Annotated in this window: 46 protein-coding genes, 1 tRNA gene and 1 riboswitch (2 of these 48 cut by a window edge); of the genes, 16 read left to right on the top strand and 31 right to left on the bottom strand. The window is 53.8% G+C overall.

The annotated features are described in order from the left end of the window. From A3841_RS06695 to A3841_RS06645, 11 genes are all read right to left on the bottom strand, one after another. On the bottom strand, positions 1–62 hold the start of the coding sequence (locus A3841_RS06695) for an IPT/TIG domain-containing protein (protein ID WP_073851532.1). The gene continues 2,065 nt to the left of window position 1, outside the view; only the first 62 of its 2,127 coding nucleotides appear in the window; it begins with the start codon at positions 60–62; its stop codon lies beyond the left edge, outside the window. Positions 63–276: 214 nt separating this feature from the next. Next, positions 277–2,247: a M56 family metallopeptidase gene (locus tag A3841_RS06690; RefSeq protein WP_073851531.1), complete on the bottom strand. Its 1,971-nt coding sequence runs from the start codon at positions 2,245–2,247 to the stop codon at positions 277–279. After that, positions 2,244–2,633: a BlaI/MecI/CopY family transcriptional regulator gene (locus tag A3841_RS06685; protein WP_073851530.1), complete on the bottom strand. Its 390-nt coding sequence runs from the start codon at positions 2,631–2,633 to the stop codon at positions 2,244–2,246. The genes A3841_RS06690 and A3841_RS06685 overlap by 4 nt, the downstream gene beginning before the upstream one ends. Positions 2,634–3,574: 941 nt before the next feature. Next, positions 3,575–5,548, bottom strand: a complete 1,974-nt coding sequence (locus A3841_RS06680) for an OmpA family protein (protein ID WP_083610240.1) — start codon at positions 5,546–5,548, stop codon at positions 3,575–3,577. A 17-nt stretch (positions 5,549–5,565) separates the two neighbouring features. Further along, complete coding sequence (locus A3841_RS06675) at positions 5,566–6,534, bottom strand: PorP/SprF family type IX secretion system membrane protein (protein ID WP_073851529.1); 969 nt, start codon at positions 6,532–6,534, stop codon at positions 5,566–5,568. A 4-nt stretch (positions 6,535–6,538) separates the two neighbouring features. Continuing rightward, positions 6,539–11,539, bottom strand: coding sequence for an ice-binding family protein (locus A3841_RS06670; RefSeq protein ID WP_083610239.1), 5,001 nt, complete (start codon positions 11,537–11,539; stop codon positions 6,539–6,541). A gap of 525 nt (positions 11,540–12,064) precedes the next feature. Further along, positions 12,065–13,024, bottom strand: coding sequence for a PorP/SprF family type IX secretion system membrane protein (locus A3841_RS06665; RefSeq protein ID WP_073851527.1), 960 nt, complete (start codon positions 13,022–13,024; stop codon positions 12,065–12,067). A 3-nt stretch (positions 13,025–13,027) separates the two neighbouring features. Further along, on the bottom strand, positions 13,028–16,663 hold the full coding sequence (locus A3841_RS06660) for an Ig-like domain-containing protein (protein WP_262502561.1): 3,636 nt from the start codon (positions 16,661–16,663) through the stop codon (positions 13,028–13,030). Between the two features lie 440 nt (positions 16,664–17,103). Continuing rightward, the gene (locus A3841_RS06655) at positions 17,104–18,015 is read right to left on the bottom strand and encodes a DUF2167 domain-containing protein (protein ID WP_073851526.1); all 912 of its coding nucleotides are present in this window, start codon (positions 18,013–18,015) and stop codon (positions 17,104–17,106) included. A gap of 291 nt (positions 18,016–18,306) precedes the next feature. Next, positions 18,307–18,379, bottom strand: a tRNA-Met gene (locus A3841_RS06650). A gap of 83 nt (positions 18,380–18,462) precedes the next feature. Further along, positions 18,463–20,295 carry a BamA/OMP85 family outer membrane protein gene (locus A3841_RS06645; protein WP_235861310.1) on the bottom strand — a complete coding sequence of 611 codons (1,833 nt, stop codon included), beginning with the start codon at positions 20,293–20,295 and terminating at the stop codon, positions 18,463–18,465. 206 nt (positions 20,296–20,501) lie between these two features. Here A3841_RS06645 and hemW point away from each other — a divergent pair, with 206 nt between their 5' ends. From hemW to ctlX, 4 genes are all read left to right on the top strand, one after another. Further along, positions 20,502–21,629, top strand: coding sequence for a radical SAM family heme chaperone HemW (gene hemW, locus A3841_RS06640; RefSeq protein ID WP_073851525.1), 1,128 nt, complete (start codon positions 20,502–20,504; stop codon positions 21,627–21,629). Positions 21,630–21,701: 72 nt separating this feature from the next. Beyond that, positions 21,702–22,115 carry a hypothetical protein gene (locus A3841_RS06635; protein WP_073851524.1) on the top strand — a complete coding sequence of 138 codons (414 nt, stop codon included), beginning with the start codon at positions 21,702–21,704 and terminating at the stop codon, positions 22,113–22,115. A 73-nt stretch (positions 22,116–22,188) separates the two neighbouring features. Continuing rightward, positions 22,189–22,959, top strand: coding sequence for a cyclase family protein (locus A3841_RS06630; RefSeq protein ID WP_073851523.1), 771 nt, complete (start codon positions 22,189–22,191; stop codon positions 22,957–22,959). Positions 22,960–22,971: 12 nt separating this feature from the next. Next, positions 22,972–23,901 carry a citrulline utilization hydrolase CtlX gene (ctlX, locus tag A3841_RS06625; RefSeq protein WP_073851522.1) on the top strand — a complete coding sequence of 310 codons (930 nt, stop codon included), beginning with the start codon at positions 22,972–22,974 and terminating at the stop codon, positions 23,899–23,901. A gap of 142 nt (positions 23,902–24,043) precedes the next feature. On the opposite strand, the gene metF is transcribed toward ctlX, so the two are convergent. The 4 genes from metF to rplU form a co-directional block, all read right to left on the bottom strand. Further along, entirely contained in the window at positions 24,044–25,000 is a 957-nt protein-coding gene (metF, locus tag A3841_RS06620) for a methylenetetrahydrofolate reductase [NAD(P)H] (protein WP_073851521.1), read from the bottom strand. A gap of 221 nt (positions 25,001–25,221) precedes the next feature. Continuing rightward, positions 25,222–28,941, bottom strand: coding sequence for a methionine synthase (gene metH, locus A3841_RS06615; protein ID WP_073851520.1), 3,720 nt, complete (start codon positions 28,939–28,941; stop codon positions 25,222–25,224). Positions 28,942–29,011: 70 nt separating this feature from the next. After that, positions 29,012–29,120: riboswitch (SAM riboswitch) on the bottom strand. A gap of 269 nt (positions 29,121–29,389) precedes the next feature. Continuing rightward, positions 29,390–29,659, bottom strand: coding sequence for a 50S ribosomal protein L27 (gene rpmA, locus A3841_RS06610; RefSeq protein WP_073851519.1), 270 nt, complete (start codon positions 29,657–29,659; stop codon positions 29,390–29,392). A 70-nt stretch (positions 29,660–29,729) separates the two neighbouring features. Continuing rightward, positions 29,730–30,038 (bottom strand): 50S ribosomal protein L21, encoded by a 309-nt coding sequence (rplU, locus tag A3841_RS06605; RefSeq protein WP_073851518.1) that lies wholly within the window; start codon positions 30,036–30,038, stop codon positions 29,730–29,732. A 644-nt stretch (positions 30,039–30,682) separates the two neighbouring features. On the opposite strand from rplU, the gene A3841_RS06600 reads away from it, so the two are divergent. The 3 genes from A3841_RS06600 to A3841_RS06590 all read left to right on the top strand — a co-directional run bounded on the left by A3841_RS06600 (position 30,683) and on the right by A3841_RS06590 (position 36,589). Continuing rightward, positions 30,683–31,642: a ribonucleoside-diphosphate reductase small subunit gene (locus A3841_RS06600; RefSeq protein ID WP_073851517.1), complete on the top strand. Its 960-nt coding sequence runs from the start codon at positions 30,683–30,685 to the stop codon at positions 31,640–31,642. 360 nt (positions 31,643–32,002) lie between these two features. Then, the gene (locus A3841_RS06595) at positions 32,003–34,387 is read left to right on the top strand and encodes a ribonucleoside-diphosphate reductase subunit alpha (RefSeq protein ID WP_073851516.1); all 2,385 of its coding nucleotides are present in this window, start codon (positions 32,003–32,005) and stop codon (positions 34,385–34,387) included. Between the two features lie 117 nt (positions 34,388–34,504). Continuing rightward, a complete protein-coding gene (locus A3841_RS06590) occupies positions 34,505–36,589 on the top strand; it encodes an RNA-directed DNA polymerase (RefSeq protein ID WP_073851515.1) in 2,085 nt (694 codons plus the stop codon). Between the two features lie 374 nt (positions 36,590–36,963). Here A3841_RS06590 and A3841_RS06585 read toward each other — a convergent pair whose 3' ends face one another. From A3841_RS06585 to A3841_RS06575, 3 genes are all read right to left on the bottom strand, one after another. Next, the gene (locus tag A3841_RS06585) at positions 36,964–37,371 is read right to left on the bottom strand and encodes a hypothetical protein (protein WP_073851514.1); all 408 of its coding nucleotides are present in this window, start codon (positions 37,369–37,371) and stop codon (positions 36,964–36,966) included. Between the two features lie 183 nt (positions 37,372–37,554). Beyond that, on the bottom strand, positions 37,555–38,190 hold the full coding sequence (locus A3841_RS06580) for an OmpA family protein (RefSeq protein WP_073851513.1): 636 nt from the start codon (positions 38,188–38,190) through the stop codon (positions 37,555–37,557). 233 nt (positions 38,191–38,423) lie between these two features. Beyond that, positions 38,424–39,587 (bottom strand): T9SS type A sorting domain-containing protein, encoded by a 1,164-nt coding sequence (locus A3841_RS06575; protein WP_073851512.1) that lies wholly within the window; start codon positions 39,585–39,587, stop codon positions 38,424–38,426. A 517-nt stretch (positions 39,588–40,104) separates the two neighbouring features. Here A3841_RS06575 and A3841_RS06570 point away from each other — a divergent pair. Beyond that, the gene (locus A3841_RS06570; RefSeq protein WP_073851511.1) at positions 40,105–40,491 is read left to right on the top strand and encodes an Hsp20/alpha crystallin family protein; all 387 of its coding nucleotides are present in this window, start codon (positions 40,105–40,107) and stop codon (positions 40,489–40,491) included. Positions 40,492–40,552: 61 nt separating this feature from the next. Here A3841_RS06570 and A3841_RS06565 read toward each other — a convergent pair whose 3' ends face one another. The 3 genes from A3841_RS06565 to A3841_RS06555 all read right to left on the bottom strand — a co-directional run bounded on the left by A3841_RS06565 (position 40,553) and on the right by A3841_RS06555 (position 41,433). Beyond that, positions 40,553–40,819 (bottom strand): hypothetical protein, encoded by a 267-nt coding sequence (locus tag A3841_RS06565; protein WP_073851510.1) that lies wholly within the window; start codon positions 40,817–40,819, stop codon positions 40,553–40,555. Between the two features lie 150 nt (positions 40,820–40,969). Further along, positions 40,970–41,149, bottom strand: coding sequence for a hypothetical protein (locus A3841_RS06560; protein WP_073851509.1), 180 nt, complete (start codon positions 41,147–41,149; stop codon positions 40,970–40,972). Between the two features lie 56 nt (positions 41,150–41,205). Beyond that, positions 41,206–41,433 carry a hypothetical protein gene (locus A3841_RS06555; RefSeq protein WP_073851874.1) on the bottom strand — a complete coding sequence of 76 codons (228 nt, stop codon included), beginning with the start codon at positions 41,431–41,433 and terminating at the stop codon, positions 41,206–41,208. Positions 41,434–41,980: 547 nt separating this feature from the next. Here A3841_RS06555 and A3841_RS06550 point away from each other — a divergent pair. Continuing rightward, a complete protein-coding gene (locus tag A3841_RS06550) occupies positions 41,981–42,361 on the top strand; it encodes a hypothetical protein (RefSeq protein WP_235861309.1) in 381 nt (126 codons plus the stop codon). A 30-nt stretch (positions 42,362–42,391) separates the two neighbouring features. Next, complete coding sequence (locus A3841_RS06545) at positions 42,392–43,150, top strand: hypothetical protein (protein ID WP_073851507.1); 759 nt, start codon at positions 42,392–42,394, stop codon at positions 43,148–43,150. Between the two features lie 35 nt (positions 43,151–43,185). Here the strand turns inward: A3841_RS06545 and A3841_RS06540 are convergent, their stop codons facing one another. Then, positions 43,186–43,539 carry an MmcQ/YjbR family DNA-binding protein gene (locus A3841_RS06540; RefSeq protein WP_073851873.1) on the bottom strand — a complete coding sequence of 118 codons (354 nt, stop codon included), beginning with the start codon at positions 43,537–43,539 and terminating at the stop codon, positions 43,186–43,188. Between the two features lie 116 nt (positions 43,540–43,655). Between A3841_RS06540 and A3841_RS06535 the strand changes: the two genes are divergently transcribed. The 3 genes from A3841_RS06535 to A3841_RS06525 all read left to right on the top strand — a co-directional run bounded on the left by A3841_RS06535 (position 43,656) and on the right by A3841_RS06525 (position 45,334). Next, the gene (locus A3841_RS06535; protein WP_073851506.1) at positions 43,656–44,354 is read left to right on the top strand and encodes an alpha/beta fold hydrolase; all 699 of its coding nucleotides are present in this window, start codon (positions 43,656–43,658) and stop codon (positions 44,352–44,354) included. Between the two features lie 22 nt (positions 44,355–44,376). Next, positions 44,377–44,814, top strand: coding sequence for a septal ring lytic transglycosylase RlpA family protein (locus A3841_RS06530; protein WP_083610236.1), 438 nt, complete (start codon positions 44,377–44,379; stop codon positions 44,812–44,814). Between the two features lie 130 nt (positions 44,815–44,944). After that, entirely contained in the window at positions 44,945–45,334 is a 390-nt protein-coding gene (locus A3841_RS06525; RefSeq protein ID WP_139307903.1) for a hypothetical protein, read from the top strand. Between the two features lie 508 nt (positions 45,335–45,842). Here the strand turns inward: A3841_RS06525 and A3841_RS06520 are convergent. From A3841_RS06520 to A3841_RS06495, 6 genes are all read right to left on the bottom strand, one after another. Then, on the bottom strand, positions 45,843–46,601 hold the full coding sequence (locus tag A3841_RS06520; protein ID WP_073851503.1) for a ZIP family metal transporter: 759 nt from the start codon (positions 46,599–46,601) through the stop codon (positions 45,843–45,845). A gap of 9 nt (positions 46,602–46,610) precedes the next feature. Continuing rightward, a complete protein-coding gene (locus tag A3841_RS06515) occupies positions 46,611–47,354 on the bottom strand; it encodes an SAM-dependent methyltransferase (RefSeq protein WP_073851502.1) in 744 nt (247 codons plus the stop codon). Positions 47,355–47,498: 144 nt separating this feature from the next. Beyond that, positions 47,499–47,795, bottom strand: a complete 297-nt coding sequence (locus A3841_RS06510) for a hypothetical protein (protein ID WP_073851501.1) — start codon at positions 47,793–47,795, stop codon at positions 47,499–47,501. Between the two features lie 112 nt (positions 47,796–47,907). Further along, complete coding sequence (locus tag A3841_RS06505; protein ID WP_235861308.1) at positions 47,908–48,495, bottom strand: hypothetical protein; 588 nt, start codon at positions 48,493–48,495, stop codon at positions 47,908–47,910. 110 nt (positions 48,496–48,605) lie between these two features. Next, positions 48,606–49,463, bottom strand: coding sequence for a carboxylating nicotinate-nucleotide diphosphorylase (gene nadC, locus A3841_RS06500; RefSeq protein WP_073851499.1), 858 nt, complete (start codon positions 49,461–49,463; stop codon positions 48,606–48,608). 65 nt (positions 49,464–49,528) lie between these two features. Beyond that, positions 49,529–49,942: a DUF4783 domain-containing protein gene (locus tag A3841_RS06495; protein WP_073851498.1), complete on the bottom strand. Its 414-nt coding sequence runs from the start codon at positions 49,940–49,942 to the stop codon at positions 49,529–49,531. A 224-nt stretch (positions 49,943–50,166) separates the two neighbouring features. Here A3841_RS06495 and gpmI point away from each other — a divergent pair, with 224 nt between their 5' ends. The 3 genes from gpmI to A3841_RS06480 all read left to right on the top strand — a co-directional run bounded on the left by gpmI (position 50,167) and on the right by A3841_RS06480 (position 53,883). Next, complete coding sequence (gpmI, locus tag A3841_RS06490) at positions 50,167–51,693, top strand: 2,3-bisphosphoglycerate-independent phosphoglycerate mutase (protein ID WP_073851497.1); 1,527 nt, start codon at positions 50,167–50,169, stop codon at positions 51,691–51,693. Positions 51,694–51,703: 10 nt separating this feature from the next. Then, the gene (locus A3841_RS06485; RefSeq protein WP_139307902.1) at positions 51,704–52,282 is read left to right on the top strand and encodes a hypothetical protein; all 579 of its coding nucleotides are present in this window, start codon (positions 51,704–51,706) and stop codon (positions 52,280–52,282) included. Between the two features lie 98 nt (positions 52,283–52,380). Then, positions 52,381–53,883: a M43 family zinc metalloprotease gene (locus tag A3841_RS06480; protein ID WP_073851495.1), complete on the top strand. Its 1,503-nt coding sequence runs from the start codon at positions 52,381–52,383 to the stop codon at positions 53,881–53,883. Positions 53,884–54,611: 728 nt separating this feature from the next. On the opposite strand, the gene A3841_RS06475 is transcribed toward A3841_RS06480, so the two are convergent. The 3 genes from A3841_RS06475 to prfA all read right to left on the bottom strand — a co-directional run. Continuing rightward, on the bottom strand, positions 54,612–55,031 hold the full coding sequence (locus A3841_RS06475; protein ID WP_073851494.1) for a secondary thiamine-phosphate synthase enzyme YjbQ: 420 nt from the start codon (positions 55,029–55,031) through the stop codon (positions 54,612–54,614). A gap of 170 nt (positions 55,032–55,201) precedes the next feature. Further along, the gene (locus A3841_RS06470; protein WP_073851493.1) at positions 55,202–56,572 is read right to left on the bottom strand and encodes a hypothetical protein; all 1,371 of its coding nucleotides are present in this window, start codon (positions 56,570–56,572) and stop codon (positions 55,202–55,204) included. A gap of 196 nt (positions 56,573–56,768) precedes the next feature. Further along, positions 56,769–57,671 carry the 3' portion of a peptide chain release factor 1 gene (gene prfA / locus A3841_RS06465; RefSeq protein WP_073851492.1) on the bottom strand. It continues 174 nt past the right edge of the window, so the window shows 903 of its 1,077 coding nt (coding positions 175–1,077); its start codon lies off the right edge, out of view — the gene reads right to left on this strand; its stop codon occupies positions 56,769–56,771.

Genomic DNA, 57,671 nt, shown 5'->3' with positions numbered 1-57,671 from the left:
AGCAGCAGCCATGCAAGCGCAGCGCGCAGGCACGTCCGGGTTAGGGGAAACATTTTAGCCATAAAGCAAGGTATGGGTGATGACGGTTTTAAATAAACGTTTCAGGGCCGGCCCTTGGGGCGGGTACGCCTACTTACGCAATTTACCCTTATTAGGGATGTACATGCAAAGTATAAAATATAGCACGCCAGGCATTTAAAAAGTATAAAGCCTACCTTTTCATACTCAAAGGTAGGCTTTATTATCAAATTTGCATCCTCTCGGCCGGGGTTGGGGCTATTGCTTCCGCTCCGGGCTTAGCCACTTTTTATACTTGTCGTACACTTTTTGCGACTGCTTTTTCCCATTGATGAACAGCTCGCCATTCGTTACCTGGATGTTCAGGTTGCTGCTGTCGCTCTCTATCAGGCCGTCCTTCACCATCTCCTCCTTCATCTGGCGCATGCTTTCGGTCTGCTGCGCCCGGCGCTTCTCCATCTCTGCTCTGCGCACCTCCATCTCGGCGCGGCGGGCCTCCGTCTCGTGCTGGCGCGCCTCCTGCCGGGCGCGCATCTCGTCGGCTCTTTCATGGTTTCTGAGCATGGTCTCATTTCTTCTCAGGCTGTCCTGCACTATACTCCTTACCACCACCTTCTGTTCATACCGCTTCATCGCCTGCGCCATTTCCTGTTTGTAGCGCTTCATTTCCTCTTCATACTCCTTCATTTCGCGCTCGTACGCCTTCTGCTCTTTCTTGCTCGCGCCTGCAGGTGGGACTGGAGGCGGCGGTGGAGGGGCGACTCCGGGAACAGGCGGAAGTGGTGGCAAAGGAGGTTCACCCGGTGCAGGCGGTGGCGGAGGCGGAACACCTTGCCCGCTGAAGCGATCTACGATGATCCTTTCCTCCCGGTCGACTCGTCGGGTACGGGGCACGTCCACGCGCTCCTGCTCCATCAGCAGGTTTACCTCCTCCTGAGTTGCTGTAGGCGCATTGTTGATGGCCTGCAGGCGCTGGTCTATCAAACTTTTATAGGTATCGATTTCCTTTTTCGGAATGCGCTTTCCGTCCACGTACAGCTCCTTTACCTTGCCTTTTTTATTTGTGATGATGACCACGTTACGGGTGTTGCCCTGCGCATCCTGTGCGGTAAAGCTCATGGCTTCCCCTGCTTCCCCGACCACGTCCGCCTCATTGGTTACTTTCTCAGGCTGAACTGGCTTTTGCGTCTCAGGCGGTTGTCGCTCCGCCATCGCCCCCACCGATAGCGCCAGCATGCCCACCACCAGCACCAGCCCTGCGGCAAAGCCCTCGGTGAAAGACGGCTTTAACGGCTGCCCCACCAGGCGCCTGACGCGGTTCATTAGTGAGCCGCGCTGCCCTGAGAAAGCCAGGGCCATACCTGGTGCGGCCGGCAGGCGCATCGTCTCCAGTTCGGTTAGGGCGCGGGCATAGGCAAGGGAGTCGCCGCAGAGGGCCACCGCCACATCATCGCAGCAGTGCTCCCGCTCGGCACGCACCACCCCCGACACCCACCACATGGCCGGATGGTAAAAGTAGAGCATGTCCACCACCGACTGCAGCAGGTTAAGCAGGTAGTCTTTGCGGAGGATGTGCGCCAGCTCGTGGGCAAGTATGGCCTCCACCTGCGCGGGCGTAAGCCCCGTGACAGCTCCCATCGGAAGCAGGATCACCGGCTTGGCCGCGCCTATGACCATGGGCACCTGCACCAGCGCCGACTCTGCCAGCCGCACCGCCTGTCGCACCCCAAGCCGCCTTTGCAGCTGCACCAGCTTTTGCTGCCACTGCGCACCCAACGCAGCGTTTCTATAATGGCGCAGCCGCTGCGTGTAGGCCAGGCCACCTATAAGCCGCACGGCCATCAGCGCCAGGCCCAGCAGCCACAGCGTTACCAGCAGCGGCAGGTGCTGCTCAAAGTATACCTGCGCCGCCCCCAGCGGATTGGCCCAGAACGGGGCGTTTATACTTATAGCAGGCGCACCCGCTGCATTATTCATACTTTGCATGGGTGCCGCGGCAAAGGCTGCTCTGTTCAGGTAGAAGGCGAGGGTGCCCACCGAGAGCAGCAGTTGCAGCAGCATGGCCGAGCTGGCCGCGGCATAACGGGTTCTGGCCGGGTGGCGGTGTAGCAGCACCAGCAGCAGGCTCAGGAGCAGCGCCACCAGGGCGCCCTGCCACAGCGCATGCAGCAGTGTCCAACCGAGGGCGCTTACCAGCCCCTCCGGCAGCAGGCTTTGTATCAGGTTCATTGGGTACCTCCTTCCAGTTTATCTAACAGGTTTCTAATCTCGTCGAGTTCTTCCTTAGAGGCGCGGCTGTTGCCCAGCGCCTGCATGACCAGTTTGCTGGCCGAGCCCCGAAAGGCCGTATCCAGGAAGCGGTCGAGCAGCTGCTGCTGCGTGTCCTCTTCCTGCAACAGCGGCCGGAAGATGTGCGAGCGGCTCGATTTGTCGGCCTCCAGCATACCCTTCTCCGTCATCAGCTGCATGATCTTGAGGGTGGTGGTATAGCCGGCATCCTTGGTTTCGCTGAGCTCCTCGTGCACAAAGCGCACCGTGCTGGGGCCATGCTGCCACAGCACCTGCAGAATCTCCAGCTCCGACTCTGTGGGTTTAGGTGTTTGATGTAAAGCCATAAAGTATAAGTAGTTAAGCACTGTCTTGTAGTGTACTGCAAGTATATACGAATTGTTTCGTAATAGGAAATTTAATTACGATTATTTTCGTAGTTAGATAGAGAAAAGCTATAATAAATTGGGAGGGATCAGGTTTAAGCTGATAAACCTAACTTCTATTTTCTGCTGCAAGTGGAGCGAACTTATACTTTGGCTATACTTTATACTTGATACTTGCCGGTTTATACTTCATAGCTCCTGCTGGCGCAAGCTAGAAAGCCCCGGAGCATTTCGGGGCGTCCGCTTGTGCCTCTTTATACTTGAGCTATGATACTTCCGCTGGCGCAAGCGTCCGCTTGTGCCTTTACCTGCCTCCGCTATATCAGCTTGATACAAGCTATACTTACTGGCTGCTGCTGATCCTATAGTTCCCACTAACCTACAGTTCCATCTCATACTTTGGTGCTCTCCAGCCCGAGAGGGCTCATACTTTGGCATCGCGCTGTGTTCCCTTCCTTTGCTACCCTTCGGTCGCAATGCCCTTAAAGGGCACTGGGATCTCACAAGGCGCTCAACCCAAAGGCTGGGATCAGATTCGATAGCCGCAGCTATTTGTCATCTCGACCTTTGGGAGAGATCTCTTTAGAATCCCCGATAGATCTCTCATTTCATTCGAGATGACAGGAGAAAGTGGCAAGTATAAATTCCCCTCTCGGGAGGGGCCGGGGGTGGGTTCATACTTGTAGAGGCAGGTGGCGAATTGTCCCCGCGAAACAGGTTACTATGCAATAATACTTTAGTATGAGCAATTATAGAGCTCCCTCTCCTGTTTTTAGGGGAGGGGTGGGGTGGGGTGAAATGGGGCAGGTAGGTAAAAACCAGCCACTCTAGTTATAAAAAAGGAGGCCCGCAGTCATACTTGCTGCGGGCCTCCTTTCATACTTTTATACTTGCTGTTGCTGCTATTTCAGAATCTTGAACTCGGTGCGGCGGTTCTCCTGGTGCAGCTGCTCCGGGCAATTTACGCCGTCCTTACACTTGTTGATGAGCTTGGTCTCGCCGTAGCCTTTGGCCACCAGCCTGTTGCGGCTGATGCCTTTGGACACCAGGTAATCCACGGCGGCCTGCGCGCGCAGCTGCGACAGCACCTGGTTGTACTCGTGCGTCTGGCGGCTGTCGGTGTGGGAGCTCAGCTCGATGCGGATGAGCGGATTTACCTCCAGCGTCTGCGCCAGTTTATCCAGCTCCTTGGCAGCCTCCGGCTTAATGTCGAACTTATCCAGGTCGTAGTAGATATTCTCGATCACGATCGGCGTGTTCAGCGCGCTGCGGATAAATATCAACTCCACCTGCACCGTGTCGGTTTTATAGAGGCATTCCGGCGTAAACGTTACCGCCTGCTCCAGGTAGCCCGGCTTGCTGCCCCTGATCAGGTACTTGGTGCCGGTCAGAACCGGAAACGAGAACCTGCCTTTCGCATCAGAAACCGCCTCCACAAACTCATCGCTGCCACTTACATACAGCCGCAGCCTGGCCTCCGCAACCGGCGACACGCGGGTTTTCACGGTGCCTTCCTGCGCCAGCTTCTCAATGGTGGTGCCTATCAGGATGCACGGAACTTCATACTTCTCAAAGGTCAGGATGTCGTCAAATCCGTTTTCGGAGAAGCGGCTCGAGGAAAGCATCCCTTTACTGCCCGTGCTGTCTGCCTGTATCCCGAAATCGTCCTGCGAGGTGTTGAGCGGGTACTTCAGGTTCTCCACCTTCGTCCAGGCTTTGTGCGCGCCCACGGCCTTGAACAGGTCGAGGCCGCCCATGCCCATGTGCCCGTCAGAGGAGAAGTATAAACTGCCGTCTTCCCCCAGGCTTGCGAAGCTCTCGCGGCCACTGGTGTTGATTACGGTGCCCGCATTGGTGGGCTGCCCCCACGAGCCGTCCGCCTGGCGCTCGCTGTAGTAGATATCCGTTTCGCCGTGGCCTCCGGGCATATCCGACACAAAGTATAAAACCTGCCCGTCCGGGGTAATGGCCGGGTGCCCGATGGAGAACTCATCGGTGTTGTTATACTTAAACGCCTGCGGCTTCTCCCATTTCTTGCCGTTGAACCTGGACATGTAGATGCCGTGGCGGTTGGTGTGCGTGCCGTTGTCACTTCCCTTAAACCAGCTGGTAGGGTCGGAGTTCTTGCCTGGCACAGCCCTTTTTTTGACCACGTGGGTGCGGGTAAAGTATAGCGTCTTGTCTTTCTCCAGGTAATCGGCCGGGCCGTTGTGGTAATCGGTGTTGATGGAAGAGGGCAGTGGCTCCGGCTTTGCCCAGGTGCTGTCCGTTACCTTCGGAGCCAGGTACATCTGGATAAAGCCGTTGCCGGTCCAGTTGTTGCGCTTGTTGTTTGCCTCCAGCCTGTCTGAGGAGAAAAGCAGGCCCGCCTCGGTGCGCACCGGCCCAAAGTCAGCACTCTCGGAGTTAATGGCCTCCAGCTGCGCGATTTCGTAGGGCTCCGGAAACTTCATCCACTTCATGGCCGTATCGCAGGAGGCCACCATGCGCAGGGCTACCTCGCGCTGCTCCGGCACCTTGTCGGCATACTCCTGAAACAGCTGCTTGGCCTTGCTGTAGTTGGCGTTTCGCTTGGCCGCCTCTGCATACAGGTAAATGTTGGCCGGGTCAGCGTTGGGGAAGGCCACGGCCTGCGCGTACCAGAACTCGGCATCCTTGCTGTTGTTCAATATCCGGTAGCTGTCGGCGATGCGCTGCACCACCTTCAGGCTCGGCTCCTCCTTCTCCAGCACCTTTTTGTAGGACTCCAGGGCCAGGCTAAATTCAAAGTTGTTAAAGTACTTGTCAGCTTGCTTCATGTCCTGTGCCAGCACAGGGAGGCTCTTGCAGGTGGCCAGCAGAACCAGCACCAGGGCAAGGGTAAAAATTCGCTTCATATAAGGGCGGTATTAAACTATAGGTTCCGGGGCGTGAGGATGCGGCCATACTTCTTTTTCAGGAAATAGTAACCCACCGATACCTCGTGGCTAGAGTAGTTTTTAAGTTCGTTGAGGCTAATATCGTAAGAATATCCTATCCGTAGCTTTTTGGTGGCGTAAATTTGTGCAATCAGGGCCACGGCGTTCCGCTTGTCCAGCTGCTTCATCTCCTGGTTGGTGAACATCGGCACTGCCGTGCGGTAAGAGGCCCCAAGCCATAGGCGGTTGTACAGCAGCACGAAAGCGTTCAGGTCCACGGCCGTCGGGCTTCTGAAATCCTCCTTAATAAGTATACTTGGCTTCAGGCGGATGTCCCGGCTCAGGTCGAACACGTAGCCGCTGGACAGGAAGAAGTGGCGGCGCGGTGTGGCGATCTCGGTCTTATCATCCTTAAACGGCACCAGGTTGGCTGCCGATAGCCCGACATAAAAGCGCTCGGTGTTAAAAAAGGCTCCTATTTTCACATCCGGCAGCACCTGCGACACGCGTCCCTCCGGAATGGCCTGGTCCGGCATTTCGCTTCCCGGGTCCAGGCGGGTGCCGTCCAGCACATACTGCGACGCGCCCACCGCAACGCCCAGCGCCAGGTCGGAGTAGCGATCCAGCCGGATGCGGGTGGAAAGGGCGCCGTAGGCCGAGGTCTGGCTCTGCGCCCCGATCTCGTCATTCACCAGGTGCACGCCCCAGCCCAGGTTTTTGTGGCTGGTCGGGCCGTCCACGCTCAGGGTTTGCGAGGTGGGCGCGCCCGGCAGGCCCGTCCACTGGGTGCGGTAGGTGCCGTTAATGCTCAGAATCTCCTTACTGCCGGCATAGGCCGGGTTTACCACCAGCTCGTTAAAGATGTACTGGCTATACTGCGGGGCCTGCTGGGCAAAGGCGGCCGGGGCCAGCACAATGCCTAGCAGCACGAGTAGTTTCTGTATTGCCTTCACGTTCGTTTCCATCTCCTTACCTTACTATCATCACGTACCCTTTAAACATTTTGTCCTGCCCGTCGCAGAGCTTCACGCGCACCACGTAGAAGTAGGTGCCCTCGCTCAGGTTATCGCCGCTCCAGTTGTTCTTGTAAGACTTACTGTGGTATACCTGGTTGCCCCAGCGGTTTATGATCGTTACTTCGTTGTCAGGATAGTTGGTGAGGTTGCGGATCTCCCACAGGTCGTGCGTGCCGTCGCTGTTAGGCGAGAACACGTTCGGGAAGTGCAGCTCGCTGTTCGCGAAGGTCGCATCCGGCGTGTAGTACACCGGCTCATCGGCACAGCCGCCGTTGCTGGCCACCACCGAGATGTCGCCACTGCCAAAGCCTGCCGTTACCATGATGGTAGTCGTGCCCTGACCGGAGGTGATCGTCCAGCCTGCCGGCACCGTCCAGGTATAGGTAGTAGCCCCTGGCACCGGCTCCACTTCATAGCTCAGGCCCACGCACGGCGTGCTGGTGTCTTTTATACTGGTGATGCCCTCAGCTGGCATGGCCGCCACGTTCAGCGATGCCGGGTCTGTCGTACCGCAGCCATTCACGCCTGTTACGGTTACCACCCCGGTTCCGGCAGCCGTTACGACTGTAATGGTGGCTTTGCCCTGGCCCGAAACGATCTGCCAGCCCTCCGGCACCGTCCACTCGTAAGTTGCCCCAACGGATGGGTTCTGCACGCTGTAGGATACGGTTGTGCCGGCGCATACTTCCGGAGTGCCCACTATGGCGCTTGGTGTCTCCGGCAAGGCTGGTGAAGGCGTTACATCCATTTCGGCAGTGCCACTCTCCGAGCAGCTGTTCTTCGCCGTCACCCTGATCTTCCCGGCAGTGCCGTTCACAAGCACCTCAATGGTGCTGGTGTTGTGGCCCGACACGATCTTCCAGCCGGTTGGCACTTCCCAGATGTAAGTGTCCACGTTACCGGCTGCGCTGGCTGTAACACTATAGGTTGTCGTAACTCCTTGGCAAGGGTTAATAGATCCCAGGGATATTTCCGGTGTCAGCGGCGTAGTCTGTGACATGACATTCTTCAGGGCCGTGCCTCCGTTGCCGCAGGCGTTCGTGGCGGTTACGGCTACTTCTCCGGCTTCGGCTCCTGCTGTTACCGTGATGCTGGTTGTGCCCTGACCCGCCGTGATTTTCCAGTCGGTTGGCACGGTCCAGTTGTAAGAGGTTGCGCCATTTATCGGCTCTATGCTGTAGGTTAAGCCTGGGGTTCCCTCGCAGAAGCTTGTCGCAGGACCTGTGATGGCGCCCGGTGCGATCGGTGTATTGTCTGCCACGTCCACGGCCAGTTTAGCCATTCCGCTCTCGCCGCAGCTGTTACCGGCAATCACGGTTACCTCACCGGCGGCTGACCCAACCAATACCTCAATCGTTTCGGTACCCTGCCCAGAGACAATCTTCCAGCCTTCCGGCACATCCCAGGTATAGGTATAAGCCGTGTTTACGGGGGCGATGGTGTACGTTGCAGTTGTGCTGGTACATACTTGTGCAGAGCCCGATATCTCACCTGGCGTAGCAGGAGGAGCAGTGTTCAGGATCAGATCCCTTGAGATGGTGCCGCTGTCGCCGCAGTCGTTCTTGCTGGTTACGCTGATGGTTCCGGCGGCGGTGCCTACCAGCACGGTTATACTTGCCGTGCCCTGACCCGTAACTATTTTCCAGCCCTTCGGCACTTCCCAGGTATAGCTGGAGGCCCCGTTTACTTCCTTCACCGAGAAAACAGCCTCCGTGCCGGCACATACATCCACGTTGCCAAGTATAGCCTCCGGTGTGGGAGGAGCTGTATTGGTCGGGGTTACCTGCAGGGTTTGCGCTCCGCCAGGCCCGCAGCCGTTCTCAGCCGTTACACGCACCGTGCCGCCCGTTCCGTTTGTTATCACACTGATCGAGGTGCCGTTGTCCTCTACCACCTGCCATCCCTCCGGGAAAGACCAGTTATACTTGTAAGCATCTTTCACGGCATCTATGCTGAACGTGTAAGTGCCGCCTGCACAGGTAACCGTGTTTCCGGTGATAGGTCCCGGCATTGCGGGCACCTCCTCCGTCATGATGGTGGTGAGTTGAGTTTCGCCGGTAATACCGCAGGCATTCTCGGCCTGCACAGTTATAACGGTTGGTTCAGATCCCACTTTTACCACAATGCCGGTAGTGCCCTGGCCCGAAACGATCTGCCAGCCAGCACCCTGGCCCACAGACCAGATGTAGTTGGAGGCGAAAGCGACAGGATCGATGGAGTACTCAACGTTTTGCTGACCAACGCACACAGACGGCGGTCCGCTGATGGCCCCCGGCTGGTCTGGCGGAGACGGCACCACGGTAACGTTCACAGCCGCTGCTGTTCCCTCGCCGCAATCATTCTCGCCTTTCACGGTCACCTCGCCGGCAGTGTCTCCTGCAGTCACGGTTATCTTGTTGGTGCCTTGCCCTGCGGTAATCGTCCAGCCGGTTGGTACGGTCCAGGTATAGACATTCACGCCGGCTATCGGGTTAACGCTGAATTCGTAGCCAGCCTGCCCCTCGCATACTTCGCCCGGGCCGTTGATTGGCGCAGGAGGAAGGGGAGGCTCTGTTTGAGGAACCACCGTAAGCTCGCTTGCGGCACCGGTGCCACAGCCGTTCAGGGCTGACACGGTTATTTTTCCGCTGTTTTCGCCTGTCTGTACTTCAATGGCCGTTGTGCCCTGGCCCGAAACGATGGTCCAGCCGGCAGGCACTGTCCAGTTATAGGAATTCACTCCCTCAATGGCAGCTATACTATAGGTTGTGGTCCCGCCCACACAGCCGTACTGTGAGCCCGAGATAGGCCCCGGCTGCAGCGGCACGTCTTCCACAGGCACTACGGTGAGCACAGTTGGGTTGCTGGGGCCGCAGTCGTTCCAGGCTACCACGGTAATATCGCCACCGTTGTCTTTAGCGTTTACAATGATATTGGTAGTTCCTTGTCCGGAAACGATCTCCCAGCCAGCTGGCACCGTCCATTCGTAGCGCGTGGCGGCGGGCACAGGCTCTACTGAGTACGCCAGGCCGGTTTGGTTAATACAGGTATTCACGTCGCCGGTAATAGCTCCCGGGGCCGGACTAGGAGACGATACCGGCTCCACATGTTTGGTAACCGGCTCGCTGACGCCGCAGCCATTTTTTGCCACCACCGCTATGTCGGCGGGTGTGTTGCCTACCTTTACCGTTACTTGCCTGGTACCCTGGCCGGACACGATGGCCCACCCTGAGCCCGCCGGCGCAGCAATGGTCCAAGTATACTCTGTGGCAGTTGGCACCGCCGGCACCTCGTACGGTACTGTCGCATCCACACAACCTTGTATGGTACCGATAATCTCGGAAGGTGCATCCGGAGTGGCATCATCTACCTGCAAATACTTGGTTTGCGGCTCGCTGGCGCCACAGGCGTTTACGGCTGTTACCTGCACGTCTCCGCTGTTGTCGCCAGGCTTAACCACAATCTCGGTAGTGCCCTGCCCGGAGATAAACGCCCATCCGCTGGGGAGCACCCAGTTATAGGAGGTGGCGTTTTCTACTGGTGCTATGCTGTAGGTGGCCTCCGTTGTGCCGCGGCAAAGCGCGTCAGGCCCGGTTATTGGGCCGGGCTGCTGCGGAACATCTGATTGTATCTTTATATTGATCGTTCTTGAAGGACCAGGCCCACAATTGTTGCCGGGTGTAACTGTGATCCAAGCAGCGCTACCCGGGAAGTCCTGGTTTCGCGACACAGTCACCTCTACAGCCAGGGCTTCACCAGCCGTACCAAGAACTTTAACCTCCAAGCCATTGGATGCCGTCCACTCATAATACGTAGCGCCTGCTACCTTTTCTATTTTGTACGTTAGAACATCGCCTTTACATACCTCTGTTGGGCCAGTTATCTCGCTTGTCTCAGAAAGCAGCACACAAAAACTTGCAAAGCTGGAGTCGTTAAACCCTACTTCATCAATATCCTGCCACGATACACTCACCAGGCTGGTCCAGGGGCCGGCTTGGTCTGCTCTCGCCTCAACTGTAATCGTTACCTCCTCCTGGTATTTCAGCTCCGATACAACTACAGTATTAATCTCTGCATTATAAGAGGTTCTCTCCTGCATCGTGGAAGAATGCCCCAACCGCGTACCAATCAACTGTCCCAGCGGAACTTTTACATTGGTAGCGTTAACGGGACCATTGTTGCGGACCTTTATGATATAGGTTAATTTTTCTCCGAAGGCGTACTTGTCATCCCCGCTCGCACTCGGGAGCATTGAGAGGGAAACCGCTAAGTCTGTAGGGTGATTTAGAGAGCTGTTTTCAATGCTTATAGAGCCTCCTGTAGTAGGGGCTATTATCCGCCCTCGTAGCCGGGCTCCGTAGTTCATCGTGATGGTGCCTGTAGAGAAGATGTTGCCCCTGGCCGATCCTCCACTGCGTACGATAACATTTCCCTCTACCAACCAGTACAGGTTAATGCCTACAGCGTTTTTCAGCTCATACTTTTCTACCTGCCCTATGGTTAAGTCTCCTTTAACCCTGATAATGAACACTGGGTTTTGCTCTGTTCCACCATCTAGTTTTAGGACTGATCCGTCATCTAAAGTTGCCGACCCATTAATATCATACACGCCGGGGGAAATGGTAGCCCCACTGAGGTTACCCGAAATTGTACCCTTAGCCGTTAAGCCGCCCATATAACTCATAGCCGCTAAGGCATCTTTAACAGCTTGTTTGGCGGGCTCCTCATTCCTGTGAACACCGCGCACAGCCGTGCCTTCGGCATTGAGTTCGGGAACAAAGCCAGTGATGCTACCGTTGGCTACCCCCACTTTTCCCTGAACTACTGTTTTGCCTGTGTTTGACACACTCTGTGATGCCAAAGCCCCAAACTCATACATAGCCCCGAGCGTTGGCGCCGTCTGTGCAAAAGCGCCAACAGCAACTACGCAAAAGCACACCACCAGGAGTATGACTTTTTCTAACCAGCTTCTCATTCAGTTATGTGTAAAATTTTCTTATATACCTACTATTTAAGGTGAAACATTGAGTTTTGCGCTGTCATGCTACTTTGTACTAAATCAACAACCCCCGGCAGGCTTTACTCATTGAGTCAATTTTTCAGGTGCAATAATAGACTTTAAAAGTTACATAGAAAAATTATTAAATCGGCCCTATGCATTTATCCTCTACAATACACCTAAAATTTCACAATTTTTGGTACAATACAAGTTTTGCTTAAAAGTTTAAATTTATTCATTATCAAATAACATTCCAATATATATGTAATAGTATATATATCACGAATATAGGTCTATTTATCCTTCTAAAACAACCCCTCTATATTTATTACTTTTTGCATTTATACCTTACCCATTGCTGACAGCCAACGGAGTAACATCGCATACATGCACTGCGGATATTTTTTCAGAGGGATTTATTGGAATAAACCAAACGCCCCGGCAGCTGCGGATGCAACTGCCGGGGCGGCTCTGTAGAAGTATAGAAAGCTTAGTTTATACTTACCACACCCATTGCGGGCAGATGATGCGGTTATCGTTGAGCAGTTTGAACCCGAGCACGACTTCGTGGGTGCCGGCGCTCACCCTGTTCAGGTCGGAGGTGGTAAAGTCGTAGGAGTAGGAGAGATCGAGCAGAGGGCTGATGTACACACCCACCATGGCCGTGAGCGCATCGTTGTGGCGGTAGGCACCGCCCAGCCAGAAGCGCTCGGCATACATTACCCGCAGGCTGGCATCGATGGAAGCCGGGCTCGGGTCGGCCAGTTTCACCATCACCGACGGGATCACGTCTATACTTTCGGTTGGCTCCAGGCGGTAGCTGCCGGTAATAAAGTAGTGCCGCTGCAGGGGCAGCACCGCCTCGTTGTTCCTGTCCGCATTAAAGCTACCGGCATCCTCCAGCAGTTGCGCCCCGGCCACTCCCACCGAGAAGTTGCGCGAGTACAGCCACAGGCCCAGGTTCAGGTCCAGCACGGTGTTGTTGATGTTGCCGCCGCCCAGCAGTGGGTCGTTGTCATTCGAGAAGTCGAGGTCGTTGGCGTTGATGGAGTTGCGGATAAGGCCTGTGGACACTCCTCCGGACAGGTTTATACTTGTGGTGAGCGGCAGGTGGTAAGCATAAGACACACTAAGGCCCGTGCGACGCAGCGGCCCGGTTTTATCGGTGTGGATGATTGCCCCTACGCCGTGGTGTGCCAGCGCGCGGTGGTACTTGTTGCTGGCCGCGCCTTTGTTCAGCGGCGTGTGCACCGACAGGTAATACGTGGTGGGGGCGCCGTCGATCCCTACCCACTGCCGCCGGTGGCTCAGCCTGATGTCGGCGTAATCCTCGATGCCTGAAATGGCCGGGTTAAGCAGGTAGTTGTTGAGCATGTACTGGCTATGCTGCGGCCGTTGCTGCCCCATAGCCTGCATGGCCACGGCCAAAATCGAAAGTATAAGTATAAGCGGCTTGGTCATGTCTTATCGGATAATGGTCACGTTACCGGAAAGCGGCTCCTCGTTGGTGTTGCGCAGGTAGATAAGGTAGTAGTAAGTAGCCACGGGCAGCTCCTTTCCGTTGTAGGTCCCGTCCCACGGCGCGCCATACCCCTTCGAGCTGAAGATCTTGTTGCCCCAGCGGTTAAACACCTCCACCCGCATGTCCGGGTAATTCTCATAGTTCTTGATCTCCCACACCTCGTTCACATTATCGCCGTTCGGTGAGAAGGCGTTCGGCACCTCGATGGCCGGGATCACCTCTACCGTTACACTCGCCGTATCCACGCAGCCCTCGGCAGTGGTTACGGTTAACGTATAGGTGATCGTCTCGTCGGGTCTGGCCACGGGGTTCTGCAGGGTCGGGTCGTTGAGGCCGGTGGCTGGCTCCCATAAGTAGGTTGCGCCGCCAGAGCCGCGCAGCTCTACGGGCTGGCCCTGTATAATGGTCACATCCTCGCCGGCACTCGCCTCTGCCACCACCACCGAAACGGTTACAGGTGTCCGTGCCTCGCTGGTGCATTGCTGTGAATTTACAGCCTCTACATAGTATGTGGTAGACTGGGTAACATTATCCACCGGGAACTCCGCCCCGATAAATACCGGGTTGCCGCCTGTAGAGGAGGTATACCACCTGTAATCCATCCCATCGGCGTTCGTCACCGCCAGCGTAACCGACTCCCCAAAGCAGGCGGTGGCATTGGACACTGCAACCGCAGGCGCGGCAGGCAACGCAAGTATGTTTATACTTGCCACATTGGACGTGTCGGAACAGCCGCCGGAAAAAACGATCCTGCGGAACCAGGTTTCGCGGTTAAGGGCCGCTGGCTGGTAGCTTTGCCCAGTGTTTGTGCCCGCTGCCGCCACAAAGCCGCCATCAGGCCCGGTCGTGCTGCTCTCCCACAGGTACGTATAACCACCGGCCCCGTCGGCAGGGGAGCTTCCGGTTATCTGCGGCGGCTCCTGTGCCTGGCAAACCTCCGGCTGCGCCACCGTGATGGCATTGTTGCGCAACGCAGGAGCTACCCTTATTTCCAGCACAGCGGAGGTGTCGGCACCGCAGGAGGCGGAGCTTACCACACGCCGGAACCAGGTGGTGCCGGTAAGTATGCCAGGCGAGTAGTTTTGGCCTGTGCTTGTGCCTGCCGCTGCCCTGAATCCTGCGCCAGGCCCGGTGGTACTGCTCTGCCACAAGTAATTGTAGCTGCCGCTGCCGCCCGTGGGCTCCGTGCCGTTAAGTATGGGTGGCGCGGTGCCGATACATACCTGTGGCTCGTCGGTGCTGATCTCATTATTCGCCAGCCTTGGGTACAGTGTGATCTTGACCGCCTCTGAGTAGGAGGTACAACCGCCGGAGGTTACCCCTCTGCGGAACCAGGTCTCGCCCTGCCGCAGCGCCCCTGCCGGAATAGCATAGTTCACGTCGTCGTTTGTGCCGGGTGCGCTGGCAAAGCCTTCGTCGGGGCCGGTGGTGCTTACTTCCCATAAGAAAGTATAAGGCCGCCCGCCACCGCCCGTAGGCTCTGAGCCAACTAACTGGCCGGGTGTATCCCCCTCGCAAATCTCGGTAGGCTCGGCGGCAATCGTGTTGGCGCTGGCCGGCACCGGATCCACAGCTAGGATAGCAACCACGTTACTGATGTTTTCGGCGCAGCTCCCGGAGAAGACCACACGCCTGAACCAGGTATCGTCGGCCACCGCCTCGGTAGGGGTATAGTCTCTGGTGTTGTTCGTGCCGGGAGCGGCGGTGAAGCCTGCCGTCGGGCTGGTAGTGCTTACCTCCCAACGGTAGCGGGGCGGGGCGCCTGGGTCTCCGCCGGTAGGGGTAGAGCCTGTTAGAGTTGGCGGCACCGCCCCAACGCAGAGGCTTCGCACCTGCTCGCCCTGCGCCTCAATGGTGTTCCCGTCGATGGCTGGCACTACGCTGATGGGTATGGGCGTAAGGTCACTGATGCAGATCACACTGTTGGCCGTGTCGATGGCCGCCACATAAAAGGTAACATCGTTTGATAAGGATGGCGTGGTGAAAGCAGGTCCCGTAAATACAGGCGCTGCAGCGGGATCGTTAGTATCGAACCAGGCGAAGATAGGCCCCGGACCGGACGGCGTGATCCGGACGGTATCGCCTGCGCAGGCCGTGATAGGCGTCTGCACGATCGGCGCAGCGGGCTGCTGCAGTATAACCACCTCCTGCACCGGCGCTGGCTGCCCCTGGTAAATGGCGTTGGAGCTGCCGCACTCGTTTATCGCCTCCAGCGCCACCGTATACCTGCCGGGTTGTGAAAAAGTATACTTGAACTGGAATACATCAGAGGTAAAGGTCTGCGTGGTGCTGGTAGGGCCGGTGATGGTCAGCTTGACGGTAATCTTCTCGCCCAGGTTCTTATCCACGAACAAGCCTCCGGTAAAGCCCCCGGGACCGCTGCTGCTGTAGTCTATCTCGGTAGGGCCGCACACCGTCACACTTGCCGGCAGCTGCACCTGCGGCCAGCCCACCACAATCCCCTGCGATGTAGTATCAGACGCACAGCCGTTGGTCACGATCTGCTCTATGGTGTAAACCCCCGACTGCGTGAATCTTATACTTGGCTCTGCAGAGGCAGAGTCGCCGGTCTCGAAAGACCAGCCCTGCGCCGGCTGCACCGACCATTTATAGGAGAGACCTCCGCCCGTGGCGCTGTCGGCCAGGGTAACGATGATGGGCACACAGGGCGGCACCTGGTCTTGCTCCACCCGTTTCTTCTCCGCAATAGAGAAATTAGCCTTGGGCTCTTTGCTGACATTGAAATCCTGCGTGAAAGTTACCTCGCACCCGTTTCCGGCTATCGCCCTGATGGTGATGGGAAATGTGCCGACGGTATCGTAGGCGGTGGGGCTGGTGATCGGGAAATCGCCGCGGCTGTACTGCTGTTCTGGCTCGTCGTTCCCCCAGTCCACAAAGTATGTGCGGATGTCGGAGAGGTATGGCTCTGCCACTTCGTTGTTGATTATCGCAAATTCCTCTATCTCACTATCCTCTACAGAGTCCGGCAAGCACACCTGAAAGTTGCTCTCTTCTGAAAAACTGATTTCGGGGAGGCTGTTTACACGGATAACCTGCCTGGCTGTATCGGACTCACAGCCCAGAGAGTTGGCAGCAAAAGCCTTTACTTCGAACGTCTCATCTCCCACGCCAATCGAAGTATACGTATGTGTGACTTCTGATCCTCTAGCTGTGCTGCCATCCCCAAAAAGCCAGGTATAGGTTATGTCTGGATCGGGCGCATTCACAGAGAAGGTGAGTTCATCGCCGGAGCATATAGGATTGTTAGGGGCAGGAGTAGGAGAAACTATAAAACCGGGAGAAGTTGGCTTGGGGTTTACGGTAATAACCCGTTCGCTGGAGGTGTTCGTATCGCAGGCACTACCTGTTACCCGCACCTGGTAAGCCCCGGACTCACTTGCTTGATAAGTTCGCCCTATTTGCCCGGTTAAGTCCGCACCGTCTTTTATCCATTGGTAGCTGAGCCCATCTCCTTCAGGCGCCTGCAGCTCAGTAGTCTCCCCCGCGCAAAGTACAGTACGCCCATTTACGGTAATAGTGGTAGGGCACTGAGCCCAGCCGGTGTGGCTAAGCAGCAAGAGCAGAGGAAGCAGGCCAGCAAACAAATACCTTTGAAAAAGAAGGCGCATCTAGATAGGAGTTAAGGGTGATCTATAGGCTCAGAGTTTTTGAATTACGAAAATCATATATATTAAGATACAACAGCACTTCGCTTTGCATCGACCACGGCGGCTACACTTTAACCACTGTGCAGAAGGGAAAAGGCCAGCAGCAGGCCGGCAGCGGCGAAAAGGCGCCACGACGCCTTTTACCTTTATTGCCAAAGCCTGTAAAAGGTTACATGGCTTCTTTGATTTTTATAATGTTTAAAAGTATAACGGCTTGGTTCTCTGAAAATTGCAGCAGAAGGGACACAGGCAGAAACTATGGAAGATGTTGAAAAGAAAACCTGTACTTAAAACAAAAACGCCCGGCACACTGCTGTACCGGGCGTTTTATTGAAGCAATAAAGCCTACGCTAGTTCACCACTTTCTCCTGCTCTTCCTCTGCAACGGCAACGGCCACTTCCTTTTCTTTTCTGCCTCTGATGCGCTTCCATAAAGCACCGCCCAGGCCAGCTACAGCGACGGCTATAACTTTCCAGAACTTGAGGATTAATGCAAAGAAGCCCACTTTTGTCAGCACCTTGCCGGCCACCAGGCCTCCTATGGTCCAGCTGGCCACTTCATCAATATCCGGGTTAAAGTCGAAATAACTGTGCCCCTGCTCAAAGGCAATGCTGTTTGTAATAAGCGGAATGTTTTGCTTTACCGCGGGCAGGCTCCCCATGTTGGCAATAGCATTCAGCATCAGCACGCCTCTGCGCCCCAGTATCCGGATGTTGTAGTTCAGGGTGTTTGTTTCTGCCTCTCCGAACTTCAACTCTTTTGCCCAGTGCAGAATCTTGCTTTCCTGGTCATAGTATGGATCAGAGGCCCAGCCAATAAGCTGGATCTCCTCATAGCCGTTTGCCAGCCGCTCTTTGCTGGCCGCCAGCATGTCCTCCTGCATAGAAGCCAGCAGTTCAGTATAGTCGATGTCGCCGGCGTCCTTATCCTCTACATAGCCGATCTCATCGAACTCTATGTCGAACACCCACACATCGTCGTCCAGCACGCCTTTATCCCTGGGCACGAGCATGCCCATCGTAGTGCCCGAGGCAGGGTTTCCCCACAGCTCCGTCAGCACGTACTCCGACTGCTCCGCATCCAGGTACTTAAAGCCTTCCGGCACCGTAATCTTGGCCAGGCCGTCACCCAGCGCTATCTCGCCATACTGGTAACTGAGCGAGTTCTCGATCTCCTGGATCTGCAACTGCAGGGAGTCGGTTTGGGCATTCGAAGAGAAAGCGCACACGAGGAGCGCCAGAAAAATGTAAAGTTGTTTCATAAAATGGTTGTAAAAAGGGTGGATTGATAATAAACGAGAGTCTATCCGAAAAATACAAGCACTGCTGCTGCACCAGCCGCAATACCATTAGTAGTATAGGCTATCGTAGGATTAAGTATAATTCAGGGCACAATATACTGGATAGCATATATGATTTCAGCATCTGCTTAAAATATAATTCCAGGCGCTATACTTTGTGGGAGGAATTTATACTTGAAGGGGCCTGTGAGAAGGGAGAAAGTATAAAACAAAAACGCCTGACTCATTTCTGAATCAGGCGTTTTTCTGAGGTAGCGGGGACAAGACTCGAACTTGCGACCTTTGGGTTATGAGCCCAACGAGCTACCAACTGCTCCACCCCGCACTGTTTGTATGATGCAAAAGTATACGAAAGATGTTTACCATGCAAGTGTATTTACCTAAAAACGTTAAAAAAGTTAGGTTCTGCTAAAATTTACTCGTTATCCCAAAGTGTATCTTGGAATACTTAAACGATAGCGCCTGCTGCTCCGACTGCCCCAGGGAGTACACCAGCTGAAAGATGCCCGCCGCCGTGCTGAAACTGATTCCCGCGCCCACGCCAAAGGGGTAATCTTCCGCAGAAAACCGCTCCAGGTCGCTGCGGTAGTAGCCCTGGTCGTAGAAGAGCAGCGCGTAGGAGTCGGAGGCGGTGAAGAGGCGGTACTCCATGGTAGCTACGGCGTAGCTGGAGGCGTAAAAGAAGTAGTCATCGAAGCCGCGGAGGGAGGAGAGGCCGCCCAGCCGGTACATGTCGTTGAGAAAGATCTGGTCGTTAAGCAGGGCCTCGCCGCGCAGCCGGGTGAGCAGGGCGCTGTTCTTGCCCAGCCGCAGGAAATTCTCCAGCCGCAGGCTCAGGCTCAGTTGTGAGGTTTTCATGTCCAGCGTGTCGTAAAAGTTTTTCTCCAGGTCGGCGTTGCGCAGCAGCTTTTTAGTGCCGGCAGAGAACTGCAGCTCCAGCAACCGGCCGCGCCGCGGGAAGTAGAAATCGTCGAGGTTATTCCAGAGGTAGTTCAGGCCGTAGGTGGTGGTCTGGGCGTCGGCCAGGTCGAGCTGCTGCAGGCGCTGCGGGCTCACCTCCGAAAGTATGCGGGAGTTGCGCCACTCAGTAAACACACTGAACTTGCCATACTTTAAAGTATAATAGCCTATCTGCAGGCGCGGCTGCACGGTGATGAACGTGGAGTCCTGCTTGAGCAGGCTAAACTTAGTGCCGACCTCAAACGGGCTACCCAGGAAGTTGGGGTGCAGGTACTCGCCGTTCAGCACCACCGAGCCCGCACTTACCCGCCGCCACTGCAGCCCCAGCTGCTTGCCCGAGCCCCGGATGTTGCGGATGTTGAGGTTCGCCTCGCCCGTGATCAGCAGCTTGTTCTCCCGGTTCGGGTCTGGCAAAAAGCCCACCACGCCGTCGATCTGGTTGGCCTGCCGGTCCTCCAGGTAATAGTATACTTTAGCTTTATCACTGGTAAAGCGTACCTGCGCCGGGCGCGTGGCTTTGATGTAGGGCAGCTGCGTGAGCATCCGCTCGGAGGCGTTTATCTGGTCTTGATTGTAGAGCTGGCCGGGCAGGAGCTGCAGGTAGCGCATCAGGAATTTGGGCTGCGTCTTGGTCTTGCCCACGATCTCTAGCGTGTCATACGTTACCGCAAAGGCCTTCTCCACCATCAGCGTAGCCGCCACCTTGTTGCCGTTTATACTTACAGAGTCGAGCCAGACGTTGGTAAAGGGGTAGCCGTTGCGCTCGGCGTAGTCGAGGATGCGCTGCTGCAGCTTCACGTACTCGGCCGGCCTGAAAGGCACGTTGTTGTAGAACTTCTCCCGGAACCCGGCCTCCACCAGAAGGCCCTCGTTCAGGTTGCCGTTCCGAAGCTGCGCCCAGGCAAAGGGCTGTCCCACATGAAGTTTCACGTGGAGCGTGTCGCGGGCAAAGTATAAACTGTCGGCGGAGGCCAGCAGGAAGGCATCCTGCTGCAGCCGGTACACCAGCGCCCGCACCTCCTTCAGGGCCTCGGCCGAGTCGGGCAGGGCCTGCCGGAAGTTATAGCGCCGCAGCACCTGCGCCCCCTCGGCATCCACCGCCTTCACCGACAGGTGCATCCTGTTGGCGGGCGGCGCTTTCTGCGTCTTCTCAGGCTGCTTCTCCTCGGTTTTTTTGGCTGGTTCCTGCTTCGCCGGCACCGGGGGCGGCTGCACCTCCTGCGCATGCACGGGCTCCAGGCACAGCATCAGGCAACACAAGAAGGCAGCTATTTTGTACATTTGTGCGGTTGAACTGTTAAAGGGTTAATTTGTTTAATGGATGTGGGCTGTACGGCAGCGCCTGGTTTATACTTTATACTTACAAAGGTAAAGGGTTCAGGTCTACTTCATACTTCTAGACTTCTAGACTTCTAGACTTCTAGAGCGAACACCGTTTTCAGACCATCAGCAATTGAATCCTCCAACAATTTAACAATTAAATAAACTTGTCCGGCATCTACCTCCATATCCCTTTCTGCAAGCAGGCCTGCCACTACTGCGACTTCCACTTCAGCACCTCGATGGGGCACAAGGCTTCGACCATTGCGGCCATTGCCCGGGAGCTGGAGCTGCGCCGGGAGTACCTGCAGGGCCAGACGGTGCGCACGATATACTTTGGCGGCGGCACTCCCTCGCTGCTCACGCAGGCAGAGCTGGAGCTATTGCTACAAACCATCAACAGGCTGTTTATAGTTTCGGGGGATGCTGAAATAACCCTGGAGGCCAACCCCGACGACCTCTCCCCGGAGAAGCTGCGGGAGCTGAAGACCGCTGGCATCAACCGCCTAAGTATAGGATTGCAGTCGTTCCATGAGCCGCATCTGCGCCTGATGAACCGCGCCCACAACGCCAGCGAGAGCCTGCAGTGCGTGCGCGACGCCCAGGCAGCCGGCTTCGACAACATCACCGTGGACCTGATCTACGGCATCCCGGCACCGGACCATACCATCTGGCAGGAAGATTTAAAAACACTGTTTTCGCTGCATGTGCAGCACGTTTCCTGCTACGCCCTCACCATAGAGCCCGACACGGCACTGGGTCGCTGGAGCAAGAAAGGCAAGTTCAGGCCATCCGGAGACGACTTTACGGCGCAACAGTTCGAGATCCTGCTGGAGCAGATGGCGCAGCATGGCTTTGTGCAGTATGAGATCTCCAACTTCTGTCAGCCCGGTCACGAGTCGAGGCACAACAGCAACTACTGGCGCGGTGTGCATTACCTGGGCGTGGGCCCCAGCGCGCACTCGTTTAACGGCCATAGCCGGCAGTACAACGTGGCCAACAACCGCAAGTATACCGCAGCCATCAGCCAAAGTATAATTCCCGCCGAAACAGAGGAACTGAGCCTGGCAGACCAGGCCAACGACTACCTGCTCACCACGCTGCGCACCATCTGGGGCTGCGACCTGGCGCTGCTGCGCGACAAGTATAAGTATGATGCGCAGGCATCGCACCAGGTATACCTGCAGGAGCTGCAGCAGCAGGAACTGGCAAGTATAAACGATAATGTGTTATGCTTAACGGATAAGGGCAAGCTGCTCGCCGATCAGATTACGCTGGACCTGATGATGGAGTAGCAGACTGGCCGGCACTTAAGTTTGCTGGTTCCGTATCACCATTTAGCCATAATTATTAACCCTGAAACTCACATGCCGGAACTTAGGATAATCTACCAGTCAGACCATTTTAAAATAGAGGCAGATGATGCGCTTGCGTACGTTCGAACGGAGTGGCTGCACCCTGTGGATGATGAGCAGTTTATGCTTGAATCCATGAGGTCCCATGCGACTGTCACCGCCACAAGAGCTGAGAAAATGCTGATGAACGCGGAATTCGTGTCCGCCGTCAGCCCTGTGACAAAGGACTGGCTCGCCAACATCTACTACGATTTATTCACCCATACTTCCCTAAAGAAAATGGCCCGCGTTATGCCCGATAACCTGTTCAGGAAACTGGCAATGGAATCGGTGGTGGCCAGGGCAGAGGCGACAGATGAGCTTACCTACGAAATCCGCGACTTTCCATCGGAAGAGGAAGCTGTTAACTGGCTGCTGGAAAGATAGCCTACGTTAGTGACAAGTATAAAGTATAGGTCTCGGTAATTTCGTTTATACTTGCCAAAAAGCCCGCAAGCCCATGGAAGCCACCATCACCCACCGCCACCAGATTTATACTTTTAACCCGCTGCAGCCGCTGGATATCTCCATGCCGCTGCACAACAGGCAACCACAGCCGGAGTGTTTCTGGGCTGAGCCGGTTCAGTTTGATGTGATCCGGGTAGGGAATTTCGTGGGATCGGTGGCAGAGGGCGGCAGTACCAACTACAAGCGCGTGCACCTGACGCCCCACGGCAACGGCACCCACACCGAGTGCTACGGCCATATTGCCGCGGACGAGAACGCCACCATCCACAACTGCCTGAAACGCTTTTTATTTGTGGCCCAACTCCTAACCGTAAGCCCGCAAACCCAGGAAAACGGCGACGAGGTAGTGCTGCTGGAGGACGTGAAAGCGCAGCTCCAACGTATAAATCCCGAGGCCCTTATGCTTCGCACCTCGCCTAACTCCGACGCCAAACTCACCCGCCACTATTCCGGCACCAACCCGCCATACTTAGAACATACGATTGGCCAATATTTAGCAGAAAAAGGCGTACAGCATCTGTTGCTGGACCTGCCCTCCGTGGACCGCGAGCTGGACGAAGGCAAGCTGCTGTGCCATCACGCGTTCTGGCAGTACCCCGAGAACACCCGCTGCGGCGCCACCATCACCGAGCTCATCTACGTGCCGGACCATATTCCCGATGGCTTATACTTGCTCAACCTGCAGATCGCCAGCCTGCAACTCGATGCCAGCCCGAGCAAACCTGTGCTTTATACTTTATCGCCCGTTTTTCCGCAACTATAGTTTATACTTTGTATGAGGCAGACCACCGATACGATTTTAATGATCGAGCCAACTAGCTTTGGCTATAACCCGGACGCGGCCGAGACCAACAAATTCCAGAAGCAGGCGGCAGGGTTAACACCGGCAGAAGTACAGGCCAGGGCGTTACTGGAGTTCCGGCAAATGGTGCGGCAACTACAGCAGAAGGGTGTTGAGGTAACTGTGATGCAGGATGTGGAAAACTCCCGCACCCCGGATTCCATTTTCCCGAACAACTGGTTCTCCACGCACCAAGGCGGGCAACTCGTTACTTACCCCATGGCACCCGTAAGCCGCCGCGGGGAGCGCCGGCAGGATGTGATTGATTTGCTGTTCCAGAAGTATGGCTTTAGCGAACATGTAGGGCTGGAATATTTCGAAGGCCAGCCCGAGCCAACGTTTTTGGAAGGCACCGGAAGTATGATCCTGGACCGCGAGAACAGCATTGCCTACGCCGCTTTATCTCCCAGAACAGAACTGGAACCGCTGCAGGAGTTCTGCGACAAACTGAACTATAAACCGGTAGCGTTCCGCGCTTACGGCCCTACAGGCGAACTAATCTACCACACCAATGTAATGCTTTGCATTGGCGATACTTTTGCCGTGATAGGTATGGATGTAGTGGACGCGGATGATCGCGAAAAACTACGCCAGCAACTCGAAAATACCGGGAAAGAGACCATCGAACTGACAGCTGCCCAAACGCACCACCACTTTGCCGGCAACATGCTGCAGCTCCGCAACAAGCAAAACGAAGCTATCCTTGTGATGTCCGAAGCAGCTTATACTTCACTGACGAAGGAGCAGCTACAGAAGCTTAGAAAGCATCACGACCACCTGCTATACTTCCCGATACATGTGATAGAGCAGTGCGGCGGCGGAAGTGTGCGCTGTATGATCGCGGAGATTTTCAGGCCGGAGTAAGTATGAAAAGACCTTGTGGTGTTTTCAAAACCTACGCGCGTCTGGCGGAGGATTGATTGTCGCTCCGTTGTAATCAAGACCTCGAAGGTCTCCTGAAATACTTCGGGACATGTTTCCGACATTCCGGGATATGTGCTATACTTCAAAACAGCGCTTCCGCCACTTTCCGCACCGAATCCGATTTGCCCATAGAGTAGTAGTGCAGGCACGGCACGCCAAACTCCATCAGCTCTTTTGACTGTTGTATGGCCCACTCCACGCCCACCTGCGCCGCCGCCTTGTTGTCCGGACAGTCCTCAATGGCTTCTGCCAGATCGCAGGGTATTTCTATATGGAACAGGCTTGGCAATAAGGTAAGCTGCGTTTTGGTGGTCATCGGTTTCAGGCCCGGAATGATCGGCACAGTTATACCTTCTGCACGACAGCGGTTCACAAAGTCGAAGTACTTCTGGTTGTCGAAAAACATCTGCGTTACAATGTAGTCTGCGCCCAGTTCTATTTTCTTCTTCAGCCAGCGCAGATCCGATTTCAGGTTGGGCGCTTCGAAATGTTTCTCGGGGTAGCCGGCCACGCCAATGCAGAAACCGGTGCCGTTGTGGTAGGCCTGCTCATCATCCAGGTAAACGCCGTTGTTCATGTTCACTACCTGCTCAATCAGCTCTGTGGCGTAGTTATGCCCGCCCGGTTCCGGCACGAAGCGTTGCTCGCTCTTCACGCAGTCACCACGCAGTACCAGCACATTATCTATCCCTAAAAAGTGCAGGTCTATCAGCGCGTTCTCGGTTTCTTCCTTGTTAAAGCCCCCGCAGATCAGGTGCGGCACCGTGTCTACTTTATAGTGGTTTTGGATGGCCGCACAAATACCCACCGTGCCCGGTCTTTTGCGCGTGGTGATTTTTTCCAGTAACCCATTTTCGCGCTGCTTGTACACATATTCTTCGCGATGGTAGGTTACGTCGATAAACGGCGGGTTAAACTCCATCAGCGGGTCGATGTGGCTGAACAGGGTGCGCATGTTTTCGCCTTTCAGCGGAGGCAGTATTTCAAAAGTGAACAGCGTTTTGCCATTCGCATTCTTGAAGTGGTCTGTAACTTTCAAGTTATACTTAGATGGTTAGATGGTCAATTGTTAAATGGCTGGTTTTACCGGGTCCAACCACCCCTAGCCCCTCCTTATCCAAGGCGGGGAACTTGTTCTTACTTTAGCGCCCCAAGAGCTCCAGAGCTTTTGCTTCACCTCCCTTCACACAAGATCCTTGCAGGATGACAGCATCAAGAAAAGTATAAAGTTGCAACCACCTAAAGCTCCCTCTCCTGTTTTTAGGAGAGGGCTGGGGTGAGGTTAACCGGCCTCGGCTCATAGTTCAGGTTCGGCGACAGCCATCGCTCCAGCTCCTCTTTGGTCATACCTTTGCGCTGCGCAATATCGGCTACCTGGTCTTCGCCTATCTTGCCCAAACCGAAATAGCGGGACTCCGGATGCGAGAAGTATAAACCACTCACAGCCGCTGTCGGGTACATAGCCAGGTTCTCGGTCAGTATAATTCCGGATGTCCTTTCGGCATCCAGCAAATTAAACAGCGTGATCTTTTCGGTATGGTCCGGGCAGCCCGGATAACCCGGTGCCGGACGAATGCCTTTATAGTTCTCCTTGATCAGGTCCTCGTTGGTCAAATCTTCCTCCGGTGCATAACCCCATAGCTCCTTGCGCACCTTGGCATGCATCAGTTCGGCAAAGGCTTCGGCTAATCTATCCGCCAGGGCTTTCACCATAATGGATTTATAGTCGTCATGATCAGCCTGATACTTCTCCAGCAGTTGCTCAATACCAAAACCAGCCGACACTACAAAGCCGCCAATGTAATCCTGCACACCAGTTTCTTTCGGAGCAATAAAATCAGAGAAGGCCAGGTTCGGAACATTTGCCCCCTTCTTGCCTTGTTGCCGCAACGTATGGAATTCTGTCAGCACATTTCCACGTGAATCATCAGCGTAAACTTCAATCGTATCATCTGCTTCCACATTGGCCGGGTAGAACCCAACGACAGCGCGCGCTTCCAGTAATTGCTTCTCCACGATCTCCTGCAGCATCTGCTGTGCATCGTTAAACAACTTAGTAGCCTCTGTTCCCAATTCCGGGTCGTTCAGGATTTTCGGATACTGGCGTTTAAGCTCCCAGGCATGGAAGAATGGTGTCCAGTCGATGTACGGCACGATCTCGGAGAGCGGGTAGTTGGCGTATGTTTTGTTGCCGATAAAGCTTGGCTTGGTTGGTTGTGTTGCAGTCCAATCTACTTTATACTTATTGGCACGAGCTTCAGCTATAGTTGCAAACGCACGGTCTTTGGTACGGCTCAGGTGGTCTTCACGCAGTTTCTGATACTCTGCTTTGATCTCAGCAATATAATTATCACGCTCGCTGCTTAGCAGGCTACTAACTACGGTTACACTTCTGGATGCATCGTGCACATGCACTACCGGTCCGCTGTACTGTGGCGCAACCTTCACGGCTGTATGTACTCTGGAAGTGGTAGCACCGCCAATCAACAGCGGAATCTTCATGCCACGGCGTTCCATTTCCTGCGCGACATATACCATCTCATCCAGAGATGGCGTGATCAGTCCGCTCAGACCAATGATATCTACTTTATGTGCTTCAGCTTCAGACAGGATCTTGTCCAGTGGCACCATCACACCCAGGTCTATTACCTCATAGTTGTTACAGGCCAGCACCACACCCACAATGTTCTTTCCGATATCATGCACGTCACCTTTTACCGTAGCCATTAGTATAGTTCCTGCGGTGGATTTAGACGTATCACCAGCCAGCTTTTCCGCTTCCATAAACGGTAACAGGTAGGCGACCGACTTCTTCATGACACGGGCACTTTTCACTACCTGCGGTAAAAACATCTTCCCAGCCCCAAACAAGTCACCTACCACGCCCATGCCAGCCATCAGCGGCCCTTCAATCACATCCAACGTCTTGACAGCTTTCTGACGCGCTTCTTCGGTGTCTTCTTCAATAAAATCCACGATACCGCGCACCAGGGCATGTTTCAGTCGCTCTTCTACTGGGGCATCGCGCCAGGCCGTGTCGGCTACAGTGGCTGTCTTGCCTTTGCCTTTTATAGTTTCGGCATAGGTTACCAATTTCTCGGTAGCATCCGGGTGACGATTAAAGATCACATCTTCGATCAGGTCACGCAGTTCCGCTGGAATTTCGCTGTACACGCCCAGCATACCAGCGTTTACGATACCCATGTCCATACCAGCCTGCACAGCATAGTATAAAAATACGGTATGCATGGCCTCGCGCACCACATCGTTGCCACGGAACGAGAACGACAGGTTACTTACACCACCACTTATCAGCGCATGCGGCAGGTTCGCTTTTATCCATTTTACTACCTCGATGTAGTCAACCGCGTAGTTGTTATGCTCCTCTATGCCGGTGGCAATGGCCAGTATGTTCGGGTCGAAAATAATATCCTGAGGCGGGAAGCCTACTTCATCCACCAAGATGCGGTAAGAGCGCTCGCAAATTTCTTTTCTGCGTTCTAAGGTATCGGCCTGTCCTGTTTCATCGAAAGCCATTACCACAACCGCAGCACCGTATTGGCGCACTTTGCGGGCTAGTTTCTTAAAGGCTTCTTCGCCTTCTTTTAAGCTGATAGAGTTAACTATAGATTTGCCTTGTACACATTTCAACCCAGCCTCGATCACGCTCCATTTCGAAGAGTCAATCATGATCGGCAGTTTAGCTATGTCTGGTTCAGAGGCGATCAGGTTCAGGAAGTTGGTCATGGCCTGTTCCGAGTCCAGCATGCCTTCATCCATGTTCACGTCGATGATCTGCGCACCACCTTCTACCTGCTGCCTTGCAACGGCTAAGGCTTCTTCGAACTTTTCGCCAACGATAAGGCGGGCAAACATTTTGGAACCGGTTACATTAGTGCGCTCTCCAACATTTACGAAAAGACTTTCAGGAGTGATGGTAAGGGGCTCGAGGCCGCTGTAGCGTGGGAGTGGAGCGACCGGGGTAGGAACGTGTGGTTTATACTTTCGCACCAAGTCTGCAATTACTTTGGTATGAACAGGCGTAGTGCCACAACAACCACCCAGTATGTTTACAAGCCCTTCTTTCAGGTACTCCTCCACGATAGCGCCCATTTGCTGGGCTGTTTCGTCGTAGCCGCCAAACGCATTTGGCAGACCGGCATTCGGGTAGGCACTGATGTAACAGTCTGAAATACGGGACAGCTCCTGGATGTGTGTTTTTAGCTGGCGGGCTCCTAAAGCACAGTTAAAGCCTACGCTAAGTATAGGAGCATGCGAGATGGAATTATAAAAGGCTTCTACCGTCTGCCCGGATAAGGTACGGCCGCTGGCGTCGGTAATGGTGCCGGATATCATGATCGGCAGTTCTTTGCCACCTTCGTTTACAAATTGCTGTATCGCAAACAGCGCAGCCTTACAGTTCAGCGTATCAAAAACAGTCTCTACCAGCAGCAAGTCAGATCCGCCATCTACCAGGCCACGCACCTGCTCATAGTAGGCCTCTACCAGTTGGTCGAATGTTATGGCGCGGTAACCGGGGTTATTTACATCCGGCGAAAGCGAAGCGGTACGGTTAGTCGGGCCAATGGCACCGGCCACAAAGCGTTTATGCGAAGGATCTTTGGCTTCCGCTTCATCTGCTGCTTCCCTGGCTATTTTGGCCGACTCATAGTTGAGCTCATACACCAGGTGCTCCAGCTTATAGTCGGCCATGGCTATACTTGTGCCGCTGAAGGTGTTGGTCTCAATGATATCGGCGCCAGCTTCCAGGTATTCTGTGTGAATGGCTTTGATGATATCCGGACGGGTAATGGAAAGCAGGTCGTTGTTGCCCTTCAGGTCGGAGGGATGGTCTTTGAAGCGCTCGCCGCGGAAATCGGCTTCTGAAAGCTGGTAGCGCTGGATCATGGTGCCCATGGCACCGTCGAGCACAAGCACGCGCTCCTGCAGTAAAGTATAAATTGGATGTGTTTTGGTCATGGCCGGTGTCTTTCTCCTCGTTAGTCATTTTCACAACTTATCAAGAAAGAGCACCCGGGAGAGGAAGTCGATCTTATCTTCCCTGGCCGCTGATGCGCCAGGAGGGAGTTAGCACCAAGCTTTATACATGGTTGCTAAGACATCACAGGGCCCTTTCCCTCAGTCTTTCTTGATAAGAATATATGCAAAGTAAAGGTATATCCGTGGGAAAAGGAAATTAGTTGCCCTTAAATTGTAAAGGAAGGCCTGGCGCCGGCACAGAAAGGTATAAAAACAGAAAAGGACACTTATCGTGTCCTTTTCCTTCAGAATCTTTTTCGTTTAATCACAAATCCGATTCCTGCTTATATGTACGCCCGCTGCGCCGGTTGGTTTCGTTTTTCCCGAATTCCCTAAAAAAAGAGGGATACCCGCCGGGTATCCCTCTTTTCTATGAGTTTGGCTTGAACTAAGCCTCTGCTTCTACCTTAGGTATTACAGAAACAAAAGAACGGTTCTTCACGCTCTTTCTGAACTCTACCACGCCGTCAACCAACGCGAACAAAGTATGATCTCTGCCGATACCCACGTTTTTGCCTGGGTGGTGCGCAGTGCCTCTCTGTCTTACAATGATGTTACCTGCGATAATGTCCTGGCCTCCGTAAATCTTAACACCCAGTCGTTTAGAATGCGATTCGCGGCCGTTATTAGAACTACCAGCTCCTTTTTTGTGTGCCATTTTCTTTTACTATTTAGTTGGGTTAGCTACGCCAGCCCAAAAGGTTCTACGATTAATTTCCTCTTACTGCTTAACCAATGCTTTCGATAAGAACTTTGGTATAGTTCTGACGATGACCTCTCGACTTCTTATACCCTTTTCTTCTCTTCTTCTTAAAGATAAGCACTTTGTCGGCTCTTACCTCACCCAGGATCTTACCAATTACCTTGATACCATCCACGAAAGGAGCGCCAACAGTGATAGTACCGTTGTCATCAGTTAGAAGAACATTGGCGAACTCAACGGCGTCACCTTCATTGCCGGAAAGCTTGTTGGCGTAGATGAACTTACCGCTCTCTACCTTGGTCTGTTGACCTGCGATTTCTACAATTGCGTACATCAGCTTCAATGTATGTTTAAAAAATATTTAGTCCGCAAAAGTACGGCTTCGTTTTGATATTTGCAACGGCTTGTATAACAAATTGTTCGCCACCTATACTTTGCCTATACATATGTGTGGAAAAGTATGTGCATATCCACATAGGCGTTTTTCATTCTTGTCGATAAATCGCATAAACGGTTTTACAACAACACCTTACAGTTATCCTGCCCAAGGCTACTTTTCCACAACCATCATCTACGCCTCGCCTTATACCATCCCCTTGCGCGCCGCCTGTTTGAGGCAACTTCCTCCCGCTACTCCCACTCTAAGGTTTTAGCCCTATATTGGCCCGAAAGAGCTATATTGCTGCACTCAAGCTATTTCATATATACTTGTCCTAATATTCAGGAGTAATATATATGTTAATTGCAATGTGGATAACCGTGTGCATTATGGGTAAAATCGGCCCAGGCGCCGCCACAGGGGCATGTGCATAAATTGAACAACTTTCGCCCCGTAAATCGAGTTCATTTCTATATATTTGAAGTCAGGATATTATTGGATGGCCTTCTGACCTCCACCTGAGCCAAAACTTAAACGGGGTGTTTTCTAAGCTAGTCAGCTTACCCCTTCAATCAATAAAACGCTTATTTTAAAAGATTATGGAGCCAATACTGCAAGAAAACCCAAACCGCTTTGTACTGTTCCCGATACAGCATGACGAGGTATGGCAGATGTATAAAAAGGCAGAAGCCAGTTTCTGGACAGCCGAGGAAATTGATCTGAGCCAGGACCTGAAGGACTGGGAGAACCTGAACGACGGCGAGCGCCACTTTATCAGCCACGTGCTGGCCTTCTTTGCTGCCTCGGACGGCATCGTGAATGAGAACCTGGCCGTGAACTTCATGAACGAGGTGCAGATTCCGGAGGCGCGCTGCTTCTATGGCTTCCAGATCATGATGGAGAACATCCACGCCGAAACCTACTCCCTCCTTATAGATACCTATGTAAAGAAGCAGTCGGAGAAGGACTTCCTGTTTAACGCCCTGGAAACCGTGCCTGCCGTGAAAAAGAAGGGCGAGTGGGCATTGCGCTGGATCGAGAGCGAGAACTTTACCGAGCGCCTGATCGCTTTCGCGGCGGTGGAAGGCATTTTCTTCTCAGGCTCGTTCTGCTCTATCTTCTGGATGAAGAAGCGCGGCCTGATGCCTGGCCTCACGTTTTCGAACGAGCTGATCTCCAGAGACGAAGGCCTGCACTGCGACTTTGCCTGCCTGCTGTACCGTATGCTGGTAAACAAGCTGCCGGAGGAGCGCGTGCACGATATTATAAAAGATGCGGTAATGATAGAGCAGGAGTTCGTGACCGACGCCCTGCCCGTGGACCTGATCGGCATGAACGCCAAGCTGATGAGCCAGTACATCGAGTTTGTGGCCGACCGCCTGCTGGGCGAGCTGGGCTACAGCAAGATCTACAACTCCACCAACCCGTTCGACTTTATGGAGATGATCTCGCTGCAGGGCAAGACCAACTTCTTCGAGAAGCGCGTGGGCGAGTACCAGAAGGCCGGCGTGCTGGGCGATAAGGATAAAAAGATGTTCAGCCTGGACGAAGACTTTTAAGATCAGATTTTCCTTTGTAAGTTCAGGGGCAGAAGGGGAGCACATGCCTGGCCCCTGAACTTATACTTATTACCAGTGCCGGGCGGCAGTAGCAGCAACAGAGGCGACCGCAAGCCGCACCGGAACAATAGCCGGCATCATCGCCGCCCGCAGGGTATCCCAACCCTGCTCCATAGCAAAAGCATTTGGCTTTAAGCATAATCACTTGTACTGCAACGGCTTATACTTATATCTGCGTATGGGCTGATTGTATAGCTATATTAAAGTATACCCGACTGTCGGAACGGCAGCGGCTTTTTACAGACACCTGTTTATTTAATTAACCACCCGGGCCCTTGACACCCGCTAATTGTATACGCTATGTTAGTAGTTAAACGCGACGGCCGACGCGAGTCCGTCAAATTCGACAAGATTACCGCACGCATCGAGAAGCTGTGCTATGGTTTGCACATGGACTACGTGTCGCCGATTGAGGTGGCCAAAAAGGTGATCGACGGCATTTACGATGGCGTGACCACCGTGGAGCTGGACAACCTGGCTGCCGAGACGGCTGCATCGCTTACCACCAAGCATCCGGACTACGCGGTGCTGGCAGCGCGCGTGGCCATCTCGAGCCTGCACAAGGTAACGAGCAAGTCATTCTCCAACACCATGAAGCGCCTCTATACTTACGAGGACCCGAAAACAGGGGAGAACGCTTCGCTGCTGGCCAAAGATGTGTATGAGATCATCCGCAAGCACGCGGCCCTGCTCGACTCCACCATCATCTACGACCGCGACTACAACTACGATTACTTTGGCTATAAGACACTGGAGCGCTCTTACCTGCTTCGCCTGGATGGCAAGATCGTGGAGCGCCCGCAGCATATGTTGATGCGTGTGGCCGTGGGTATCCACAAGGAGGACATCGAATCTGCCATTGAGACTTATAACCTCATGTCTGAGAAGTGGTTTACGCACGCCACCCCAACCTTATTCAACGCCGGCACGCCAAAGCCACAGCTTTCTTCCTGCTTCCTGCTGACCATGCAGGACGACAGTATCCCGGGCATTTACGACACGCTGAAGCAGTGCGCGCAGATTTCGCAGAGCGCCGGCGGTATCGGCCTGAGCATCCACAACGTACGTGCCACGGGTTCTTACATCAAAGGCACCAACGGCACCTCCAACGGCATCATCCCGATGCTGAAGGTGTTTAACGACACGGCCCGCTACGTAGACCAGGGCGGTGGCAAGCGCAAAGGCGCCTTTGCCATTTACCTGGAGCCATGGCATGCCGACATCTTCGATTTCCTGGAGTTGAAGAAGAACCACGGCAAGGAGGAGAACCGCGCCCGCGACCTGTTCTACGCCCTCTGGACACCGGACCTGTTCATGCGGCGCGTGGAGGAGAACGGCGACTGGAGCCTGTTCTGCCCGAACGAGGCACCTGGCTTGGGCGAGTGCTGGGGTAAGGACTTCGAGCGCCTCTACGAGAAGTATGAGCGCGAGGGCCGTGCCCGCAAAACGGTAAAGGCGCAGGAACTGTGGTTCCATATCCTGGAGTCGCAGATAGAGACGGGCACGCCGTACATGCTGTATAAAGACCACGCCAACTGTAAGTCTAACCAGCAGAACCTGGGCACCATCAAGAGCTCGAACCTGTGCACTGAGATCATGGAGTACACCAGCAAAGACGAGATTGCCGTGTGTAACCTGGCCTCGCTGGCGCTGCCGCGCTTTGTGAAAGAGGACGATAAAGGCAACAAGACCTTCGACCACCAGAAGCTGTTCGACGTAACCTACCATGCCACGGTCAACCTGAACAAGGTTATCGATATCAACTATTACCCGGTGCCGGAGGCGCAGAACTCGAACATGCGCCACCGCCCAATCGGGTTAGGCGTGCAGGGCCTGGCCGATACCTTTATTCACCTGCGCATGCCGTTCGAGAGCGACGAGGCAAAAGGGTTGAACAAAGACATCTTCGAGACGATCTACTTCGCAGCCATGACGGCCTCTAAGGATCTGGCTAAGAAGAACGGTGCTTACGAGACGTTTAAAGGCTCTCCACTGTCGGAGGGCAAGTTCCAGTTCGACATGTGGGGTGTAACGCCGGAGAGTGGCCGTTGGGACTGGGAAAGCCTGCGCAAGGAGGTAATAGAGCACGGTGCACGCAACTCACTGCTGCTGGCGCCAATGCCTACTGCCTCTACAGCGCAGATACTGGGTAATAACGAGTCGTTTGAGCCTTATACGTCTAACATTTACCTGCGCCGCGTACTTTCCGGCGAGTTTATGGTGGTGAACAAGCACCTGCTCAAGGACCTGATCGCGCTGGGTATCTGGAACGATAAGATGAAGCAGGATATCATTGCGGCCAATGGCTCTGTGCAGGATATCCCGAACATCCCGCAGCACATCAAGGACCTGTACAAAACCGTGTGGGAGATCAGCCAGCGTGCTGTGATTGACATGAGCGCCGACCGTGGTGCCTTTATTTGCCAGAGCCAGTCGCTGAACCTGCACGTGCAGAACGTGAACTTCGGCAAGCTGACCTCGATGCACTTCCACGCCTGGAAGCGCGGACTGAAAACAGGTATGTACTACCTGCGCACCAAATCTGCCGTGGACGCCATTAAGTTTACCGTGGAGAAGCAAGCCGCCGAAACCCTTTCGCCGGTGTATAGCAACCAGGATCAGAACCGCAGCGACATGAGCTGCTCCCTGGACAACCCGGACGCTTGCGAAGCTTGCGGATCGTAAATAACTAAAGAAGGAGGGCACATCGCCCTCCTTCTTCTTTTTCCTACCTCTTATAAGTCCTATGTTACTGCTAGTGCCCTGTTAGCGGGTAGTATTATATTATCTACACCACTTGCGATGAAAGATTTAAGAAGATTTTACGAAATCGATAACCTTAAGAAAAGTTGGAAATGGCTCAACACAAGTGTTAAATATGACTACAAAAGCTATTTTAGAAATCTATATAAGGCTTATGCTTTATCTAATGAAGAATCTATCAAAGATCTTAGAAAGAGGCTAAAGGATGGCACTTATATTCCCTCTCATTCTACTAAAGTATACATTCCCAAAAAAAGCGGCATTCTAAGACCATTTACACTTCTGTCAATAGAAGATCAGATTGTTTATCAGGCTCTTGTAAACATAATCGCAGATAAGCTACTAACCAAAGTTGAAGGCAACTATAACAAAGTCAACTTTGGAAACAGGTACAATGGTCCTAAAGCAACTTTCTTTTTTAAAGACTGGAAGAAAGGGTACAGCCTCTTTAATCGTACTCTAATAAAATCTTATCAAAACGGTTTAACAACAACTGCAACTTTTGACTTAACTGCATTTTATGATTCTATAGATCATAAAGTTTTAGGGTATATACTTTCAACGCATGGACTTGGTGATGACTTTATTAAATTTTTAACAGACTGCTTAGGGAAATGGACCTGTAACACGGGAGAAGGTTTATATCATGGCCATGGCATACCGCAGGGGCCAATGGCATCTAGCTTATTAGCCGAAGTGGTGATGCATTATGTTGATGAAGAGTTTAAGAAGTCTAAACTTCCTGTTAAATATCTTAGATACGTAGATGACATTAGGTTAATGGCTCTCGATGAACGAGGAGTAAAACAGGGATTGCTAGCCTTAGACCTTCTAAGTAAAAGAGTCGGTTTATTCCCCCAGCCGGCTAAAATTGATATACATGAAATTACGAACGTCTTCGATGAAATTAAGACGATTAGCCAAGACCCAGAAATAAGGGAGGCAGAAAAAAGCATGAGCGCTGAGAAAGTACTCAATAAGCTTAGCAAGCTAACAAAAGGAGACAAGATCAATAATGAGACTCAGTTTAAATACCTTCTTAATATTGCTACTCCTAGTACTCAATTAAATAATAAGCTATTACAAGTATTAAATAAACAGCAGCATCTATATGAGCCTGTTCTTAGATATTATGAAAGTTTGCCTAAACTCTCTAAGAGAGTGTCAGAAGAACTTGTTCACCAAATAAAAACAAACAACTTATATGAAGAGACTACAGCAATGTACTTAAGATGTTGTCTGAATCGAATTCATAAAGACTACTATGATGACATCATCAATATATGCCTAAATTATGTCAGGATTATTGACACTTTAAGATCTCCAACTTTAAGATCAATCATTTTAACATGGCTGCTATGTGATCTTAAACTTACTTACATTGATTTAGAGAGATTACTAGCTAAATCAAGCAGTTGGACGATACAATCTATAATTGGTGAAATAAAAAAAGATCACTATGGCGTTGCTTCTTACCAAGAACTCATCAATAGCTTACTTATCAATGACAGTAGCGATGTTGCACTAAGCGCCGCTTATCTATGCATAAGTAATGATTTGAAAGTAACAGTAGAGAAAAATACAATAAATCCTTTAGCTCAAATTCCGCTATCGAAGCTAGGAAAGATCAAAACACCTATTTATCGAAACAGCACAATAAGTGATAGCCTTAAAATAATACTTAAAGAACGGCTGCCTGAATGCGATTGGAAAAGACTATTCGGCAGAAAACATCCTAAGTGTGAAAGGCAGTTGTTCATGTGTAGATCTTATATGCAAACCGATGCTACGGCATACTTTAACCAACTAGATGTCTTTAACGACTTACTTCTTGATAGTCTATATAAGGTAGATAATCAGCTTGGCAGCTATACTTTAGGAAAAATAGGCTCAGTGCTTAACTCTATAAGGTTACAAACCTTATACCCTAAGTTTTATAAACTATGCGACATAGTGCACAACTTAAGGTTGAAGAGTGAATTGTCACACCCATTAGAAAAGAGCACGAACAAGTATACAAGAAGGCTTCGCTTTGCAGAAATCAAGAGGAACAAGAAAACGATGAAAGAAGGATACTTAGAGGTTATCTCCAAAGTAAATGCTTTAAGTCAGGTTCCAGTGTAGGAATGAAGAGATAACTAAGCATCAGAAAACGCTTCTAAAAATGGATTGTATAGAGACTTACATCTGCGTTCCTTAACCCAACAGACCTCGTGGCGTCTTTACGACCCGCGAGCGTCTAACCTCTCCAACGCCTTCAGCTACGAAGCAGAGCAGTAGCCTTTCCACCAGACGCCCCGAAAGTGTTTGGGATCTCCGACTCGCCGGGTCTCTGTACACCGCGAGGTCTTCTGAGCCGCCAGGTCTTTTTGAGCCAACGTTGCTGCTGGTTCGTAGAAGTATAGCTGCAAAAGATGATACAGCTGGGGCCGGGGAAGTTCTACCAGCTTTACACCCGCGGCAATAACAAAAACGCTCTATAGCCCCCTGTTTCCTGCTTATACTATTTCCAGTAGCCAGGCCATGGCCTCCTCTTCGTTGTCGAAGTCGCGGAGAACCAGCTTCTGGTTCAGCTTGTCCTTTTTCTCCAGCATCACCTCTACTGCCTGCCGGTGCTCCTCGTACTCGGAGGGCAGGGTGGCCATGCGCAGCAGTGGCCCGGCTACAACCTGTGGCACGAACACCTCCAGGCTCCATTGCAGGTCAGCTGAATCAATGGCGTGCATCTTGCGGTTATCCCCGAGCCAGCCCAGCAGCTCGTGCCTGTCGGTGAGGTCGAGGCACAGCAGCACCAGCTCCCTATACTCTGCCCCGCTCAAATGGCCGCTCCAGACAGCCTTGCCCAACCGCCGCTCTCTGTTGAAATAAATACTTACAAAGTTATTCCTGAAGTACAGGTTGAACATAAATCCGGTGTGAGATAAAGTCTGGCAAAAGGTATAGAAAGTATGGCTTAAATCAAAAGGGTAACCTCCGAAGCCTGGTACGTCAGCCACGGCCAGGAACGCCTGAAGCTGCGGCTGCTGCGTCAGGCTACTCTACAAAAAAAGCCGCTGAGCTAACCAGCGGCTTTTTTCAAGTATGACCGTTTAAGGCTGTGGCGCGCGGGTAATTGCGACGATGGACACACGGCGGTTGAGCTGCCGGCCTTCGGGTGTCTCATTCGTGGCCCGCGGTGCCTGCTCGCCCATTGCACCAACGGACAGGCGGTTGGCGGCAACGTTGCCCTTGTTCTGCAGCCAGTCTTTTACGGCGTTGGCGCGTTCCTTAGAGAGTTCCTTGTTATATGCTGCGCCGGCCCTGGCATCGGTGTACCCAAACACCCTGATCACGGCGTTTGGAGGCAGCTTTTTCAGGGCATCAGCTACTTGCTGCAGCTTCTCCTCGCCTTCGGCCCGGATCTCAGCCTTGTCGGTATCAAAAAGCACACGGTCATCTAAAGTATAAATGTTGTACTCGTTTGTGGCGCGCGCCTCTATCCCTGCTTCCTTCATCGCCGCATCGTCTGTTTCAGGGGCATCCCAGTCTATGTTAGTCCAGTAGGTTTCTTCCACAGTTATTACCTCAGCGCCATCTGCCTCTACCCGTCCACGCTCATCTTCATAAGCCACAGCAGTATCGGCGGTGGCCTCGTCCATGGTGTCTCTGTCCACGCCCCCTTCGGGGCTGTTGCAGGCGCCAAGTATGCCTATTCCGCAAAGTAGTAGGATCACATTCTTTTTCATGGTTAATCTAGTCATAAATTCGTCCTAAAGTTACGCGGCGCGGAAAGGATAGTTGCGCCATTTTTTCCCGGCCATTCCCCGAAGAATGTAAAGCAGGGAGTGACCGCATCCACAAGTATAAAGTATAGATAACCTTAAAGAGGCGGCGGCAAGCAGTGCGTAAAAGCAAAGCCCCGGCTCCTGAAGAGGAACCGGGGCTGGTGAAAGCTCAGAATCAGACACTTTATGCTTGCTTATTTCTTCACGAAACGCTGCGTCTGCTGCTGCTTGCCGTCGGTTACGTTTATAAAGTATATACCGGGCTGCAGGTGGCTTACCGGCAGTACCAGGTTTTGGCTGGCGCTGCTGTACTGCGCTACCTGCAGGCCATTGGCGTTTAGCACCGTAACCTGCGCGTTGTGCAGGGCGAGGCTCACGTTCACTTCGGTGGCGGCAATGGTGGGGTATACTTTGGCCAGGTTTCCGTTCAGCGTGTGCTGCCCCCCCTTGAACTGCAAGGCCACCACGTTGGAGGTTTCCTCTGTTCCGCCGAAGTCTACCTGGCGCAGGCGGTAATAATTGGTCCCTACGCCCGGGTTGGTGTCGGTGAAAGTATAGTTGATAAGTATGCTGCTGTTGCCGTGGCCCTGTACCTCCCCAATCTGGCTGAAGCTTTTGCCGTCCTGGCTGCGCTCTACCACAAACTTCTCATTGTCCAGTTCCTGCGCGGTGGCCCAGGTTAAACTAGCATTAGCACCCTGCACGGCTCCTTTAAAGTACATCAGCTCTACCGGAAGGGGGGCCACCACCTGCTCTTCCTCGCCAACTATCCTCAAGTCGTCCATCGCATAGAAATCCTGGTTGGTAATGTCCACCGTAATGGTCCAGCGCAGGTATACTTTCTCCTGGTTCAGGGCATCAGCGGGAAGGAATATCGGGCTGCCTCCATTGATGGGTGCCCATGTGTAGAAGCTGCTCGTGTTCTGCGTAAAGCCAATGCCTTTAGAGGAGTAGTTCACCCCATCCAGGCTGTACTCCAGCACTATCGGTTTTATGTTATCTATCTTCGTGGAATTGCTGTTCTGCTGCTGTTTCAGGATTGTCTGTCCGTTGTCGTTGTGGCGCCAGTGCTGTGTTCTATACTCTTCCCAGGTAACCATCAGGCCAACCATGTTCATGGTAGAGATGGGGTTGCTCAGGGTAAACTGCTTTACGGTACCGGTATCGGAGGCGACTCTGGTTCTGTAGTAGGGTCCTCCGGTAGTGCCATTCGGGTACACGTTATCCGTTGTCCAGGTTGTGGTAGTAATAGTGGATGGGGCAGTTGTGAAGTTCTGCTCATATAAAACTACTTCCTGCGCCTGTACGGTAAAAGCAAAAAAGAAAAGGGATGCGATAAGGGTAAAGAGGAATTTCATGGCACTATACTTTGTTTCGTTCGGTCCTTATAAAGAAAGAAACATGCCAGGCCATGAATGATCATACTTCGCCTAAACAATACAATATAACAATAGCTATACCCGGAGCTGTCCTACTTTTGTAACCTATTGAGGTTCATCACTATACTGTTGCAACATTAAACAGCCATAGCGTATAAAAAAGATCAATTTTCTTCTTTAGCAAGTTCAATTCCAATCCAATTATTCCCAAAAATGGAAACTGAACTATATAGCCAGTAGGCTATTCCCAAAACAGGAATCAGCAAAAGAAAGACTTTGCCAGAGGCAGAAAGAAGGAACAGGAGACAGCGTAACGCTGGCCATGCCTTATACTTTTAGGGCCGTGGTGACACCTTGGCACCTCCATTATATGTTAACAGCCTGATTAGAGCCATTTTGACACCTGGAGCACCCCACACTTCCGGAGCAAGCGCCTTGCAGTGTTTGGCACCAGGTTTGCATACTTGTAGCTATAAGAACTAAGAAGGAGAAAGAGATGAAATTGATAAAGGATAAAGAGTTTTTAAAGAATATCGCACACCAGATAGACCTGCTGAACACCATTGGCGGTGGCGTGAGTGAGACTTACGTGCATATTGAGAAGTATAAGAAAGGCGCAGTGATCAACGTGTGGGCTGCCGGCGTAAGCCCGGAGTCCTTTAAGGTAGTGCTGCACAACAACCAGCTTACCCTTTTCTCGATCCTGCATGACCAGGAGAACCCGGAAATGGCTGCTCCGCTCTTTAACAGGACATTTGTGTTGCCCCCGCAGGTAGACCTGGGCCGCATTGAGGCCGTACACGAGGACGGACAGCTGCAGGTAAGGCTGCCATACTTTGAAGGCACCAACAAGCCCCGCGAAATCGAGATAAAGCAACGCTAACAAGTATAAAAAAAGGCTGCCGCAACGGTAGCCTTTCTATTTTCACAGCCTCCTAACTTACCTACTGTATAAACCTTGCCTTGATGATAGAGGTCAGGAAATCGTGCACCTCCACCGTTTCCTGGTCGTACTCAAAGGTGTTAAACCCGTCGGATGTGGTCTGCACCACGCTGCAGCCGCTCTCAATCATCATGAAGATCAGCTCGCGCAGGCGGTACGGGTGGCCGGCAATGTTCAGCACACACACCATCTCAGCGTTCTCCACCAGTAGAAACATGTGCTGCACATGGTTCTCATCGGCCATAATCCTTTCTTGCGTCTTATCCATACTGTCGTCTTTGGCTATACCCTATAAGTATAAAACAGCATAAAAAGTGCCCGCTTTGCCGCGCCCGCGCCTCACTGGGGCATTTTCTTTATTTTGTCACAGCCCCCTCAGGTCTCAGTACAACAGGCTAAAGTATAAAAACCGCCACGGCTAACGGCGCGGGTGCTCCTGGCGCCAGCCCACCACAAAAAGTATGAACCAGACAGGGTAAAAGGGAGAGATGACGGAGGCAATGTAAGGGTCCACGGCGAAGAACAGCACCAGCTGCAGCAGCAGGCTCAGCACAAATCCGTACACGGCAATCCTATAGTATTTGTTTCTGAGGTTCATGGGGTTGTAAACGGGGAGAGTTGCACATGATGGCGGAAACAAAAAACCCGTCCGGGTTACGGACGGGTGTTCATTAAGCGGAAGGCCTCGGCCCTTGTTATTCCTTTTTCTACAATGATAGGAGGGTCATCCTCCTTCGCCACTACCAACCTGAAATCGTTATTTTCGTCCTGGTAATAGATCACGGTAGTGAGGTCCTCGTAAGCGATGCTGAATATCTTCCTTGCGTCCTCACTGGTGTAAAATTTATATTTATCTAACGTTATATTTCGTATTAACTTCATATCCCTACAGTCTCCTGGTACTTTAACGGTACTTACCATTCCCTTTGTTTCAAAAAAGGCAAGAGTACAATTATATTCTTCAGAAATTCACATACCTGATAAACAGCGGTTTATACCTTACAGCTGCAGTAAAATGGTGAAATCCTGAATCTGCGCGGAAAAGGCCCTTGCTGCTGTCTGCGGAAAGTAGTGCAAAAAACAGGCCACAATACCAGCATATGGTTATACTTCTATATCTGGCCTGCTGCAGTGCCCTTATTCCCTCAGTGTAAGCACTTAAGCTTAAAGAGCACCACCTCATCATCCGCTCTTCCGGCCCCTGCAGGCGCAGCTGGTTGGGGCAACAAGGTATAGCCGTCTTGCCTGAGGCTGCACTAAGATTAAGGCGGACCCGGCACTTTCTAAGCATCAGAAAAATGCGTAGGTTTAGCTGGATTTTAGAAGGTGGCCAAACGTTGCACGTCAGGACTGAGGGAAGATGCCTCCGCAGCAGTTGAGGCGCAGGCGGGCGGCTATACCATAATGCCCGCTGCGTACGTTATACGTAGTGGCGCACGCAACTTTTACCGCAGCCGGAGTTTCCAACGCGGGAGACATCATCATTTTAAAGCGTACACCACCCATGAGCAGCGGCAAAAACACCTGGCTTAAATGGCTGTTATACTTTGTTGTTTTTGAGCTGGCCGTGTTCTTCGGGCTGCAGTGGCTGCTGTCGGGCATGGGCATGAGCAACCAGGTGCAGCCGGAAAACACGATTGTGCCGAACTGGGTAAAGGCGGTTACGTTTATACTTCTATACTTGCTCTGCCTGCTGGCCGCCGTGCTGGTGGTGAGCAGCACCGTACCCGGCAAGCACCGCCCCCAGCTCATGCGCTGGGTATACCTGGCCCTGCTGGGGATGTTCGTGATGCTTTTTTTCCTGTACTAACCTAAAACACCGGATTTTATACTTCTGAGTATGCTAAAGACGAAGAACCTATTACCGCTGATGCTCTGCCTCCTGCTTGGCTATACCGCCCTGGGGCAGGTGGGCACCGGGCCGGGCCGCTACTTTATACAGCTGCAGGACGGCCAGATTTACTATGCCAACAAGCTGCAGTATAAGTCGCCCATCTTCAAATCCAACCACTTCCTCCTCGACGATTCCCTGAAGGTTAACCCGAGCATGGTGAACGTGTTCCAGAGCGAGGACGGCTTTTTTGCGCGCGTGGAGTCCGGCAGCAACTACAATGCCTTTGCCAAGCGCCTCACCGACGGCCCCCGCATCGATAAGTTCTACACCACCCGCACCTACTACGACGGCGGCTACGGCTACTCTCCGTACGGGTATGGGTACAGCGGCTATGGCATGCCGCGCACTAGCCGCAAGCGCATTTACTTTTTCTCCAAGGACAATGGCCCGCTGTACGTGATGAACTTCGACAACCTGGAGACCGCCCTGGCCGACAACGCCTCCAGCATGACGCTGCTGCAGCGCCACAAGCGCGACAAGCTGATCAACACGGGGGTGTCTATCGTAGGGGTTGGCTTGCTGGCCGTGGGTGCCGTGAAGTCCATCAACAACTCGCAGGAGGTAAACGGCAACACCAACCTGAAGATAAACCCGCTGATGTACGCCGGCGCCGGCGTGCTGGGCGTGCAACTGGTGGTAAACCTGTTTCAGAAAGACAAGCTGACGCAGGCCATGGAAGTCTACAACTATCAGCTACAGCAATAGCATAAAAAAAGCCGGGGCCCACAGCTCCGGCTTTTTTACGCCTCCAGCCCCAGCCCCTGCCGCACCTTCTTCGGCAGCTTGCCAGCCACCAACGCATACGACGCCCGCACGCGCTGCTCCCACTCCTGCGGCGCCAGCCGGCCTATATCGTCCAGCGCCACCCATTTATACCTGGCCAGGTAGGGCGCGGGGCTAAAGCCAGGACGGCTGCTCATTTCCTCAAACTCCTCTGCGGCTACTTTAAACGATGCCGAAACCGGGGCCTTATCCAGCCCTACCACCAGGAACATCTTGTCGGCCACGCAAAAGCACAGGTCGTGCTCCCATTTTATACTTTCGGTTACGCCGGGCAGCTGCCGGCACAGTTGCTGCAGGTCTTCAATCATCATAGGCTTGCTTTTCATACATGTGGCCGGCAATTTATACTTTTAGGCGGTATGGTTGGGGTGATTTTCGTAGATTTGGCCGGGGCACCTTCCATACTTTAACCAGACACCCCCTGCCTATGGAAAACCTACTACTGCTGCATGGCGCCCTGGGCGCTGCCACTATGCTGCAGCCGCTAAAGCAGGCGCTGCAGCATACTTACCGGGTTCATACCTTGGATTTCTCGGGCCACGGGGGCAAGCCGCTGCCGCGGGAGCCGTTCACGATGCAGCTGTTTGTGCAGGATATACTTGATTTCCTGGAGCAGCAGCAGCTGGAAAGCACGCATGTGTTCGGTTATAGCATGGGCGGCTACGCAGCCCTGAGCCTTGCCCTGCACCACCCACAGCGCATCCGCAGCATTTATACGCTGGCCACCAAATTTGCCTGGTCGGTGGAGGCGGCGGAGCGGGAGACAAAGCTACTGAACCCGGAGCGGGTGGAGGAGAAGGTGCCGGCCTTTGCCGCTGCACTGGCCCAGCGCCACGCCCCGCAGGACTGGAAGCAGGTGATGCAGCAAACCGCAGGTATGATGCGCCAGCTCGGCCAAAGCCCCATCCTTACCCCCGACACACTGCCCCAGCTGCAGCTACCCGTGCAGGTGGCCGTCGGCGACCGCGATAACATGGTAACGGTGGAGGAGACGCTGTGGGCCTACCGGCTGCTGCCAAACGCGCGCCTGCAGGTGCTGCCCAACACCCGCCACCCGCTCGAAACGCTCCCGCTGCAGGATTTAAGCCAACACATCGGGCAATTCATCAGCCAGGTTGACCGTTAACCCAACAGCTAAAGAGTAGATTATGCTTCCTTTTTTACCCGCATCACCCCTTTCCATACTTTCCAGAGCCGCTAAGAGCGCCCTGGCTGCCGCCGCAATGGCCATTTGCCTGAGTTCCTGCGCCCCCACTGCCCCCAGCTTCGGGGAGAAAGGCTATACCGAGCGAGGCAAGGCCTCTTACTACGGGCGCAAGTTCCAGGGGCGCAAAATGGCCAATGGCGAGCGCTACAAACGCAGTAAGCTAACCGCGGCGCACAGAAAGCTTCCCTTCGGCACCCAGGTAGAGGTTACCAACCTGCAAAACAACAAATCGGTGCGGGTGGAGATTACAGATCGCGGCCCCTTTGTCCGTGGCCGCATCGTGGACCTTTCGGAGGCTGCGGCGAAGCGCGTGGGCATGATCAAAAAAGGCGTGGTGCCCGTTCGATTGGAGGTTGTAAGGCCAACCAGAAGCAAATAAACAGGGTGCCGCCGCGCTATTTTTAACCTACACGGCCTCAACCATATACGTTCACCCTGTATTATATGATTTTCTCTAAATCACTGCCGCAGGCTCTTGGCTTTTATTTGTTTTATGTATAAGTTTGTGCATGACTAAAACTTGGGGAAAAGTGCGTGATCTATTGCCCATGGTAGCTATCCTGCTGCTGTGCATGGTTATCATGCCTACCACCCAAGCTTACGCGGAAACCAGCAACGGCACCTCTGCTGCCGCCGCACAGCAGGTGATGCAGGACGCTGCCGCCCCCCAGACGGTTACCGCGCAGGGCACCACCCCCGATAAGGAGAAGCCTAAGGCGACCACCACTAAACCCCGTGAGCGCTCCGTTCTGGATGCCGAGGTTCTGGAAAGCCCGCTGGCTTATTTCCGCGATGCCTTTTCCTCAGAAGGAGAGGAGTCTGACACAGCCACGGGATCTAACGCAGTAGTGGTTACCCTAAAGGCCCTTATCGCTACGCTGCTTTCTACTGTTATTTAACCTTGCTCTTTCTTACCACTTTATACTTCTCCTTAGCGTATAGCAGGCTTAGGTTGCTTTTCTGTGTACTTTAGCCGGCACGACTTCTTTTATACTTTTGCGGTTATACTTGCGGGCTACCCTCCGATTCTCAACTTTACGAACCTATGGGCTTCATCCCAGCCATGAAAACACTCCCGAAGGGGCAGGGCCAGTTTTTTATCATCCTGAAATGACTTGGTTGCGGGTAGCGGCGGCTTAAGCTCCCGGGGTAGGGTTATATCCTAGCCAGGCGCTTAGTTTTTCGGGGCAGCAAGTATAAACCGATGCGCCTGCACACTCTTTCCTCCGGTAGTTTAAGTTAAGGGCAGAAGACGAAATTTATACTTCGCTTTAAACCTTTGCCCTAGCCCACAGTCTATCCCCTTGAGAAGACTATTACAATTTGTGCAGCAGAGATGCTGCATGTGTTTTAAGGTGAGTTTGGCCGGGCTTATACCCCGGCCATTCTTTTTATACCTGCTTCCGCCTATACAAAATCACTCAGCAGGGCCAGCACAAGCCCCAGCAGCGTGGCAACAAGCTTGTTCCGGTTAAAATGATGGTCAGGGCTGGTCTCGAAGAGGATGGTGGTGGAGATGTGCAGGAAGTTACCGGCCACCAAACCCGTCAGCGCCGTGAAGAGCAGCCCATTAGGCGCCGCCTCCGACAGCACCGTGTTGCTCACGATAATGCCCAGCGGCGAGCCTACCGCAAAGATCAGCAACCACAGAAAAGCCTTCCGGAAGTTCTCCAGCCGCGACATCAACACCGACATTAGCGCAAATGCCGCTGGTATATGGTGCAGCGCGATGCCCAGCAGCACGATATAAAAGTTGTCGGACGCATGGGCATGCCCCCCTGCGTGGCTGTGCGCGTGGCCCTGGTCGACCAGGATGCTTCCCTCCAGGAAAGAGTGCACAAACAGAGAGCCCAGCAACAGGAACGGCATCGTGTCGGTGCGGCCATGGTGGTGATGGATGTGCCCGTGCTCCACGCCATGCGAGAACAGCTCCAGCACCAGCTGCAGAAAGAAGCCAGCCAGCACCCAATAACCTACCTGGTAGGAGCTCTCGTGGCTGTTCAGCAGCACATCAGGCAGGAGGTGAATAATGGTGATGGTGAACAGGTAAGCCCCGCTAAAGGCCAGCGCCATCTTCAGCCACTTAATATTGGTAGGAGGGAAAACCTTTACCAAAAAGCCGGAGAGCACTACCGTAAAGAAAAGCGCGAGTATAGCTATGATCATGCAGAGCCGTTATTTTTTTAGCACAAATATCATCCGGTCGCTGGTGGCCTGGTTGTATGGGTTTAGCGCATAGTCCCCGAAGGTATCAACCAGGCGCAGCTGCGCCATGCCGAAGTACTCCAGGAAGTCCTCCTGCCGTAGCGCCCGCACGCGCTCCACAAAGCTGTGCTCCTTGCCATCGCTGTGGAAGCGGATATTTTTCACAATAAAGCCATTCTCTACGCCGCGCGTTATTTTAAAGTTTATTCCCTCCACCTGCTTCTCCTCCTCGGCCACCAACTCGTCGATCACCTGATCGGTATTCATGAAGTCGATCACCAGCTTGCCGCCATGCTTCAGGCTCTCGGCAGTGGCACGAAGCGCCACTACATTCTCCGTCTCGTTGTCGAAGTAGCCAAAGCTGGTGAACAGGTTCAGGATAAAGTCGAAGTAGCCGGGCCTGAATACCTCGCGCATGTCATGGCGCTCAAAGCGCAGACGCTCGCTCTCATACTTTTTGGCGTGGTTTATACTTCGCTCCGAGAGGTCGATGCCGGTCACGTCAAAGCCCTTCTGGCTCAGGTAGCGCGAGTGGCGCCCCTTTCCACAGGCCAGATCCAATATCCTGTCATTCGGCTTGGGGTGCAGGTAAGCCAGCAGCCTGTCCATAAAGTGCTGCGCTTCCTGCATATCGCGGTGCTGGTAAAGGATGTGGTAGTACGGCGAGTCGAACCAGGTACTAAACCATGATGCTGCGTCCTGTTGTGCTGCCATGTGAGGGGGCTAAAAGCAATAGTGTTGCAAATATAGAAGAAATAAACCTAACCCCGGTATAAGGGCTGGATAATTACCGAGAGGCAAAAAAAAGGCCTGCCGCTGCTGATGTAACAGCAGCGGCAGGCCTTGTACTGCGGCTTTCTATCGCTTTACAGCGCCTGCCTCAGAGTTTATCTCTGCTTTCTCTTTCACGCTGTCGCCAGGCTGTATGGAGTTGGCACCCGCGTCATGATTGGGCATCACCTGCTCCGCCTTCACCTCATCCTCCACGCCTTCGCCAAAAGTACCGGCATCAGAAACGTTATAGGTCTTACGTGTTCCCGGCTCTACCGTATCTATTGACACCTTTTCCTCCGGTCTCAGGTCTGATGGTGCTCCGCAGGAAGCCATGAACATACCGCATGCGGCGGCAAATACTGCTGTTACGTTCTTATTCATTTTTGTACGTTTTTATACTTTCCCTTTAAAAGCCTAGCCCGCAACTGGTGCGGCAAAGCTTTAATTGTTAATATTTTACGTTAAAGCGCCCGAGACGGGTTATACCGCCGTGTTAAGCGATCAGGCTTTTGCGGCGCAGGTAGCTCTCCATCAGCTTCAGGTCGTTGGGGCTGTTAAAGATACGGAACGGCATGAAGATGAACACCGGTACCTGGAAGGTACGAGCCACCCAGCCTTTCCAGCCGCCGGGCAGTTGCTCCTTTGATGGCGGCTGCAGCCACAGCATGTAGCCGTTGTCTTTCTTCTGCGCCCGCCCGATCATGTCCCAGGTCAGGGCCATGCCCTCGCGCTCGTTGCGCCTGAGCAGGATCTGGCGCGGGTCTACCTCGTACGTCAGTTTCTCGAACAGCGGGCTGCCCTGCTCCACCTGCGTCACGCTCATTACCTGCGCCGAGCGCAGCAGCACGAACAGCAGCGTTACGATAACAGCGCCGGCCACCCACCACCACGAAAAGCTGAAAACAGCCGGCAGCAGGAACAGCACCAGCGGAATAAGCGCCTGCCACCAGCTTTTGCGCCACACCTGGCCCAGGGCCATGCGGGTATAGTCATTCTTGTCTAGCTGGTACTTCTTGGTACGGATCGCGAGCGGGTTCGCCCCCTGCGCCATCCGCCGACCTCTTTGGTTTGGTTGCTGCATAAATAGTATAAGTATAAAATCTCTGTCTTCCTCTTTCCCAGCCCCTCCGGCCAGGCCTGCAGAGCAAGTGTCAAGTATAAAATCCCCCTTCAATAGAGGGCAACGCATTCTTAAAAAGCCTTCAGGCTCAGGTCGATGCTTCTGTTGGAGTGCGTCAGCGCGCCCACCGAGATGAAGTCCACGCCGCACTCGGCCACGGCCCGGATGGTTTCCTCCGTGATCCCGCCCGAGGCCTCCACCTCATACTTCCCGCCGATCATGGCCACGGCCTCCCGCATCACCTCCGTGCTCATGTTGTCGAGCATGATGCGGTGGATACCGCCCGTCTCCAGCGCCTCCCGCACTTCCTGCAGGTTGCGTGTCTCTATCTCAATTTTCAGGTCCTTACCTTTCTCCTGCAGGTACTTTTGCGTGGCGGTGATGGCTTCGCGCACGCCGCCGGCATAATCCACGTGGTTGTCCTTCAGCATGATCATGTCGTACAGGCCAAAGCGGTGGTTGTGGCCGCCGCCTATTACCACAGCCCATTTCTCCATAAGGCGGAAGTTAGGCGTTGTTTTGCGGGTATCCAACAGTTTGGCGCCGGTGCCCGCAATCAGGCCTGCCATATAATTGGTATATGTGGCGATACCGCTCATGCGCTGCATGCAGTTAAGCACCAGGCGCTCGGCGGTAAGTATACTTTGGGCCTTCCCCTTCACGGTAAAGGCCACGTCGCCATACTTCATCCGGTCACCGTCATGCATCAGCACGTCCAGCTGCAGCTCCGGGTCCACGGCCTTAAAGATATAGCCCGCCAGCTCTACGCCGGCCAGTACACCTTCGCCTTTCACCAGCAGGCGCGCCTGGTTCTGCGCGTCGGCAGGAATGGCCGCCAGCGAGGAGTGATCTCCGTCGCCTACGTCCTCGGCCAGCGCCGCGGCGATGAACGCGTTTATACTTTTTTCGGTCAGGTATGTCGGTTTCACGGTGCAAAAATAAAAAAAGGCCCGGTATAAACCCGAGCCTTTGTAAAAATCTCATTAGTATTGTCTTAATCTTTTATAAAGTTCATCGAATGGATGAGGTATTTCCCTCCGGAGGACTTCATCCGGATCAGCACCGTATAGGAACCACCCTTGGAGGCATAGGTACCGATGGCGTATAGCTGGCCTTTGTCGGAGGTGCCGTTGTGGTTCACGCTAAAATCTACCGGCGCGTTTTTGGAGAAGAAGTTCTTCATCACGAACTCTGCCTGCGTGCTGCTGTAGCTGGTCGCCTCCGCGCCGTCAAGGGTAATTTCCACCATGCTGCCAAAGCTCCTGGAAAGATCCTTGGCCGAGCCGGCCTTCATCGCCTGCTTCACAGAATTCATCGCATCGCCCTGCGCCACAGCCGGCCCTGCCGTCAGTAAAACGGCCACTAATAACATCGAGAAGGCAACTGCAAAGTGTTTAAAGTTTTTCATAAATGCTGTTTGTAATACTCGCTCTCTCATGAGCCAAAACTATGCCAAGTAATGAGGGAGATTCCGGGTCTCTAATATAACACGATTATACCTATAAAGAAAGAACCCGCGCCCCGCCACACGTATACTTTTATAGCTGCCAGGCAGAGCATTAGCTCCCTGCGCGCCGCAAGGACAGCCCAATTAGCGCCTGCAGCTTTAAAGATTATAGTTATATTTGCGCCATGGATAAGAAGGTACTCTTAGTGATTCTAGACGGGTGGGGAATTGCCACCGATGTGGCGGTTTCGGCCATTAATAAAGCCAGCACTCCTTTTATTGATTCTATTTTCGACAAATACCCCACCACCACCCTGCAGGCTTCCGGCGAGGCCGTTGGATTACCGGAGGGGCAGATGGGCAACTCCGAGGTAGGGCACATGAACATTGGCGCCGGCCGCGTGGTGTACCAGGACCTGGTGCGCATCAACAAAGCCATTGCCGAGCGCAAGCTGGCGGCCATGCCGGCGCTTGCCAACGCTTTCTCCTATGCCAAAGAAAACAAGCGGCCTGTCCACCTTATCGGGCTTGTGTCTGATGGCGGCGTGCACTCGCACATAGACCACCTGAAGGCGCTTTGCACCGTGGCTTACGACCAGGAACTGCACGAAGTATACATCCATGCCTTTACCGATGGCCGCGACACCGACCCGAAGGGCGGCGTCAAGTATATTAACGAGTTGGAGGAGCACCTGGAGAACACCACCGGCACCATCGCCTCGATTGTGGGCCGCTACTACGCCATGGACCGCGACAACCGCTGGGAGCGCGTAAAGCTGGCCTACGACCTGATGGTGAAAGGGGAGGGCGAGCCGTCGCAGAACCTGATCAAATCCATGCTCGATTCTTATAACGCCGGTGTTACGGATGAGTTCATCAAGCCGATCGTGAAGGTGAACGACCGCCAGGAGCCCATTGCCACGATCAAGAACGGCGACGTGGTGATCTGCTTCAACTTCCGCACTGACCGCGGCCGCGAGATTACCCAGGCCCTGACGCAGCGCGACTTCCCGGAGCAGGACATGCATAAGCTGGACCTGCACTACGTGATGATGACCAACTACGACGACAGCTTCCTGAACACAGAGGCCATCTTCGAGAAGGACAACCTGAACAACACACTGGGCGAGGTGCTGTCCAAGGCCGGCAAAAAGCAGATCCGCATTGCTGAGACGGAGAAGTACCCGCACGTTACCTTCTTCTTCTCAGGGGGCCGCGAAACGCAGTTCGAGGGCGAAAGCCGCCTGATGTGCCCTTCCCCTAAAGTGGCCACCTACGACCTGATGCCGGAAATGAGCGCATATGACATCCGCGACGCCATTGTGCCGGAATTGGAGAAGAAAAGTGCCGACTTTATCTGCCTGAATTTCGCTAACCCGGACATGGTGGGCCACACCGGCGTGTTTGAGGCCGCCGTTAAGGCATGCGAGGTGGTAGACGAATGCGCGGCAAAGGTGATCACTACGGCCCTGGAGAACGGCTACGACACCATCGTGGTCGCCGACCACGGCAACGCGGATATGATGATTAACCCGGATGGCACGCCCAACACGGCCCACACCACCAACCTGGTGCCGTTCGTGCTGGTGAGCGGTGATTTTAAAGGCACGCTGCACCCGGGCAAGCTGGGTGATATCGCCCCCACCATTCTGGAGCTGATGCACCTGCAGAAGCCGGAGGAAATGACCGGCGAAACATTGATAAACCACTAACCCTACCGCCGTGGCCAAGTATAAACCGCTCTTATGGATGGGCCTTTTACTGGCCACTGTTGCCTGTGAACGTCCTGTCCCGCCTGTTACCAACGAGGTGGGACAGGACGCTTTTAACCTGACGACCTACCTGCACGAGCAACGGCAGAAGCTGGAGACGGAACAGCCCATGGTGTTGAAATCCGTGGCGGCGCAGGGTCGGGAGCCGGAGGTGGTGGAGACGCCGGACATTGACTGGGAGGATGAGCTGGCTATATTTGAGCAGGCCGACCTGAGCCGCCCCGCGCTGCAGGAGTTCTATACCCGCCGGGAGCAGGTGCTGGAGGATGGCGCTGTAGCTGTGGAGTTCACCAAGCTGGAGGATGCCTCTACCTTGGTGCACTACCTGCGCCTCATCATGGCACCCGACGGCAGGCTGAAGCAGCTTAACGCGCGCCTGCAGGACGAGAACATCATCTTTTTCTCAAACCGCGTCATAGAGCTCAGCACCGATTCCCGAACCGGCGACATCTCTAGCTACCAGGTGGAGGGCGTGCAGAAAATGATCTTCGGGGACACGCTGCGCTACGAGGTGAAGGCCAACCTCTAGCGGGTGCTCACAAAAGCCTTTTCCCTTTCCTGATTTTCCTTATCTTGCATGGCTACAGGCACATGGGCTGCCCGTAAAACCTGCTAACCCTTTACCTCATGCGTACGCTTGCCCTTTCGGCCGTTCTTTGCCTTGGCGTAGCCTTCCCCGGCCTTGCCCAGCATCTAACGGGTAACCGCAGCTGCGCCACCAACAGCTACGCGGAGGCCATGCGGGCACAGCATCCATCGCTGGGAAAGCAGCAGCAGCGGGTGCAGCAGGCCGTGCAGCAGAAACTACAGGAGCAGCGCCAGTGGCAGCACCTGCGCGCCGCGACCACCATCACCATCCCGGTGGTGTTTCATGTACTGTACAGTGAGGAGGCACAGAACATTTCGGACGAGCAGATCCTGTCGCAGCTGGCGGTGCTGAATGCCGACTTCAGGAGGCGCAACGCGGATGCCGCGAACACCCCTTCCTACTTTTCGCCCTACGCCGCCGACACCCGCATCGAGTTCTGCCTGGCCATTACCGACCCCAACGGCGACCCGACCACCGGCATCACCCGCACCCAAACCTACCGCACCGAGTTCGACTATGCGTATGATTTCATCAAGAAACCGGAGAACGGCGGTGCGAACGCCTGGGACACCAACCGCTACCTCAACATCTGGGTAGGAAACGTGAAAGACAACGTGCTGGGCTATGCCTCCATGCCGGGTACCACCTTGCCGCACCTGGACGGCGTGGTGCTGCATTACACGGCCGTGGGGGCCGCGCCGGCTAACAAGTTCGGCACGGAGTATAATATGGGTCGCACCGCCACGCATGAGGTGGGGCACTGGCTCGGGCTGAGCCACATCTGGGGCGATGACGCGGCCAGTTGCTCTGACTCCGACGGCATCAGCGACACCCCTAACCAGGAGTACTATTCCACAGACTGCGAAGGCGGCATACGGGTTTCCTGCGACAACGGCCCCTACGGCGACATGTACCAGAACTACATGGATTACAGCGCTGATGCCTGCATGAACCTGTTCACCCACGGCCAGGCCGCCTACATGAACGCCGTTGTCAGTACCAGCCGCAGCCGGCTGCTGTCCTCGCTGGCCTGCTCCGCTGCCATCCGCTCCGACTTCGGAATGGCGCTGGAGGCCGACAGCCTGGTGGTGGCCGGGGAAAGCATACAGTTTGCCGCTGCCCCTGAGGGAGTGCGGGCAACGGAGTGGCTCTGGGAGTTTGAGGGAGGCGTGCCGGCCACTTCCACGCAGGAGAGTCCTACTGTTACCTACCCGCAACCTGGGAAGTATAACGTGAAGCTGACGGTGCGCAACGGCAGCACCAGCGATACGGAAGTGAAGGAGGATTTCGTGCACGTAACGGTAAGCGACCTGACGGTTTACCCGAATCCTGCCTCTGATTATATATACATCGAGCAGCCCGCGCGCATAGTGGTGCGGCACTTAGAGCTGGTCAACAGTGTGGGCAAGACCGTGCTCACCGCCGAGACCCGCCACCGTGCCCTGCAACTGGATGTGCAGCACCTGCCACCCGGCGTATACTTCCTCCGCTTAACCAGCACCAACGGTACCGAGATCAGGAGGATAAGTATAGTGCGGTAGGAGTTAGTTATTAGCTGTTCGTTATTAGATGTCAGGTAAAGAGATCAAAAGTATGGCTCTATATCCCGCTAACTTTCCCAATCTTTCATGGTGCAAGTCTTCAGACTTGTATCCTACAATGGCGTCGGGTTTGCAACCCGGCTGGCTCGCAGAGCCATACTTATACTTTGGCTATACTTCCAGGCTTATCCTGGCGCAAGCGTCCGCTTGTGCCTTTTTATACTTTAGCCATACTTTCCCTGCCGCTGCTTCCTGCAACTTGACACAAGCTATCCTTACTAGCTACCGCTGATCCTGTAGTTCCCACAAACCTACTGTTGCATCTCATACTTTGGTGCTCTCAAGCCCGAGAGGGCTCGTCCTTTGGCATCGCGCTGTGTACATTTCCTTTGCTTGACCTGCGGTCTCCGCAATTTCGCTAAAGCGAAACCGGAAATCTACAAGGCGCTCAGCCCAAGGACTGGGATCAGATTCGATAGCTGCGGCTTTAGCTTTGCCACAAGTATAAGTATGAGAAGTACAGGTGGTTTTATACTCTATCGCTTGGAAAATAGTCCTTCGTCCAGAATTTCCGATTGTTCCCCTCCGGGTAGCAGGGCAATCGCACCTTGGTTTTTTAGTTGCTATTTACTGGTTGCTGGGGGAATATCTCAAAGTATAAACCGCGCATCACAGTCCATCTTTATACATGCTCAACACTCTACTAACCGCTAACGAACAACCAGTAACTATTCGCCCTGCAGCGTGACAACCACCGTGCGTTTGGAGGCATTGTCGCGGTGCTCGCAGAGGTAGACGCCCTGCCAGGTGCCCAGGTTAAACGCGCCGTTGCGAATAGGTATGGTAACGGAGGTGCCAAGTATGGCCGCTTTCAGGTGAGCCGGCATGTCATCGGCGCCCTCTAAGGTATGGCGGTAGTAAGGCTGGTTCTCGGGCACCATGTGATTGAAGTGGCGCTCGAAGTCCTGCCGCACGGTAGAGTCGGCGTTTTCGTTGATCGTTAAACTGGCCGAAGTATGCTTGATGAAGATGTGCGCCAGGCCCACGTTTATACTTTCAAGCTCAGGCAGGTGCGCCTCCAGCAGATCCGTTATCAAATGAAACCCGCGCTTAACGGCCGGCAGCCTTATCTCTTTCTGAAACCACATAAAGTATAATTTTGAATGAGTGGATGTGTGAATGAGTGAATGATTTTTTGAGGGATCAGAGCAGCCACTTTATACTTTATGAATGGCTACACCCTGCATGTGCAAGTATAAGTATAGGGTTAAGATTACCAGCAACTCTCATTCACGCACCCACTCATTCAGCATTAACTTTAATCTAACGTACGTTCATACGCGCCTGCGTCCGGATGGGTGCTGCTGCGGGTGGTCCCTTTCATGTCCTGGCGTATGGCTGGCAGAGCTTTGGCCGCGCCGCTGGCAGGGGAGAGGGTGTCGAGGCTGAAATCATACTTGGCAGGTGCCTTAAACTTCGGATCGGTGTTCAGGATATTGCTTCCGGAGAACTGTGCTTTGTGCCTTTCGGTGCGCAGCAGGTTGTTGGCCACCTCCGTGGCGGCAGTGGCCGGCTCTACCAGCACCTCGTCCGCTGTGCTGTAGCCATCCGAATACACAATGGAGTTCACCATCCGCAGCGAAGTGGGCTGGTCCACAATCTCCGTTTCAGGTATAAAATCGACTACGGCAAGCAGGGGTGTTTCGCGCTGCAGCGGGTTTTGGTAGCTGACAATGGTCGAGTAGAGCAACTCATACTTGCCGCCGCCCAACCCGCCGAAGCCGTACTGTCCGCAGTTATAGATGAGCGTGTTCACCAGCCGCACTTCCGAGGTAAAGGCCACCACGCCGCCCAATTGGGCATGCGCCACGATGCTCCCCTCCAGCAGCGTGCCGGCCTTGCCCGGGTTGCCGATGCGCAGGCCGTAGACGGTGTTCTTCACATCCGCATACTTTATACTATTGCCCCCACTGGTGGCCAGGATCCGAATGCCTTCCCACTGGCCGGGCGCAGTGTGGTACTCCTCCTCGCGGCGGAAGCCACGGAAGATTACCCTTTCCTGCGGCGTACCCTGCACCTGCAGCTGCCCCGCCACCAGCAGCACCGACTTGTTGTAGCCGTAAATGCGCGCTCCCTTCTCAATGGTAAGTACGGCCCCCTCGGGCACCAGCACCGAATCCAGCAGCACGTGCGGCTTATCGGCAGGCCAGGTGGCGGTGCCGATGCTGCCTTTGCGGTGGAAGTAGGCGTTCTGCCCGTAGGCCACCAGCTTTACCTGCTGCTGCTGCCCGTTGGTGGTGAAAAGGATGGAGTCGGCCGCCAGGAACGGCTGGTTCTGGTCTGTAGGGTTGATGTTGGCCTTTACGAGCACGTACAGGCTGTCGCCGCCGCGCAGCTCCAGGTTATTTGCCAGCGGCGCCTGCACCCCGTTAATAGTGAGCTGGTAAGGGGAGGAAGCAGCACCCGCCAGCGTGATCTCGCTGATGCGCACGGCCTTCTCATGGCGGTTGTATACTTTCAGACGCTTGGTAACGCTGCCACGGCTCACGAAAACGGTATCAAACAGCACCGTGTCTGCCGAGAAAGCCAGCAGCGCCCCCGGGTCGGTGGTAGTCACCTCCTCCCTGGGCTCACAGCCGAATACCGACAGCAGCAGCAACAGGGGCAGTATGGCGAGCAGGAGCTTCACGTTTCGTTGTTCGTTAATCGTTGTCCGTTATTGGATGTTCAAAGTATAACTGTTGCAAACTCGGAAATTATCATACTGCCAAGTCCTCCGTTATACAATTTAACTGCTCAACAATGTAGCAATTAAAAAAAGAAAAAGGATGCAGCGCCGCTATACTTGCTCACTACATCCCTTCAGCTTATACTTTTATACTTTCTTATTCGGCGGTGGCGCCTTCTTTCAGTCTTTCGGCGTTCTCGGCAATACGAAGCTCCTCTACAAAGTCCTCTATGCCACCATCCATTACGTTGGGCAGGTTATACACGGTGTAGCCGATGCGGTGATCGGTTACGCGGCCCTGCGGGTAGTTGTAGGTACGGATCTTATCAGAGCGATCGCCGCTGCCCACCATGCTCTTGCGCTGGGCGCCTTCCGCTTCCTGCTTCTTGGCCAGCTCAATCTCGTAGAGGCGTGAGCGAAGTACAGCCAGGGCTTTATCAAAATTCTTCAGCTGCGATTTCTGGTCCTGGCACTGGGCCACGATACCAGTTGGGATGTGCGTCAGGCGCACGGCAGAGTAAGTTGTGTTTACGGACTGACCGCCCGGACCTGATGACATGAAGAGGTCTTTGCGCACATCGTTCATATCGATCTCCACGTCCAGTTCTTCCACCTCCGGCAGCACCACCACAGAGGCCACGGAAGTATGGATACGGCCCTGAGTCTCGGTGGCCGGAACGCGCTGCACGCGGTGCACCCCCGACTCAAACTTCAGCTTGCCATACACATCCTCGCCAGACATGTTCACGATGATCTCTTTATAACCGCCGGAAGTACCCTCGGTGGCATCGATCATCTCAACACGCCAGCCCATGCGCTCTGCAAAGCGGATGTACATGCGGTACAGGTCGCCGGCAAAGATGGAGGCCTCGTCGCCGCCCGCACCCGCGCGGATCTCCATGATGATGTCCTTGCTGTCGTTCGGGTCTTTCGGGATCAGCAGCTCCTTCAGGGTGTCCTCCATGGCCTCGCGCTGCGGCAGCAGCTCGTCCAACTCCTCCTTGGCCATCTGCCTGAAATCCTCGTCCTTCTCCGTGGCAATCACCTGCTTGGCATTGTC

The sequence above is a fragment of the Pontibacter flavimaris genome, from assembly GCF_001907195.1.
Taxonomy (GTDB): Bacteria; Bacteroidota; Bacteroidia; order Cytophagales; family Hymenobacteraceae; genus Pontibacter; species Pontibacter flavimaris.
Note: the sequence above shows the minus strand (reverse complement) of the source record. Positions and strands in the feature narration are given on the sequence as shown.

Bases quoted from the DNA above. Each gene is read 5' to 3' on its own strand.
- A3841_RS06540 (WP_073851873.1), bottom strand. From the start codon at position 43,539: ATGATGATTGAAGACCTGCAGCAACTGTGCCGGCAGCTGCCCGGCGTA.
- A3841_RS06555 (WP_073851874.1), bottom strand. From the start codon at position 41,433: ATGAAGTTAATACGAAATATAACGTTAGATAAATATAAATTTTACACC.
- A3841_RS06530 (WP_083610236.1), top strand. From the start codon at position 44,377: ATGCTTCCTTTTTTACCCGCATCACCCCTTTCCATACTTTCCAGAGCC.
- A3841_RS06565 (WP_073851510.1), bottom strand. From the start codon at position 40,819: ATGGATAAGACGCAAGAAAGGATTATGGCCGATGAGAACCATGTGCAG.
- A3841_RS06510 (WP_073851501.1), bottom strand. From the start codon at position 47,795: ATGAATAAGAACGTAACAGCAGTATTTGCCGCCGCATGCGGTATGTTC.
- A3841_RS06520 (WP_073851503.1), bottom strand. From the start codon at position 46,601: ATGATCATAGCTATACTCGCGCTTTTCTTTACGGTAGTGCTCTCCGGC.
- A3841_RS06685 (WP_073851530.1), bottom strand. From the start codon at position 2,633: ATGGCTTTACATCAAACACCTAAACCCACAGAGTCGGAGCTGGAGATT.
- A3841_RS06480 (WP_073851495.1), top strand. From the start codon at position 52,381: ATGCGTACGCTTGCCCTTTCGGCCGTTCTTTGCCTTGGCGTAGCCTTC.
- A3841_RS06575 (WP_073851512.1), bottom strand. From the start codon at position 39,587: ATGAAATTCCTCTTTACCCTTATCGCATCCCTTTTCTTTTTTGCTTTT.
- rplU (WP_073851518.1), bottom strand. From the start codon at position 30,038: ATGTACGCAATTGTAGAAATCGCAGGTCAACAGACCAAGGTAGAGAGC.
- A3841_RS06560 (WP_073851509.1), bottom strand. From the start codon at position 41,149: ATGAACCTCAGAAACAAATACTATAGGATTGCCGTGTACGGATTTGTG.
- ctlX (WP_073851522.1), top strand. From the start codon at position 22,972: ATGAGGCAGACCACCGATACGATTTTAATGATCGAGCCAACTAGCTTT.
- A3841_RS06590 (WP_073851515.1), top strand. From the start codon at position 34,505: ATGAAAGATTTAAGAAGATTTTACGAAATCGATAACCTTAAGAAAAGT.
- A3841_RS06645 (WP_235861310.1), bottom strand. From the start codon at position 20,295: ATGTACAAAATAGCTGCCTTCTTGTGTTGCCTGATGCTGTGCCTGGAG.
- A3841_RS06570 (WP_073851511.1), top strand. From the start codon at position 40,105: ATGAAATTGATAAAGGATAAAGAGTTTTTAAAGAATATCGCACACCAG.
- A3841_RS06600 (WP_073851517.1), top strand. From the start codon at position 30,683: ATGGAGCCAATACTGCAAGAAAACCCAAACCGCTTTGTACTGTTCCCG.
- A3841_RS06680 (WP_083610240.1), bottom strand. From the start codon at position 5,548: ATGAAGCGAATTTTTACCCTTGCCCTGGTGCTGGTTCTGCTGGCCACC.
- A3841_RS06525 (WP_139307903.1), top strand. From the start codon at position 44,945: ATGACTAAAACTTGGGGAAAAGTGCGTGATCTATTGCCCATGGTAGCT.
- A3841_RS06515 (WP_073851502.1), bottom strand. From the start codon at position 47,354: ATGGCAGCACAACAGGACGCAGCATCATGGTTTAGTACCTGGTTCGAC.
- A3841_RS06635 (WP_073851524.1), top strand. From the start codon at position 21,702: ATGCCGGAACTTAGGATAATCTACCAGTCAGACCATTTTAAAATAGAG.
- A3841_RS06495 (WP_073851498.1), bottom strand. From the start codon at position 49,942: ATGAAAAACTTTAAACACTTTGCAGTTGCCTTCTCGATGTTATTAGTG.
- A3841_RS06475 (WP_073851494.1), bottom strand. From the start codon at position 55,031: ATGTGGTTTCAGAAAGAGATAAGGCTGCCGGCCGTTAAGCGCGGGTTT.
- metH (WP_073851520.1), bottom strand. From the start codon at position 28,941: ATGACCAAAACACATCCAATTTATACTTTACTGCAGGAGCGCGTGCTT.
- A3841_RS06630 (WP_073851523.1), top strand. From the start codon at position 22,189: ATGGAAGCCACCATCACCCACCGCCACCAGATTTATACTTTTAACCCG.
- A3841_RS06595 (WP_073851516.1), top strand. From the start codon at position 32,003: ATGTTAGTAGTTAAACGCGACGGCCGACGCGAGTCCGTCAAATTCGAC.
- A3841_RS06545 (WP_073851507.1), top strand. From the start codon at position 42,392: ATGCTAAAGACGAAGAACCTATTACCGCTGATGCTCTGCCTCCTGCTT.
- A3841_RS06675 (WP_073851529.1), bottom strand. From the start codon at position 6,534: ATGGAAACGAACGTGAAGGCAATACAGAAACTACTCGTGCTGCTAGGC.
- A3841_RS06665 (WP_073851527.1), bottom strand. From the start codon at position 13,024: ATGACCAAGCCGCTTATACTTATACTTTCGATTTTGGCCGTGGCCATG.
- A3841_RS06535 (WP_073851506.1), top strand. From the start codon at position 43,656: ATGGAAAACCTACTACTGCTGCATGGCGCCCTGGGCGCTGCCACTATG.
- A3841_RS06580 (WP_073851513.1), bottom strand. From the start codon at position 38,190: ATGAAAAAGAATGTGATCCTACTACTTTGCGGAATAGGCATACTTGGC.
- rpmA (WP_073851519.1), bottom strand. From the start codon at position 29,659: ATGGCACACAAAAAAGGAGCTGGTAGTTCTAATAACGGCCGCGAATCG.
- gpmI (WP_073851497.1), top strand. From the start codon at position 50,167: ATGGATAAGAAGGTACTCTTAGTGATTCTAGACGGGTGGGGAATTGCC.
- A3841_RS06690 (WP_073851531.1), bottom strand. From the start codon at position 2,247: ATGAACCTGATACAAAGCCTGCTGCCGGAGGGGCTGGTAAGCGCCCTC.
- A3841_RS06585 (WP_073851514.1), bottom strand. From the start codon at position 37,371: ATGTTCAACCTGTACTTCAGGAATAACTTTGTAAGTATTTATTTCAAC.
- A3841_RS06505 (WP_235861308.1), bottom strand. From the start codon at position 48,495: ATGCAGCAACCAAACCAAAGAGGTCGGCGGATGGCGCAGGGGGCGAAC.
- A3841_RS06655 (WP_073851526.1), bottom strand. From the start codon at position 18,015: ATGAAACAACTTTACATTTTTCTGGCGCTCCTCGTGTGCGCTTTCTCT.
- A3841_RS06670 (WP_083610239.1), bottom strand. From the start codon at position 11,539: ATGAGAAGCTGGTTAGAAAAAGTCATACTCCTGGTGGTGTGCTTTTGC.